Raw genomic sequence first — 57,671 nt, forward strand, 5'->3', positions numbered from 1 at the left:
TGAAGTTCTCGGCTTCTTCGAATTATCTGAAAAAGTGAACTTTTCTTCGAAACACCCCAGCAAGTACGCTTTACTACTACTTCATCGAAACACCTCAGCAAGTACGCCCTTTACTACTATTTCATCGAAAAACCTCAGCAAGTACGCCCTTTACTTCTACTTCATCGAAACACCCCAGCAAGTACGCCCTTTACTACTACTTCATCGAAACACCCCAGCAAGTACGCCCTTTAGTACTACATCATTGAAACGCCCCAGCAAATACGCTCTTTACTACTGCATCATCGAAACGCCCCAGCAAATACACACCTTACAGTGGTTTTTTCGAGAATTTCAGTTAACGTCTCTCGTATTCACGAACCCGAGAACCTTAAGCCCCAACGGGGCGGCCGCGACGCGGTTAGGTTCGCAGGGTTGTCCGCCTGAATCAGCTTCCTCGAAAACTCCTCGGGCGGACCGAGCAGCCGTAAGGCTGCGATGCGTGAAAACGATGTTAGATGAAGTCGATGACTTCACCGAGTTATCCTGCAGATTTATTCTGAGTTATTCTCTGTTTGTTTCTCCATTTCTTTAAATCGGTTTTCAAAAATCGTCCACCTTATTAACGAAGTTGTAATACCAATAAATGTTGCAACTGCGATAAAAGCAACTACATCAATAATATCAATTGACTTATTACTTGTTATCATGATCGTTCCCCGGATAATCAACATAAAAAACATCCAGTAAATTATCCAACGAATTATGTATACTGGTTTCCCCTTACTTCTTGTCTTGCTCCATCTTTCCCATTCTTGTTTATCAATTTGGTTCATTAATCGAACTCCTCGATTTGTTTTTCAATGTACTTTCTATAGTTTTTCATCGATTTCATCTAACGTTCCCGCATTCACGACGCCGAGAGGCTTAAGGATTCCTTGGATTGATCCAATTTGGGATCAATCCGGTCCGGGTGGCGCAGCCACTTAGCCTCGCAGGTGTGTCCGCCTGAATCAGCTCCCTTGTCGATCACTTCTGGCGGACCGAGGGGCGGCGAATGCCGACCCGATGCGTGAATGCAATGTTAACTGAAGTTCTCGGCTTCTTCGAAATACCCCAGCAAATTCGTCTTATCCTTCTGCATCATCGAAATGCCCCAGCAAATTCGTCCTTATCCTTCTGCATCATCGAAATGCCCCAGCAAATTTGTCCTTCCCTTCCTGCATCATCGAAATGCCCCAGCAAATTCGTCCTTACCCTTCTGCATTGAAATGCACCAGCAAATTCGTCCTTACCTTTATGTATCATCGAAATGCCCATAAACTAAGACCTCTTAATGATCTTCTCGAGAATTTCAGTTAACTCCTATTCTACGAACTTCGTGATAAATCTATTTACTGCTTATAAAACGAATTCGCGTTATACCCTATAATTTCCTCTAATGCGAAACTCTCAAATATCCTCGTTTCCGGTAGATTCCACCATACGATCAAAGGGGCTTTTGATTCGACGGACGTCTTTAATGCTTACGTGGGTGTAAATCTCTGTAGTTTTTGAGCTGGCGTGACCCAGGAGCTCTTGGATATAACGCAAATCGGTGCCTTCTTCCAACAGGTGGGTTGCGAAGGAATGGCGCAAAGTATGAACGGTCACAGGTTTCGAGATGCCGGCCTCGCGTTTGGCGCGGTCAAATACATACTGGATGGAACGGACTTGAATGGGCCGCGTCGTATCTTTTCCGCTTGGAAACAGAAACTGTTCCACATTCGTTCGATTTAGATACGACTCCAATAATTGATACGCTTTGCTGGATAAGACGGTGTACCGGTCTTTTTTCCCCTTGCCTTGCCGGATATGCAAAGTTTTGCGGACAGGGTCGATGTCTTGCCGTTTAAGCTTTACTGCTTCCCCTACCCGTAGTCCTGATGAGTAAATAAGGGTTAGAATGGTTCGATGTTTAATATTGCGAACGGAATCCAAGAGCCTTATGACCTCGGCCGTGGTAAGCACGGTCGGAAGTTTCTTCTCGCGCTTCGGATGAACCCACGCTCTTTGGAACCCTTTACGGGCTTCCGCTTCGCATAACCAAAACCGCAGCGCACTTATTGCTTGGCTGATATAAATATGAGATTTGTCTTCTTTCATCATAGCCAAGACATAAGCCTGGACATGGTTCGGAAAAACTTTTTGCAGCGGTACCTCTAGGAAATCCAGAAATCGATATGCATGACCGAGATAGGTTTTTTCCGTCGTGCCGCAGTATCCCTTTCGTTTGATATGCTCGCGCAAACGACGGATGGATTCCCAATCGCTTCGGCTTCGAAGTTTCTTGAATAATGGGAACGAATTGAATATTTCCGGTGTCAGGATCTCCACCGGAGCATTCCGAAAGACTTGACAGAAGGTTTCGACCGCTGCATCATTTGCTGGAAATCTCCATTTTTTCTCTATCGGATCGTATTGTCGACCAGGAATGCTCCGGATTTGTTTGACCCGCTCTTGACGAAATGGCGATAGAAACTGAACCCCGAACTTCCCGTCCGTTTCAAGCTCCACAAATAAGCACGACTCATTCGAATGATACTCCATTCTAAACACTCCCCTCAGTCCGATGAGAAAACAAAAAGAGACAGCCCGAGGGCTGCCTCCGATGCTATCGGTAGGACACGATACTTATAGGATATCAATAGTAAACAATTAACGGCTGAGTTTTTTTCCCGAACCGAGTAGCCAAACGATCGACGCGATCAAGTAAACGGGAGCGACCACGACGATCAACATCGCAAGGTCGGCCAGGTCATCCCAGCCGCCTTTGTTCTGCAGCACGGTGTAGAGGAAAAAGATCCAACCGGCCGAAAATAGGGCACACGCCCACCATCTTTTTTTCCACGCGGTGATCAACGGGAAGAAGGTCAATACGACCCATATGATCATGTATGTTAACCCATGCACCGCTGCTTCCTCCTGTAAAATCCCGGTTTTTTCCCGAAATTACCAAAAGTAGAACGCGCGACTTCGCCTGAGCTGCCTGCCTTACAACCGCTGCAGGGTCTCATCCAAAAACCGAAACTGAGCTGCAACATACGATTGAAAAAAATTAACTGATTATACCCACCGTATTCCCCCAGTCTGGCGGCAAGCAACAGCTACTTCCGCCTACTCTCTCGTCCGGAACGGCAATGCCGGCAACCCCGTGGATCCGACCAGATTCGCCTCGGAATAGTTCGCCCAGCCGTAGCGCACGGCAACGGGATCGGCGACCTGACTGCTCCGTACGACAACCGTATCACCGCTGCGAATCTCAGCCTCAGCAGGCCCATACAGATTGTCAGGACCGCACAATTCGAATCCTTTTAAAGCTCCGCCGCCGCGGATACCTAGCCCATCCGAACCCGCATGCCGAAAACGCAATACGGCTTCTCCCCGATCAAAACGGACGTCCTCCCACACCGGTCCCGAGCTTACCACGCCGCTGCGGCCATAAACATGCTCCAGCGCCAACAACGCCAAGCGTTCCCCCACAGGCTGCTTATGGCGCGGGTGGATGTCCGTTTTCTCCCCGAGTTCCCACGCCGCCGTCATCCAGGCGCCGCGAACCCGCCGGGCCGTCTTCCATTGCGCTTCCCGCAAGAGCGGCCAATGCTCTCCGTCCGGATCCCCGTTTTCGTAAACAGGCAGCTGCACGAACAGGAACGGCAGCTCCGGATCTTCCCAGTCCCTGCGCCAGTTTCCGATTAAGCCTTCCAGCAGCCGGTCGTACAAGGGAGCTTTGTGATCCGCGTCCGCCTCCCCTTGATAATAGAGGAAGCCGCGAAGCGCATAGGGAGCGGCTTTGCTTAGCATCGTATGGTACAACCCGCTCGGCCGCATGTAGCTGTGCGGACTGTACGGCGGCATCCAAGGGTAGTCGCCCAGCTCTTCCCCGGTCAATCCCCGCTCCGCCCGCTCGAAGAAGTCCTGAATAGCCTTTTCATGTGCACGTTCCTGCTCGTAAAATTTCTCCCACGAGAAATCCACTAACCGCTCCCTATGCTCTTCAAGATAGACGTGCAGCGCCGGATCGCGCTCCAGCACCTGCTCATCCATCCAGCACGCAGCCGACGTGCCGCCCCAATTGCAGCCGATGATCCCGATCGGGACCCCTTCTTCCTCCATCACCCGTTGGGCGAAGAAATAGGCGACAGCGGAGAAAGCGCGGGCGGTTTCCGGCGTGCAAACCACCCAGGAAGGTTCTCGCTCGATTCCGTCCTCGTAGGTGATTTTCGGAACTTGATAGTAGCGAAGCTGCTCGAAGTTTGCCTTCGGCAGTTCCGCAGGTCCTTCAGCCGAGTCGTTCAAGCTCCATTCCATGTTCGACTGCCCGCCGGCAAGCCACACGTCCCCAAACCAGACATCGCGTAACGCGATCTTCTGGGCCTCTCCCGACTTCACCGTAAGCTCAAATGGACCGCCTGCATCCATGGACGGCAACAGAACTTTCCAACGTCCTCCCTCGACGACGGCTTTAGCTTGCTTGTCCCGGCATTCGACGGTGACCGTTTCCCCGTCGTTTCCCGTTCCCCAAATAGGAATATTCTTACCCCGTTGCAGCACCATATGGTCCGAAAACATCGCATCTATGCGGATCATGGCTTCATCTCCTTGTATGTAATTTTTGCTCAACCGACTCCAGCTTTTGTTTCATCGAAGCGGCTTTGTCCCGGCGATCGTCGATCGTGATCGTGGTGGATACGCGCTGCGCACCTTGCAGGAACGGCGATTCGTGCATTTGCCGCACGACCCGCAGGATGTCCTCCCAATCTCCTTCGATGATCGTGCTCATGGGCGTCAGCTCGTAACGGACCGACGAACGCTCTTGCTCCAGAATGCGGTGCAGCTCGGCGACATAGCCGCTGAGGCTGGTGGATCCGGTGCCGATCGGAACGATCGTCACTTGGGCAATGGCCATACTCGTACACTTCCTCTTTTTGGTTTCATGGGCGAATTCGAGGTGTATGCTATATAGGTAAATAAACCATATCCGCGTGACGTTGCCAAGGAGGAATTGATGATGCACTACCGGATGGAAAAAGATACGCTCGGAGAAATCGCGGTGCCGGCGGACCGAATGTGGGGAGCGCAAACCCAGCGCAGCTTGCAGAACTTCCGCATCGGAACGGAGCGCATTCCGATCGAGCTGATCCGCGCCTTCGCGCTGCTCAAGAAAAGCGCCGCAGCCGTGAACCGGGATCTGGGGAAGCTATCAGCCGATAAAGCTGCCGCGATCATCCAAGCCGCCGATGAGATCGCCCAAGGCAAGTGGGACGATCATTTTCCGCTCGTCGTGTGGCAGACGGGCAGCGGCACGCAGACGAACATGAACGTGAACGAGGTGATCGCGCACCTCGCTTCCGCGAACGGCAACGTGAAAATTCATCCCAACGACGACGTCAATATGTCTCAAAGCTCGAACGATACGTTTCCGACCGCCATGCACATGGCCGCGCTGACGGTCATCGAGGGCGATGTCCTCCCTTCCGTCGCCCTGCTTAAGGATACGCTGGCGGCGAAGAGCAAGCAGAACGCCGACGTCATCAAAATCGGCCGCACGCATCTGCAGGACGCAACCCCGCTGACGCTCGGCCAGGAGATCAGCGGCTGGCACCGCATGCTCGAGAAGAGCGAGGCGATGATCCGTACCGCCTCCGAGTCGTTGCGCGAGCTCGCCATCGGCGGCACCGCCGTCGGTACGGGCATCAACGCGCATCCGGAGTTCGGCAGCCGCATGGCCGAGGAGCTCAGCCGGTTAATCGGCTGGCGGTTCGTCTCCGCTCCGAACAAGTTCCACGCGCTGACCAGCCATGATGAGCTGGTTTTCGTCCACGGCGCCTTGAAGGCCCTCGCCGCCGATCTGATGAAGATCGCCAACGACGTCCGCTGGCTGGCGAGCGGTCCCCGGAGCGGAATCGGCGAAATCACGATTCCGGCCAACGAGCCGGGCAGCTCGATCATGCCGGGCAAGGTGAATCCGACCCAGTCGGAAGCGATGACGATGGTCGTCTGCCAGGTCATGGGCAACGACGCGGCGATCGGCTTCGCGGCAAGCCAGGGGAACTTCGAGCTGAACGTTTTTAAACCGGTCATCGCTTATGCATTCCTGCAGTCGGCGCGCCTGCTGTCCGACGCGATCCGTTCCTTCAACGACAACTGCGCGGTCGGCATTGAGCCGAACCTGCCGGCGATCGCCGGACATTTGGAGCGCTCGCTAATGCTCGTGACCGCGCTGAATCCGCTGATCGGATACGAGAACGCCGCTTCCATCGCCAAAACCGCGCATAAGGAAGGCTTAACGCTTAAAGAAGCGGCACTGCGCAGCGGACTCCTGACGGAAGAGCAGTTCAACGAGATCGTTCGGCCGGAACGGATGGTTAGACAAGAAAGTTAACGAGATTAAGGATGAGGGGTGACCACGACTTGCGTAATGATCTGATCTCCCGGTTCCATCGCATATCCGGCGAACCAGACGCTCACGCGGTCACCCTCCTTCAAGTCCTCGAACCGAATCGCCGCATCCCCTTTCCGGAACATCGCGGAATGCAGCACGCGGTAAGCTTTCCCGTCGATTTGCAGCTCCCGCTCGGTCGTTTCCTCGAACCCGATTCCCATTTTCGTAACGGTCCCTTGAAGATCCCCGTTTCCGACATTCGAATCCTTCACTTCGAGCCGCAGCAGCCCGGATTGTTCCGGGTAACTCATCGCAACGAGAGGTTCGCTCCAAGCTCGCACGTTGAATCCGACCTTTAGACGATCGGCGGTTAATTCCTCGCCGGAGGAAGCGTTCAGCATCACCGTGTCCGAACCCCATCTCAGCCACATGGCCCGCGGCGAGCTTTCGGCATCGACGGGCGGGGCAACGACCAGGATTCCCTGCTCATCCATCGCCGTGATGGTCCCCTCCAGCGTCGGGGTCTGCGGCATCTGCCAAACATTGATACGGAGCGGGAACTTGCGGCCGTATTCCTCGTAAATCGCTTGCTTGATCCGTTCGATTTCTTTGTCCGGCGTTGGCTTCATGGGATCCCGGCGTTTTCGGACTTCCAGATGAACGCCGTCCTCGCCCACTCCTGAACCTATGTGCTCCAAATCGAATTTCTCGTACACGGCGTCCATCGCAGGCAGTCCTTTCGCGTACGCCTGCAGATCCGTACCCGCCGGCAAACGATTTCCGCACCCCGTCAGGAGAACCGCCAGAACGATAAGTCGGATCTTCGGAACAAAGCCCCTCATTTTCGTCAATCCGACCGCCCCTCTCGCTTTTCTTCTTAGACGGACGGCCGCCGGGATAGGTTGCGGCACTTGTCAGCGGAACGCGCGCCCGGTAAAGTAAGGAAGAGAACCGCCCGGGAGGCGACAAGCGTTGAATCTGCAGAAGAAAAAAGACCGAGAAGAGCTCGAGAAGCATCTGCCGCGAATGCCTTGGTACGTCGAGAAATTCATCAACTATAAATTGCCGGATCTGTCCCCTTCCTCTCTGCTCGAATACGTGAGGGACTACGAAACGTTCTTCTCCTGGCTGCAAGCGGAAGGCTTGACGGCCAGCGAGACGATGAGCGGGATTCCGATCGAAGATCTGGAGCGTCTGCATATGGATAGCGTGGACAGCTTCCGCATGTTCCTCGCCACCCGCAAAGAGAACGCCAACAGCAAAACGACCATTTCGCGCAAGCTTTCTTCTCTCCGGTCCCTCTTCCATTACTTGAGCCAGATCGCGGAAGACGAGAACTTCTACCCGCTGCTCAAGCGCAACGTGATGGCTAAAGTGTCCGTTAAACGCACGCACAAGCCGAAGGACACCGCAGCCAAACTAGAAGGCAAGCTGCTGCAGGAGCAGGAAATCATCGAATTCATTACCTATATCCGCCACGATTATGCACATGACGTGGCCACGAACAAACAGGCCACTTACTCGCACGAGCTCAACCGGATCCGCGACTGCTGCATCGTCAGCCTGATCTTGAACTCCGGCCTCCGCGTTTCCGAGCTGGTCCATCTCGATCTGGACGACCTCGATATGAAGCGCAAGCTCGTCTACGTATACCGCAAAGGAAAAAACGACGACACGTTCAAAACGCCGGTCTATTTCCGTCAGGACGCGGTCGAAGACCTGGAGATGTACCTCGCCCAGCGGGAGACCCGTTACAAAGCACCGAAGCGGGAGAAAGCGCTGTTCCTCGCCATTGCCAACGGACGCAAAGAAGGATCCCGCATGACGAAACGCGCGATCCAGGAGATGGTCGTGAAATATGCCAAACGGTTCGGCAAACCGTATCTCTCCGTCCATAAGCTTCGGCATTCTTTCGCGACCGACTATTACTTGCGCAACGACTTGTACAAAACCCAGGAGCAGCTAGGGCACGCCTCGCCGGAAACGACGCAAATTTACGCCCACTTGACCGACAAAACGATGGAGGAAGCGATCGACCGGAGATAGACGTGACAGACGAGACGGATTCACAACTCTCGATACCTGCCGATCCGAGCCCCGCCGTTACGGGAGTGCTGCTCGGCTGGCAACCGGTTCCAGCCGTTCCGGGAGTTGCAACTCGGCTCGCAGCCGGTCCCGGCCGATCCGGGAATTGCCGCTCGGCTCGCAGCCGGTCCCGGCCGATCCGGGAGTTGCCGCTCGGCTCGCAACCGGGTTATTTCTTGCTTTTCTTCGACGCTAACCAGAAAACGAGAATGACGATCGGGATAAAAATGAACCACGGAATATGAATGCTGCTGCCGGTCAGAATGACGAGCACGGTCAGCCCGATTATGCCCAAAATGAGGTATAAACATCCTCTGCCGAATGTTTCCAAACGCCTTATCTCCTCCCTCGTCACGGCCAGCTCGACTGATCATCCCATTGTATATCCGTTGCCTTCCGGCGTTGCTCGATTCTGAAGGAAAGGGGGATCAGTCTTGCCGGTACGCTTGGACCAGCCGTTTCGGAGCCGTCCGGAGGTATGCTTCAATGACCAATTCGCGGAACTCGTCCCAGTCGGCGATGTCCATATTCTCCACCAGGACCCATCCGTGTTGTCCAATATACGGCGCGCGAATGTAGGGTCCTTTCTGGATAAGGAACTGCTGCGTTTCTTTGTCGCTTTTGATGCAACAGTTGCCGCCCCAGCCCTTCTCCCCTTCGCTCATCATGACGAAGGACTTGTCCCTGACGCGAAACGTCGTGTGCCCGAAGCCGTCGATTTTCTCCACCGCTTCCGGCAGTCCTGCGCATATTTCTCGTATCCGGTCGCGAACCGCCAGAGCGGTTTCCGACACCAGGACGTGCTCGCTTTCATAGGCCATTGATTATCCCTTCCCCTCAGAATCGCTGCTCTTCTGCTATCCAGTATACAGGAATGGATTGACGCCCGCGAAATAAGTTCTTCACCGCCGAAACACTTCGTACTGGAAGGAGGGGTCTTCAGCCATTGCCGAGGATCTGCCTCATAGTCGTTTACGTTTCTTGGCTTCCAACAGCCGATTGATTGAGCCGGTACCCGCTCCCGAGGCCGGGTCCGCCTTTCCGCCGGACTGCGAATCGGCGGCGGTAAGTGGAGGAGCGGACGTCTTCGGCTTATGGGGTGACGAGGAACGTTCCGGCGAAGAGCCGAAAGGAGCACCGATGTCTTCTGTCTTTGCTTCACCTACTCGTCTTGCAGGCGGCGAGGCAGCTGCGGATTCCGAATCTGTTGACCCATAAGTCCCTGTATGCGCACCTGCGCTGTTTCGTGAAGAGGACGCCTGCGTCTCGGCTAAGCCGCCGGACGCCGATTTCCGCCCCGCCATATGTCCGGTTGACGCCATAGAGGCCGCTCTCGAACCCGCGTCCGCGTGCGCGTGCGCCTGCTCCCCAGTGCTTCCCCCGGCCGAGTAAAAGTCTCCGGCCGTCCTTTTCCGTTGCTGAAGTCGTGACAGCGCCGAGCTTCCAGCCGTTGACGCAGTCCCCGAGCCCGAAGCCGCCGGAACAAACCGCCTGGCATACGCCGCCAGCTTTCCCCAAGGCACCGACAACCGCCGGATCGCGATATCCAGCAGCCAAAGCAGAAGCGTTGCGATCAACAGGGGCCGTGTCCAATCCCCGTACCGTTTCGTGACCGACTCCGGTCCCTCGAACGCAGCCTCCGGCCGGGACGGATCGAGCACCCGCCCTCCGGTAGTCGCCGCAAGCTGCGCGAGCTTCTCCTTGCCTCCCGCGTCCGATAACCGGTATTCCGGCGAATAGGGAATGACGAATCCGGTCACCGAGTTGCCGATTTGCGTCAAATAGACGCCGGGTCCGTCGACGGGAACCCGTCCCGCATATTCCCCAGGCGCGATCGGCAGCGGCGACACTTCGGACTTCGCGCCATAGTCTCCTGACACGATAGCCTTTAACTCGCCTGCCGCCCCCCCTTCTCCGGACGATTCCCGGATGCGGAGCTCGGCTTCCCCGCCTTGCCATTCGGCGGAGATTTCATAAGGCTCACCGGCGAATTGCGGGAACGTCCACTTGACCCATTGCGCGAAAATGTCCGGAAACTGATCCCACCCGATCCAATCTTTCGCCCACTGCCCGGTGAGGTCGCTCGTCCAGGCGACCGTTCGGCCGGAGCCGAACTGCCAGCGTGCCAGGAGCGGATCTCCCATCGGCGAGACGAGCACGCTGTCGGCCGTCTCTTTCGGCGTCGTCGCTACGTAGGCATCCACGGCAGGGACGCCTTCCGAGAATAAAAGGAACCAATCGCCCGCACTCCCGACAGCCGGAACGAAGCGATTCTCCACGATATACGTCCGGGACATCATCGTCGTCTCCCGGCTGAAAATCGCCGGAATCGTGCTTTGGTCGTTCGTGAAATAATAGCGCCCCTTGGCTTCTTTCGCCAAGTTTTCGAGCAGTGACGCATCCGCGCCGTCCCCTACGGCGACCGTGGACATCGTGATGTCGTGTTGGACCATCATTGCCGTGAGGTTCGAATAACCGGGATTGCTTGCGGATTGGCCGTCCGTCATCAGGATGATGTGTTTGCGCTGGGCGTTTACCTTCAGCATGCTTTTCAACCCGGCGTCGACGGCGGAGTAAATTTCCGTCCCGCCGCCCGGATGAATGCCCTGGATGGCGCTCATCACTTTTTCCCGTTCCGTCAGACGAACCGGCTCCATCACCCACCAGGGGGAATCGTCGAACGCCACGACACCGACGGTATCCTCATCCCGCATCAATTCGACCGTGCGAAGCGCCGCCTCTTTGGCAAGCTCCAGCTTGCCTCCGTCCATGCTCCCGGATTTGTCGATCACGAGAACGAGACCGAGAGACGGGAGCTGCCGTTTGCCTTTCAAATCCATGTAGACGGGCAGCGCCTTCTCGACAGGCGTTTTGAAGTAGCCGCCGAGGCCATAGCTGTCTTTGCCTCCGATCATGACAAGACCGATTCCGTAATCGGAAACGGCCGCGGCCAAATTCCGCATAGGCGCTTCGGCGACTCGGGTGGCGGGGACGTTGTTCATAATGAGGCTGTCGTATCGCGCGTAATCGGCGAGCTCGGACGAAAGCTGCTCTGGCAAAATGACGTCGTACGGAATGAGCGAGGACGACAGTGCGGACGTGATGTTGCCCGAGCTGCCCGCCGCTCCTTCGATCACGAGCACGCGAGGCGGCCCTTCCACGCGGCTGAACGCGAAGGCCGCATTGTTCTGCGCCTGCCGGTCGCCTTCCGCATAAATTTCCGCGCGATAGCGGTGTAGCCCCGGATCTGCTGCCACGCTCCGCAAAGCGAACCGGTTCTCTCCGGCTTCGAGCTGAACGGCGACCCGCCCCTTCTCCGCCTCATCCTCATACAGCCGCAGCTCCGCCGTACCGGCGAATGTGCTCGTTACCGTAAGTTCGAACGAGAACTTCTCCCCGAGCTTCAAAGAAGACGGCACTCGGAGCGATTCCAGCGCCGCGTCTGCCTTCGCTTGTTTCGGAATGTCGACCACGTCGACGGCGATGCCCATCTCCCTCAGTCTTCGTCCTTGGCGCAGCAAGTCGCCCGCGTTCTCTTCCCCGTCCGAGAGCAGCACGATGCGCCCCCCGTCCGCGAGCAGCCCGGCGCCGAGCTGCAAGCCGGCGGCAACGTTGCTGAACGAACGGTTGACCTCAGTACGAAGCGCGAAAGAGGAAGGCTGCTCCACCGAAAGCGCCCGCTCCACTGCCGCATTCAGCCCGAACGAGACGACCGCGGCTTGGTCTTTCGCGGATTTGGCATCGATTGCGGAACGCACCCAATCGCTTACTTTGGCATCTTCGTTCAAGCTGGCCGAACGGTCGGCGACGAACACGACATTTCGCATTTCAGTCCGTTCGTAAGGCATCACCCCTGCAACCACGGCGATCAGGAACAATAGGATTGCCGCTCTCACGCTTACAGCCGCTGCTTTTCTGCCCCCCGTAAGACGGAGCGTTCCCCGGAACGTCCACCAGATGAACACCGCGCAAGGAATGAGCAGGAGCAGCGCCCAGGAATGTTCAACCCGCAGTCCCACGACGGTACACCTCCCATTCGGCCGCGATGAGCAGGAGCAGCAGCGCGCAAATCCATGGAATCGCGGAGGAACGGTCGACAAGCTCGGAAGCGGAAATTACGTCATCCGTTGATCCCCGGTCGGATGTCGTCGCACTTCCTGTGCTCGTCCCGGCGCCGGCGTTCCCTGCCGTTCCGTCCAGGCTGCCGGCTCCGGCGGGACCGTTCTGCGCGACCCCTCCCTCCTCCGGGGCGGATACGACGGCGAGCAGCCGGCCGGACAAAACATTGCCGTCTTCGCCGTATTCCACATAACGATACAGTCCCGGCAGACCCGGCGCGATTTGCTCGCCTGAAGGCATGCCTTGATCATCTGATTCCACAATCGCGTTCATAGCCTGCCGATCGCCATATAGCACTTCCACCGGCTCCCAGCGGGCAGAAACCGCTGCCGTCTGGCGCTGCACCTCGACCCGGCTGCCGGCCACCGCCTGCCCCAGATAAGCGGTGATTCCGCCACCCATCCAGTCCGCCGCTTGCGCGACGAGGATCGGAAATTCCGGTTTCAATGGCAGATCGGAGTCGTGGAGATCGAAAGCAAAGACGATGGCGGGTTTTCCGTCCGAACGTCCAGCGTAAATCGCCGGTTTCCCCCCATACGTCACGACGGGATCGCCCAGCTGTTCTCCGGCGCGGGTAACGACGAGTTTGGCGATGTGCACGCCTTGGAAAGTCACATAGTGAACGACCGGATGATCTTTCACGGCCGCCTCGCCCGAATCCGGCACAACGGCGCTTCCTCCCTCCGGCGGCGATTCGGCGGACCAAAGGCGCCATACCGGTTTCGACGCAAGCAGCTTGTTCCAGGACTCCGACCTGAGATCCGATTCCCGCACACCTCCGTCCACCAACACCCAGTCGACGGTCTTCATGGTCTGCTCGTCAGGCTCGTAAGTGCCCGGAACGGCTCTCACCGTCTGCACGCCCGCGAGCTGAAGCGCTTTGTCCAGGAACAGGTTGCCGCGGCTCACGAGCAGAGCCCTGCGGCTCGATTTCCCGGACGCCGGAAACGCATAGGCGACATCGTCGGAGGCGAAGCCGTCCGCCGAGCCGGAATCGATCGATGCCCGGTAGTACGGCGCTTCCGCATCCAACTCCCCGCGGAACGTCCGACGTTCTCCTGCGTTCAACTTGTAGTCGGCGGCAAACAGCTTTTCCTTGACTCCCGGCGCCTCAATGGTCAGCGTTCCCGAGAGAGGCACATGGCCCTGGTTCATCACCGTGACGACGGCCGACCGACCTTGATTGGAATCTCCATTTTCCCGAATGCCGAATGCGGCGATCGCAGCATTGCCTGCCGCCGGCTGCACCTGCAGCGTGCGCACGGGAGCTGCAAGCCGCAGGCGCTCCGGCCGAACGCTTCGTCCGTCCGATACGAACACGATTTCGCCGTCCGGCTCCCCGCGTATCGCAGCATCTGCAAGCGTGAGACCGGCTGCCGCGTCCGCCGAACCGTACTGCGGGCGGATGCGGTCCAGCGCTTCTTGAATCGTTTTCGGGCTGCCGGATGCTTCGACCTTCGGATCCTCGCCTGTCGTGATTAGCGTAATGCTTGCGGACGCGCTTTGTTCTTCCAGCCACGCACGCAGTTCCGAGACGGCCGATTCGAACGCGGTCACGTTCGATCCAACCGTTCGAGCGGTCATGCTGGCCGACGTATCCAGCACAACGGCGGCTTTACGGCCAGCGGCCGCGCGGCCTGTGAAGGCCGGCTCCATCAAAGCCAGCACGAGCATCACGGCCGCCGCCAATTGCAGCAGCAGGAGGAGACGGTTCCTCAGCTTCTGCCACGGCCGGTTCGCTTCCTGTTCGCGCAGCGCTTTGCGCCACAACAGACTGCTCGACACCTCCGTATCGAGATAAGTCCTTTTCAGCATATACATGAGCAAAATGACCGGAAGCGACAGCGCGAATCCCATTGATGACAGCGACTGAAACAGCATGCGATTCGCACCTCCTTTCTTCCGGCGATTAGTTGTTCCGCATTCCTTCCCCGAGCAGGCACCGCCCGGCGGTGTCCATGACCGGCACGGATGTGTCCGCTAACGCGTAATCGAATCCCCGTTCGGCGCACAGCTTGCGAATCATCCCGGTATGATCTCTCAGAGCAGACTGGTAAGCCCGCATGACGTCCCGTCCGAAAGCGACTTCTATCGCCGCCCCCGTTTCCGTATCGATCAGCTTTCTCTCACCGGATAGATCAGGCGCCAGTTCCTCCGGACCCAATATTTGAATCAAAACGACATGCTGGCCGGAGGCCGCGAATCCGTTCAACACACGTTCCAGCCCTTGGGCGTACAAGCCGTCCGTAAACAACCAGGTTTGGCCCGGCGTGCGGGGATAGGCGCCCGGTGCGGAGAACGGTAGTCCGATATCGTCCGTCCCCTGAAGAACGGTCGGTTCGATAAACTTCTCCATATAATTGAAAAGTCGTAAAACCGCTCCTTTGCCCCGTGCGGGCGGGAACTCGGAAACGATCCGATCGGCGAAAGCCAACACGGAAACCCGATCTTCGCCCGCCAAAGCCGCGTATGCGACGCAAGCGGCCAGCCGCAAGGCATACGCAAGCTTGTTGGTGGATGGAATAATCCCCTCCCCGCCGTCTGGCGGCGCGTATCCAAAACGCATGGACTGCGAGCAATCGATGCAGAGCCGTACATTCATCTCCTGTTCGTCCCAGAATTGTCGGATAAACGCTTTACCGGTCCGGCCGTAGACATTCCAGTCCAGCCGCCGGATATCGTCACCGGGCGCATAGGGGCGGTAGTCGGCAAATTCGAGCGAGCTCCCGAGCAGGCGGGACCGGCGTTTGCCCTGCATCGTCCCCCTTACCCGCCCTTTGGCCGCAATCGTCATCCGTTCCAGCAGGTGAAGCTGAGAAGGATCGGAAAACAGCCAACCGGTCGCGTTCATCGGGCCGCCTCCGCGGCTTCCAGAACAGCGGCGATCACATCGTCCGTGCGGATGCCGGAAGCTTGCCCTTCGTAGCCGAGTACAAGGCGGTGGCGCAATGCCGGAAGCGCGACCTCCCGAATGTCCCGGCGGGAAACATGGAGGTTGCCCGCGAGGAGCGCCTTCACCTTGGCGACGGCGATAATCGCCTGAATGCCGCGGGGACCGGCGCCGAAACGAATGTAGCGACGCACCGCTTCAGGCGCGTCCGGTTCGGAGGGGTGGGTCAGCATGAGCACGCGGATCGCCCAATCGAGCACTTCGTCAGACACAAGCACTTCTTTCGCATAGGCCTGCAATTTCATCAGCATGGCGGCGTCCGCGACTTGGCCGGCTTGATTCGGCGCGGAGGATGTCGTTCGCCTGACGATTTCCCTCAGCTCTTCATGGGTCGGATAGGTAACCTGGATTTTCAACAGAAAACGGTCCAGTTGCGCTTCCGGCAGCGGGTACGTGCCCTCCTGTTCCACCGGGTTCTGGGTGGCAAGCACGAAGAAAGGCGACGGAAGCTTGTGCGTCTCCCCGCCGGCGGTCACGGTTCTCTCCTGCATCGCCTCAAGCAGGGCGCTCTGCGTCTTGGGCGTCGCCCGGTTGATCTCGTCGGCCAGCACCAGGTTGCCGAAGATCGGTCCAGCCTGAAAACGGTAGGAGGTCTGCCCCTGAGAGCCGAATTCGACGAGCTGGGTGCCCGTAATGTCGGAAGGCATCAGGTCGGGCGTGAACTGAATACGCGAGAAACGCAGATCCAGCGCGTCGGCCACCGTGCGAACCAGCATCGTTTTGCCGAGACCCGGAATCCCTTCGAGCAGCGCGTGCCCGCCGGCAATGACGCACCACAACAGCTGCTCGACCACTTCCCGCTGACCGACGATGACGGTCTCGACCTCGCGCCGCAGCGTTTCGAATTGCGAAACGGCTTCCTCGATTTGCGCTTTCGTTTCGATCATGGCTTCCCTCCTCCGGCGAATGCCGGAACATCTAACTGAGTTTGCTTTGATATACATGAACTCGATTACCCTGGACTACCTGTTCGGCTGGATTTCGTCGAAATAATCGCGAACCATCTGCTGCATGGATGGCGGGAGCGGACTGCGGTTCAAGGATTGACGGGCTTCGGAAGCGTAGGATGCGTACACTTCCTCGTAGGACATAGCCCCGCCGTCCAGGACGGGGGAGCGGCCGCCTTCAGACGTCTTGCCGCCACTCGAAGGTCCGCCGTCATTCTCCACACTGCCGGATCCTTGAAGCGAGCGTGGCGTCGTGACCAGCGTGCGGCTGCCGGTGCCGAAGCCTCCGGCAAGTCCTCCTCTGCCGCCGCCGCTTCCGGAGCCGCTGCCCTGCCCGGACCCTGAGCCGGAACCTGAACCGGAGCCCGATCCAGAACCTGATCCAGAACCTGATCCAGATCCAGATCCAGATCCAGATCCAGATCCAGATCCCGCGCTGCTGCCGCTGCCTTGCCCGTCCCCCTGGCCACTACCCGAGCCTTGACCCGGCGATTGGCCCGAGCCTCCGCGCCCTTGCCCTGAACCCGACTCGCCTGAGGCCCCTTGGCCGTCCACTGGACCGACGCCTTCAGCCCCGGCATCGCTCCAGCCCTCCGTCCCGCTCTGCGATCCGGCCCAACCGGAGAGCGAGCCGCTGTCGCCGCTCTGCCCGGTCAGCCCAGCCAGGGCGGCTGCGCCTTGCCCGATCTGGGAGGCCATTTGGCGCGCTAACGCTTCAAGCTGCTCTGCGGACAGCCCGGCAGCAAGCGATTTCTCCAAGACGTCTAATGAATCGCCTCCGCTCCCCTTGCCGTCTCCCCCGTTTTCCAATTGCTCGGCCGCTTCTTCGAGCGCTTTCTTCCATTCTTCTGACTTCCCTCTGCCTTCCTTTTCGGCTTCCGGGAGCTTCCCTGCGAATTCTCGCAGCTTTTCGGCCAACGCTTTCTTCTCTTCCGGCGACATCTTCGCGACCTTGCTGCGCAGTAAGTCCATCGCCGTCTCCATGTCATTGCGGTCTTGGCGCTCTAAAGCCTGACCCACGGCCAGGAGATTCGGCGACGTCTGCATATTCCGGGCGAGCTCGCTCAGTTCCTCTTGCTGCTTGCGGAGATCGCCGGCGAAGCGCTCCAACTCTTGCTTGGCCGCTTCAAGCTCTTGGAGAGAATCCTGCGAAAGCTCCGAATTGTCCCATTGCTTTCGAAGCGCATCCAACGTCTCGCTCAGCTTTTTACGGTCCGCCGGGTCCAATCCGTTCTGCTGAGCGATTTTCTCCATTTCGTCAACCGCTTCAGCCAGTTTATCCAGTTCCCGGACAGCGGCTGCCTTCGCTGCGATCCGTTCCTCCGTCGGATTCGGCACGAGCAAGAGCACGATCATGCCGATCCATAGTACGGTCAGCGCCACTCCGAAGCGAACGACCGTCCGTCTTCCGGGTCCCGGCATAAACTCCTTCAACCGCTCGACATAACGATCGGCCGCTTCTTCGGCCGCTTCCCGTTGCATCCGCGCAATTGGAAGCTCGCTGCCGAGCTGGCCAAGCGCCGTCGTCAACGCGTCCGCGGTCGCCGCGCGGTCCATGGCTTGCGCAGCATCACGAAGGGTAAACCGCCTGCGCCAACCGAGCAGCATCCCCGTAGCAGTGCCGAGAATGACGAGTCCCGGCGCGATCCATTGCGTCTGCGGGATGGGAATGAAGCGGCAAGCCGCCAGAAGAAGCAGAGCCATACCGCTGCCCGCAAGTGCGCCCATCGCCGACATACGCAATGAACGCAATGACTGCATTCTCGCCCGCACCGGACGAAGCATCGCCTCCAGCCGGCTCTTCCCGCTCATTTCTCCATCCCCTTTCGCTCACGAATTTCGACCCGAGCCGGAAACTGCGTCCACGGCAGTCACCGTGTCGGTGAACTTGGCCGCAGTCCGTTAATTAATGATATTAAACGAATCAATTTTTATACGAAATGACCGTCGACAGCTGCGACGACTACGTTCATTCCACGCACGACTCAGCCGCTTTTCTTCCGCTTCAACCTCGGTCGAATGCTCCGGACGCTGACAACGACGGCGACGACGGTGAGCACGCTATATACGATGAGGAACTCCTGCCACAGCTGAATCGGCGGATTCAAAGAGCCTTGACTGCCGGCCACCGCATACGTACGGAACGCAAAACGCGAAATACTCGGATCGAAAATGCTGTAAAGAGCGGCCGCGGGATTCAGCCCGAGCAGATGTCCGATCCAGCCGTAATCCGCATTCATTCCCCGATATGCGTTCTGCATCACGGATTGCAAGATGAAATACAAGAATGCCGTGCCCCCGAACGCGAACAAAGTGACGCCATACGATACGATGACGGAAATCATCGTCCGCTTGAACAGCGTGGAGAACAGAATGCCGAACGCTCCGAGCGCCAGCATGACGAACAGGTAAAACAAGAATACCATCGCGAGCTGCGAGGGCGAGATGCCGCCGTACAGGAATACGATGCTGTACACCGGCATCGTGGCCACAACGATCAGCACCATGAAGGCGAGCGAGGCTAGCAGCTTGCTCAGGATGATGCTCGACGAGGATTGCTGCGTCGTGAGCAGCAAATTGAGCGTCTGCCGCTCCCGCTCTCCGCTCACGATACCGGCTGTTAGCCCGGGAGCCATGAATGCGATAAGGCCGAGCTGCGCCAGACTGATGAAAATGAACATCGTGCGGCTCGAGTCCGGGTTGAATACGTTCGGGTTGTTGTTCATGTGCGTGACGTACAGGAATCCGAGCGCGCCGATCCCGATGGCCAGTAAATAGAAGAACAGCGCCCACATGGAGCGGACCGTCCGCATTCGGAGCGTAATTTCTTTGCCCAGCACCGGGTTGATGAGCACCTTGCGCCAATCGATACCCGCCTCGCGGCCTACCGACGTCTTTCCGCTCATGCTTCCGCCTCGCTTCCCTTCGTAATCTCGAGAAACACGTCTTCCAGGTTCGTCTGCGCCTCGCTGAACGAGATCAAACGGATGCCGTGCGCGATCATGCCGTGCAGCAGCTCCGATTGTTCCACGTCCTGGCCGCCGAAATGGATGTGTAGGCCCTTGTCGTCGCGCATAATCCGGTTCACGAAAGGCTGGTCCCGCAAATAGTCTTCCGCTTCCGCGTCTTGCCCGGCCGTGCGTATGAGCAAAATCCGCTTGACCCGCAGCCGGCTCTGAATTTCCGCCACGTTGCCGTGCGCCACCAGCCGCCCGTGTTCGATGACGCCGATTTCGTCCACCATTTCCGCCAGCTCCGGCAGAATGTGCGAGGAGATAATGATCGTTTTGCCCATCTCCTTCAGCTCTTTCAGAATCTCCCTCATTTCGATGCGGGCGCGCGGATCAAGTCCCGACGCGGGTTCGTCGAGAATGAGCAGCTGCGGATCGTGCACGAGGCAGCGGGCGAGACATAGCCGCTGCTTCATCCCCCGGGAGAGCGTATCCACGTAGGCGTCTTTCTTGTCGCTTAAGTTCACGAGCTCAAGCAACTGCGGAATAAGCTTGTTTCGCTCCGCTTTCGGGATCCCGTAGCTGGCGCCGTAGAAATGCAAATATTCCGTTGCCTTGAACCGGTCGTATACGCCGAAGAAATCGGGCATGTAGCCGATGCGTTTTCGCACTTCTTTCGGGTTCTCGGTCACGTCGATCCCGTCCACTCTGGCGATGCCGGAAGTCGGGGCCAGCAGCGTGGCGAGAATCGACATCGTCGTCGACTTGCCTGCGCCGTTCGGTCCGACGAAGCCGAACACAGTACCGCGTCGGATGGTCATGTCGATCGATTTCAAGGCGTGAAAGCTGCCGAATTGCTTGGATAAGCCCTGGATTTCGATCATCGGCGTCTCTGCATTCGCGGATGATCCTTGTCCCGTCAGCTCCTCGCTGGATCCTTCGATAACCGGCGTTGTCATGAGCCGCCCCCCTTCCTTTCCAATCCGATCGCGGGCAGCGCGTACCCGACCTCGCTTTTCGCTTCCAGCTTCATGCGCACCGCATGCTCTTCCGTCACATAGGACGCCGCTCCCTCGGCAGGACTTACCTCCAAGGTCGAACCATTCAGCACTTCCCACTTGCCTGTCTTCGCGTTCCAGATGGACAGTTCCAGTAACGAGCCCGATACGATTTCTGAGGGATAGATCGTCAGCTTATCGTAAGCCGCATCCGATTCATGGGCCGCCATTACCGGCAATTGATACTCGAATTCCATGCTTCCTCGGGACAGGTTCATCCGGTTCGAAGGATACTCGTAAGCGACGGAAGGCATATCCTGCTTCGTAATGAAAGGCTGGATTGTGCCGGGCAGAATATCGCCGTCGCCGCTCAGCTCGCCTAAATCGAACGGCTGCACCCACAGCGTCAAGTTGTCGGATTTCGCATGCTTACCGTCGACGGTGAACCAGCTTTCCTCGTCTTTGCTGAAGCCGACGATGACGGGCTTCGTCACGAATTTGTTCGAGTTGTTTCCGTTCATATAGCTGTTCAGCAGCCCGCGCTCGCGTGCATAAGGATCGTTCGGGCCAGAAGCATGCGAGAACACAAGCCCGCCGTAATCATACCAGCCCGCGTTCTGGTTGTTCATCAGCGTGAGCGGCACGGTGACGCGCGCTGCCTCTCCTTTTTTCAGGTTCCCGACCGTGTAGGCCTTTCCGCCTCCCAGTACCCTGACGCTCTCCAAATCGGCTTCCGTGTCGTTGCGGATCTCCAGTTCGGCAGAACCTTGCGCGATGGATTGAACGGCAACCGTATACTTGCCGAAACCGGCTGCCGACTCATATTGCGTCCAAGCTTTGCGGACGGACCAATAGGGAACTTCATACCATTCCGCTTCCGCCCCTTCCGCGGACCATTTGGCAGCCTGGAACGTCTCGTTCATTTTCACGTTGCCGGTGCCCCCATGGTTGTCGGGAAAGGGCATGACGGTGACTCCGGGTTCGAACGTCGCTTTGACGCTCCCCCCTTTCGGCACGAAAACGCCGCTCATCGCGGAGCGGACCGCGTCCCCTCCGCCGGACAGCTCGACCATGCGCAGGCTGTGCGCCAGCGTCTGATTTTTGCCCGACGCTCCGACGTTGAAAATCACGACGCTGCTCACAATGGAGACAATGGGAATGATCCACCACGCCCATTCCCTGCGATCGAAAGCCCGCAACACGAGGAACAGCACAGGCGCCACGACGAAAATGTAGACGACGAAAAACGTAAACAGCGTCCCGAAAGACGGCTGTTTAATCGAAGGAAACTGATTGATCGCGTTGTCCAGCTCCCAGAAGTTGCTGTTGCCGAACGGCGCGCCGCCTCGCACGCCTAATTGCTGTTTGAGCAGCGAGGAGGACAAGATCCGCGACCACAGCGCGGGGCTTCCCGGCCAATCGGCGAACGGCTGCAGCGACGGATCGAAGGCCGCATAGACGACCCGTCCGCCGCCATAATTGCGCTCGGCGGCAAGGATTTGGCCGCCATCCGCAAGAAGGACGGTGCCCGCTTGCAGCTTTCCGGTTGAGACTGTAACAGGGGCCTTCTCCGCGAACGGCTTCTTGTCTCCCCACTGGACGAGCTTGTCCGTCGATTTCAGTTCGGCCGTTCCGCCCGCAACGACGGGCACAAGATCGGCGAACGCTTCCGCAGTCTTGCCGTAACCGGCTCCGCCGGCGACGACGAGCGTGCCGCCTTGCTGCACCCAGCCGCGGACGGCCGCGATCCGCTCCTTGCTCCAATTACCGGTCGCCGTATCGTTAAGCACAAGGAAATCGAGCCCTTCGAGCTGGAGGGCTTTGTCCGGCATCTGGTCATCCGCTATCGGGACGACATTCAGCCGGTATCCTTGCCCGTTCAACAGCGGCATGAAATTCATCGTATCCGGATCGCGCGCGACGACGCCGATCAACGTATCGCTTCGCAGGGATATCATCTCGAGGTACGGCTTTCCATCCGTAATCGGAACAGCTTTACCCGATCCTTGCGTATCCACGAATTCGACCCGGTTGTTGTCCTTGGTAAACGGAATACCCGGAACCGACATCTCGATCACGACCGGCGTTCCGGGCGGAAGCTCCGCTTCCGAGGTGTACTGCTGATTATAGCCGCCGTTCGGCTGAACCATAGTGAATCGCAGCTCGCCCTTCAAGCTTGCGTCCGTTCCGTTCGTCACGGTAAAGCGCAACCGCGTCCACGCGTTATCTTTCGCCACGCCTCCAAAGCCGATCTCCGCCCGGAAACCGATCCCCTTCTCCGGTGCGGCGAACGCTTGAGCAGGAAATCCCGCCGCCGCCCAGCCGGCGATCAGCGAGAAAGCCATCCATAAAGCGAAAAACGGGTTCATTGCCCCTATCGACTTCCGACAAAACACGACTGCAGCTCCTCTCTCACTCCATCATTCTCATTTCAGTCTACAAGAAGGAACGTGGGAATTGTTTAAAAGTTTCTTAAGTTTGTCTTGAAAGGGGCTGTCATTGCTGAATGACGCTTCGAGGCGCCGCTGACGGAAGACATATTGCCGAAGTCCCCCGTTTATCCTATTGACGGTTTTCCGTTTGTTAAGGTTACAAGACCGCACATGCCATGGTACGTCGAGAGATTCATCAACGATAAGCTGCCGTACGTATCGCCCTCCTCCCTGCTCGAATCGGTGCGGGGATACGATATTTTCTTGTCCTCTTATCTATCCGTTCATAAGCATCAGCCACTAGAATCGCTGCTCTTCTGCCATCCTGTATATGAGAATGTATTGACGCCCGCGAAGCAAAATGGTTAGCTAAAACAGGCGGACTTGATCCCGATCCCTTATGGACGTTAGGAGAATCCACATGGAAATGATCGAACTTCCCCTGGACTTGATCGACGAAGATACCGATCAGCCCCGTTATCAGTTCGACGACGAAGCGATCCTAGAACTGATGAACAGCATCGCCGAGCTCGGCTTGTTGTCCCCCATCAAGGTACGGACCTTGGAGAACGGCCGCTACAAAATCATTTACGGCAACCGCCGCTACAAAGCCTCGAAAAACCTTGGCCGCGCCACCATTCCTTGCATCGTCTCCAACGTGACGGACGAGCTGGAAATTTATTTGGAGCAGATCGCGGAAAATTTGACCCGGGAAGGCTTCTCGCCGATCGAAGAGGCGGAGGCGTTCCACAAGCTGATGAACGATCCGCGTTTCACCAGCTCCGTCAAATATCTCTCCAGCAAACTCGGCAAGCCGGAAGCCTACATCAAGAACAAGCTGGAGCTTCTCAAATTTGACAATAAAGTCAAGAAGCTGATCGTAAGCGGCACCGATATCCGCAAAGACAAGCTGACCGAAGACCAGCTGCTCCCCTTGAAAGACCTTCCGATCGAACACCGCGATTCTCTGGCACTAATCGTGGCCCGGGACGAGATGCCCGTCAGCGACGTCAAGAAGATCGCCAAGCTGTTCAAGGACAAGGATATATCGGCCTCCACGAAGGACAAGCTTCTCTACAAGAGCGGACACGAGCTTCTCGCCACTTGGTCGACGTACGAAATGAACCGCGCCGAACGGGCCAAACGCGCGGAGCCGAAGGAGGCGCCCGAGGAGAAGCCGAAGGCGGCGAAACCGGTTGGCGAGCCGGCCGCACCCAAGGCGCCAATGCTCGAAACCAAGCTGAAGAAGCTGCTTGACTCCCTTCCCAACGATGATTTCTTTCCTCCCGAAGCTCTGGAGGAAATCCTTCAGAAGCTGGACGTCGACAGCCGCGAACACTTCCTTAATGACATTAATAATGGTGTCGAACGTTTAGAGAAGCAACTGTCTGTTTGGCGAAAAGTTAAGGACATGGTGTCGAATCATTAACGGGATGAATTATTGTTGTCGTTATATGAAAATCTATGCCATTATCCCCTTCGCTCAGAATTGTCGATGTCCGTCGTATTCAGCAGGTGCCATTATCCCCTTGCCTCAGATCGTGAAAGGTGCCTAAACGAAAAACAACGTACCATTATCCCCTCGCTTCAGAAACCGGAACGTTCTGAGCGAATGGGATAATGGTACGTTTTGCGAGAAAGACAAAGGTGCTTTAAAAACCGGAGCCGCCGCAAATCTTACCGATACTCCCGCGGAATCCGCCTGGCAACACCAGTGCGGATCGCCGCCTCCACCACGCGGGCGCGCATCTCCTTGACGACTTCCTGATTGAATGCGCTCGGGATGATATAGAGCTTGTTGCGCTCGTCGTCCCGGATCACGGAAGCGATCGCCTCGGCGGCGGCCAGCTTCATCTCTTCGTTGATTTCGCTCGCCCTGCAATCCAAGGCGCCGCGGAAAATGCCCGGGAAGCACAGCACGTTGTTGATCTGGTTCGGATAGTCGGAGCGGCCGGTGGCGATGACGCCGACGATGTCCTCCACCTCTTCCGGCGTAATCTCCGGCGTCGGGTTCGCCATCGCGAAGACGATCGGATCTCGGGACATGGACAGCACATGCTCCCGTTTCAGGATGCCCCCGGCGGACAAGCCGATGAACACGTCCGCCCCTTCGACCGCTTCGCTCAACCCGCCGCTGAGCCGCCGCGGATTCGAATTTTCCGCGTACCACTGCCACATCGGATTGCCGTACGTTCGATCCGCCGTCAGGATCCCTTCCCGGTCGACTCCGATGATCTCCCCGACTCCCGCGGCCATGAGAATTTTGCTGCAAGCGACGCCCGCCGCGCCGATGCCGCACACGACCGCCCTCACGTTGCCGATCTCTTTGCCGACGACCTTAAGCGCGCTGATCAGACCGGCGTAGAGCACGACAGCCGTCCCGTGTTGGTCGTCATGGAAGACGGGGATGTCGAGCTCCTCCCGCAGCCGCCTTTCGATTTCGAAGCAGCGCGGCGAGGAGATGTCCTCCAGGTTGATCCCGCCGAATGCAGGCGCGATTGCTTTGACGTGGGCGATGATTTCCTCCGTGTCCTGAGTTTCGAGACAGATCGGGAACGCATCCACCCCCGCGAATTGCTTGAACAGCATCGCTTTGCCTTCCATGACCGGCATGGCCGCATACGGACCGATGTTGCCCAATCCCAGCACCGCGCTGCCATCTGAGACGACGGCGACGGTATTCCGCTTGATCGTCAAGGTGAATGCTTTTTTCGGATCATCATGGATCGCCATGCAGACGCGCGCGACGTCCGGTGTGTACACCCTCGACAGGTCGTCGCGGTTATGGATCGGCGTTTTGGGCGAGATTTCGATTTTACCGCCGAGATGAAGCAAGAAGGTTCGGTCCGATACGTTGACGACCCGGATTCCCTCAAGCTGCTTCAAATCCTCGATGATTCGGTTCATTTGCTCGTTGTCGGCGACCATGACGGTCAAGTCTCGGATCGTCATGTCGCGGCTCGTCTGGATCACGTCGATGGCGACGATGTCTCCGCCGCTCACGGCGACCGCACTGGCCACTTGGCCGAAATGAATCTGATCCGTTTTGATCTCCAGACGGATGATGATGCTTTTGCCTCCGGACATTCCGCTTCCGCTTCTTATAGGACTCATAGGTTCGGCAACCTCCCGCAGCTTCTTTTATGGATTGATGCGATAAGCCCTCTCCGGACGGCCCACCGTCCCATAGGACAGATCGGCCTTCAGGCGGCCTTCCGAGACTAAGTACTCCAGATAACGGCGGGCGGTCGACCGGCTGGCGCCGATTTCCTTGGCCACGTTCTCCGCGGTCAGCCCGTCTTGCTCCTTCATGATGACCGAGACGATTTTCTCCAGCGTCAGCTTGTCGATTCCGGTCGGCATGTAAGATGTTTCCTTGCGGTCTTCTCCCCTCAGCAGCCGGTCGATTTGCTCTTGGTTGATCTGCTTGCCTTCGGCTCGAAGCTGTGCGAGCCGGATACGATACGACCGGTATTTCAGCAGCGTTTCCTGCAAACGCTGGTACACCAGCGGCTTGACCAGGTAGTCGAAAGCACCGCCTTTAACGGCCTCTCTCACCGCCTCGATTTCTTTGGCCGCGGTGATCATGATCACGTCTGTCTCGCCATGATGCCGATGAATGTATGTTAACAGCTCCAGGCCGTTGATGTCGGGGATATAGAGATCGAGCAGAACGAGATCGACGGTGAGGATTTCCAACAATTCCTTGGCCTGCGCGCCGTCCGTCGCGATGCCGACGATATCGAAGCCGCCGGCTTTCTCGACGAACCGCCGGTTGATCTCCGCGATTTTGACATCGTCCTCGATGATCAGCACCTTGTATACTTCGGCATCCGGTTTCCGGTTCATGTCTGATCGCTCCTTGGTTCCCGGTTTTGGCACTTCGGCAGGGCGACCGTGAAGACGGTTCCTCCCTCCTCGTTCCGAGTAAAGATGATGCTGCCCCCCAGTATAGACACCGCTCTCCGAACGAGGAACAAACCGAATCCGCGCTGCTCCTCCCCTTTGGTCGAAAACCCTTGCTCGAAGATTCGATCCCGGTATTCGTCGGGAATGCCGGGCCCATTGTCTTCGCATTCGATAATCAAATCATTGCCCAAATCCATGAAAAACACTTTCACCTGCTTGACCGCTTGAGTCTGAACCGCCTCTATGGCGTTATCGACCAAGTTGCCGATGATCGTCATGAGGAGGTCGCGGTCCACATCCGCGGGCACGTCCCGGAAGCTGCTTTCCCGGTCGATTTCGAAGTCCACTTTGAGCTCTTGGGCCAAATTGTACTTGCCGATCAGCAAACCGCCGATCATCGGGTCGGGAATTTCCTTCATGATGAATTGGATCAGGTTCTGATGAATATCGGACTGCCGCGTGATCATGTCGATCGCTTCCTGGTAAGATTCCAGCTGGATCAGCCCGGAAATCGCGTACAGCTTGTTCGAAAACTCGTGCGTTTGCGCGCGCAGCGCTTCCGCGTATTCCTTGACGCGGGACAACTCTTTGCCGAGCCTGTAGATTTCGGACTTGCTTCGGAAGCTCGCGACCGCGCCGATCGCTTGCCGCTGCGGGTTATAGACGGGGATCCGGTTTGCGATAATTTCCTGGTCCCCGATCCACATCTGCCGGTCGAATTCCGACTGGCCGCTTCGCATGACCTCGAGCAGCCGCGATTCCGGCAGCACGTCCAGAATATGCCGGCCTATCACCTCGATGCCGCCGGGAAGTTGAAGGATTTTGCCTGCTGCCTGGTTGATCATGGTGATGGCGCCTTGACGGTTGATCGCGATAATCCCTTCCCGGATCGATTCGAGAATGGCCTGCTTCTCGACGTACAAGGCGGCGATCTCGTCAGGCTCCAGACCGAGAATCGCCCGTTTCACCATGCGCGCGATGAGGATGGCCCCGCCCGTCCCGAGCAGCAGCGAGCAGGCGGTAATGAGAATAATCCGTTCGTTGTATTCGTCCTTAACGTCATCGATCTTTTCCATCAGGAAACCGACTGATACGACTCCGATCACCTGACCGTTCTTACCGAAAATCGGGGCTTTGCCCCGCAACGCCGGGCCAAGCGAACCGACCGCCTTGGAGATAATCGCTTTGCCATCCAGCACGGGACCGTTATCTCCGCCCACCATTTCCTTGCCGATCCGGTCGGGAATCGGATGCGAATAGCGGATGCCCTCCCGGTTGCCGACCACGACATACTCGGCTCCCGTTTTGGCGCGGATTTCCTCCGCGATCGGTTGGATCACGCGCGACGGCTCCTTGTCGTCAAACGCGTCGCGCACGGCCGGAATCGAAGCCACGGTCTGCGCCACCCGCAGCGCGCGCTCCCCGATCTGCTCCTCTATGGATGAAGTGAGCATGTGCGTGAACAACTGCCCCATCAGCAGGATCGTCACGAAAAGCAGCGTGCAGATGAATAAAATCATTTTATAAGGCAGACGCAAACGCGGTATTTTCATGGACGACTCTCCAAGGCGGATTTTACACCTGTTGCCTTCCCATCGCTATAAGGTTGTTCGATATGGCCTCGGCATTATCCTTCTTCGTTGACCAGCACCTTTTTGCCTCTTCTTTTCATCAGGATCGGAACGACGAGCCAGAGAACGGCGGCAACCAGGAATACGGCGGAGATCGGTTTCTGCAGGAAAATGGCGTAATCACCGTTCGAAATCGTAAGCGCCCGGCGCATGTTGTTCTCGATCATCGGTCCGAGCACAAGCCCGAGCACGAGCGGGGCCAGCGGGAAATCGTTTCTCGCGAGAAAATAGCCGGCCACGCCGCATGCCATAAGGAGCATCAAATCGAACGTCGTGTATTGCACCGCGTAAACGCCGAATACGGAAATCGCGACAATTAACGGAATTAAATACTTCGGCGGCGTTTCAATGATTTTCGCGAAAATTTTGACGAGCGGCATGTTGAGGATGAGCAGCATCAGGTTGCCGAGGAACATGCTAGCGATCAAGCCCCAGGCGACTTGCGGATGTTCTTCGAACAACAGCGGACCCGGCTGCACGTTGTACATGATGAGCGCGCCCATCAGAATCGCCGTCGTTCCCGAACCGGGAATGCCGAGCGTCAGCATCGGGATCATCGCGCCGCCGGCCGCCGCGTTGTTCGCGGATTCGGGCGCCGCAACGCCTTCGATTGTGCCTTGGCCGAACTTCTCCGGATGTTTGCTGAACTTCTTCTCCATGATATAGGAGAAGAATGAGGCCATCGTCGCACCAGCCCCCGGCAGGATTCCGATGAAGAATCCGAGCAGCGAACCGCGGGTGATCGGGCCGGCACTGTCCTTCAAGTCCTGCTTCGTGGGCATGATTCGCGTGATTTTGGCCAGTTGGCCGTCATTCGACTCCCTCTCCAAGATCGTCTTGATGACTTCGCCCAGCGCGAAGAGACCGACGGCGATCGTCAGAAACTCAAGGCCGGAATAAAGCACCGGGATATCGTACGTAAACCTGGCCACGCCGGAAACGCTATCGATCCCGATCGTCGCCAGCAGAAGGCCGAACACCGTCATGATGAGCGCCTTGGTTATCGATTTGCCGGCCAACCCGCTGACGGCTGCGAGCCCAAGAATCATCAGCGAGAAATACTCCGCGGGACCGAACTTGATGGCGATCTCCGACAGCGGTCCGGCCAGGAAAATCAAGCCGACGAGCGCGACCACGCCGGCTGCGAACGAACCGATGGCGGAAATCGCCAGCGCCGTACCGGCGCGCCCTTTGCGGGCCATTTGATAGCCGTCCAGCGTCGTGACCACGGAGGAGGATTCGCCCGGCGTGTTGAGCAGGATGGACGTCGTGGAGCCGCCGTACATCGCACCGTAGTACACACCTGCAAGAAGAATGATCGAGCTGATCGCCGCTTGCTCGGGCGATAACCCGCCCGTCATCGAGGCGGTGACTGGAATGAGAAGAGCGACGCCGCTCATGGGGCCGATGCCCGGAAGCACTCCGACGGCCGTTCCGATCAGAACCCCGATGAACGCAAACAAGAGATTATGCCATTGGAGGGCGACGGCGAAGCCGTGGCCTAAATAGTCGAGTGTGCTCATGGGGACCTCCTCAGGATAGACCCAGCCAGGATGGGAAACCCGGCAGGGTTCCCTTTAGAATCTCGACAAACAGATAGTACAACCCGTAGGAGAAAATGGCGGCGATCAACGCAGACACCCATATTTTCCCCCGATTCATGGTCTGGAACCCGATCAGAAGGAAAACGAATGTCGAGATCACGTAACCGATGTCCTCCATGAAATAGGCGTACAGCACAGCGGAGCCGAAGATGATGAAGAACCTTTTGTAGTCGAGTTTTTCTTTTTCTTTGCCGGGTTTGCTTTTGGCATACCGGAATGTTTCGTAAAACAGCCGAATGCTCAGAAGGACGAGAATGATGCCGAGATAAAACGGGAAAATGTCGGAGCCTACATTGCTTCCATAGGCGCTGGTCGTGATCTTCCGGCTCTCGATGACAAAAAGCGTGCCGATCGCAAGGAAAGCGACGGCCCCGTAACGGTCAAACGTTCTGTTCAAACCAAGCCACTCCCTTTTTCGGAAGCACGGGAGAAGAGCGGACTCTTCTCCCGTGCACCCTTTATTTATTTCGCCATGCCGAGGGCTGTCAGCGTATCCTTGACCAACTTCTCTTGGTCGCCGAGGTATGCCGTGAAATCGGCCGCGTTCTTATAGCTGCCGGCCCAAGCGTTCGCAGCCAGCTCTTGCTTCCAAACGTCGTTCTCGGAGAGCGCTTTGAGCTTCTCTTCCCAGTACGCCTTCGCTTCCGCGCTCATGTCCTTCGGACCGAAGATGCCGCGCCAGATCAGGAATTCGGCGTCGACTCCCTGCTCTTTCATCGTCGGAACATCCTTGAAGTCGCCGCCCAAACGCTCCGGAGCGGAAACGGCCAGCACGCGGATTTTGCCTGCTTTGAGATACTCGCCCAGCGAGGAGATGTCCGTGCCGATCGCTTGGGCGTTCCCGCCGAGCAGCGCGGTGAGCGCTTCTCCACCGCCGTCATAGGACAAGTATTTCACTTTCTTCGGATCGATGCCGTACTTGTAAGCCGGAAGAATGGCGATGATGTGGTCCATGGATCCCGGCGCGGAACCGCCCGCGATCGTAATCTTCGACGGATCGGCTTTCAGATCGTCAAGCAACGATTTCAGGTCCTTGTACTTGGAATCGGCCGCAACGGCGATGGCGCCGAAGTCTTCCGTGAGTCCCGCCAGCGGAGTCACGTCTTTATAGCCGAACGGGCTGTTGCCTTCCTTCTTCAGGTTGTTGACGAGGATCGGAGGAGAGCTGACGAACAGCTTGTAGTCGTTGCCCGCGTCTTCATTGACGTATGAAGCGAGGAATACGACGCCGCCTCCGCCCGGTTTGTTCTCCACGGTGATCGGCTGGTCGACCAGCTTGGTCTCTCCCAGCACCTTGGCAATGGAACGTGCCGTCTTATCCCAGCCGCCGCCGGCACCGGACGGCGCGACGATCGTGAAAGGCTTCTCCGGCTTGTAGGCGGCCGCGTCAGCCGCGGACGCCGATGGGCTGGATGCGGAACCGGATGCCGCCGGACTGCTCTCTTCGCTTTTCTTCCCGCCGCTGCCGCACGCCGAAAGTGCCAACGCAAGTGCTCCCACAAGTGCAAATTTACCGCTTTTCACAATGAATCCGTTCATCGATCGAAACACTCCTTGGATGAGTATTGTCCCACATGTTCGCCATTTGAAAGCGCTGTATTTGTAGCGCTTTCAGAATATCAGGTATGGTCCGGATCGATAAAGCTTAGCGCCATTACTCCCATTTTCGTTATTTTCGTTATTTTGATCATTCTGTTCACGGTGTTTGCGCTTCCGTTCGTTCCACCACTTGAGCATCGGCCGCTTGCCGGCCTTTCCGGACGTTCTTGAACCAGCCGAATCCGATCACCAGCAGCGTTCCGCAGACCGGGACGGCCCAATGCAACCCATGAGCGGCAGGGTCGGCGTATCGCATGATCCTTTCTTCCTTGACGAGCATTTCGCCGGCCGTGTAACCGAGGACCCCTGCCCCGGCATAAATCAGCAGCGGGAACCGGGTCAGCAGTTTCATGACGAGGGAACTCCCCCAAACGATAAGCGGAATGCTGAGCGCGATGCCGATCGCGATCATCCAGTAATTGCCCGCCGCGACCGCGGCGATCGCCAGGACGTTATCCAAACTCATGACGAAATCGGCGAGCAGGATAACGCTGACCGCTCCGGCCAGGGACGTCGCTTCTTTCACGTTGCCGTGTCCCCCGTCGTCCGTCACCAGTTTGATCGCAATATAGAGCAGCAATACCGATCCGACAGCCTGGATATAAGGAATGTGAAGCAAATAAACGGCCGCGAACGTGAGCAGAATCCTGAGAACGACGGCGGCGCAGCTCCCCCACCACACCGCTTGCTTGCGCTGGCGTTCCGGCAGGCTCTTGCTCGCCATGGCGATCACGACCGCGTTGTCGCCGCTTAAGATGATGTTGATCAACAAGATTTCCAGTAGAATAAACAGTTGTTCCGTCAAAGTGTGCAGCTCCCTTGCGCAGAGGTATGAAACCGTTCTCATCCTATCACAAGTTCCGCGATCCGGCTGAATAACGAAATATACGATAATTAAAGCATTATGCGCATTTTGTTCATTTTTTCAGGTTCGCGGGTAAAAGAATAAACAGACCGGATTTCCGGTCTGTCGATGCAACGGATGGCTCCGCCCGCTTCGCGGTTTTATTTCGGAAGCTTGACGGCGGCCCGATGGATGGCATCCGTCATTTCCTTCCCATAGTACGAATAAAGTCCGATCCTCCAGAAAGCCGTTCCCTTGAGCGCGTACCGCTTGGCGAGTCCGAGCTTGCCGTCGATGGATTGCGGAGTTTCGCTCCACAGGTCGATGCCGAGCAGCAGCTTCTCCTTCGGGACGCCGGCTTTGAGAAGCGTGACGATCGCGGCGTTGACCCACGCATTCGGCTGCGGGACATGGTCCGGCGTTCCGGCGGGATGATACTCGTACGCCATCACGACAAGATCGTCCGCGATGCCGGCCAGCGTAGCGTAATCGTACGCTTTGTATGCCGAGTTCGGAGGAGGTACCGCCAAGGAAAGTTTGATTCCGCCCGAGTTTAAACGATCGGCAAGCAAGCGCACGTATTCGTTAAGCAGCTTCTTCTGCCGGTCGCGTGTCTCCGCCTTGAGTCCAAGCCCTTCGTAATCCAGCATCACCCCGGAGAACCCTTTCTCTTGAACCAACGCCACGATTTTATCGATCGACCTGTCGCGAAGCGAGGGATCGCTCAGCATTTTGGTGAGTTCGTCCTTCCCGTCCACGGCAAAAACCATCAGGTACGGTTCGATTCCCTGCGCGGAAGCGCCGCTCACGATCGATTCCGGCGTGGTCTCGCCGGCGGCCGGAGGCCAGTAGAAATCTTTGCCGCTCGTCGTCAGCTCTCCGTTCCCGTCCAACCGTGCCCAACCGAATGCAACCGAATTCATGTCCGCAATCCGATCGCGCTCCGGGAAAGAGCTAATCGCATAGAAGCCGCGTACATGCATCGCGCGGGCCGGAGAAACGATCGACACGGTACGCGACGCGGGTTCCCACCCTACCTTCGCGCCGAACTGCGTGCTAAAAAAGTTCAATGGAATGAGCGTAAATCCATTGATTGTATAGGGAGCGGCGGCCAGCTGGACGGATTGACCGTTCACGGTCGCTCGCGTCTTGCCGACGTTCAGAATGACGGTCTTCGATTGTCCGCCGACTTGAGCTTGCGCGGTGATTCTCTTGTCCGCGGCGTTCCACTTGATTGCGATCCCGAGCGCCTCGGCGATCGGACGGAACGGTACGAAGGTCAGATTGCTTCGGATTTGCGCTTGCGTGCCGTCGAACGTCATGGCTACGTCGTCCAGCAGCACGGTCACCGGTTTATCCGCCGCGACAGCGTCACCCTTGTTTACGGCCGTGAACGCCCCGCAAGCGATCAACGCGGCGGCGAACGTTTTTCCCCATTTGTTCATTCTCGGATTCTCCCATAAACATGTTCCTTATTTTAGTAGGAATTTAGTATATTAACCTTTGCTAGGGAAATCAAGCCGCTTCGAACGCTGAAAAACCGAGCTGCAAGACTCGGCCTTCATCCATGTTTACATAATTATCTTTATGTTGATTTAATCTTATTTTTCATCATGAAGTCACAAATCGGCTGCCGCAACTGTCTTATCCATGAAACCCATAACGAACATGGACAGGAGCGATTGGAATGGAACTCAGAATGAATTACCATCAAGCCAATTACGATGCTCTCAAAACGATGCTGGGACTCGAGCAGTTCATCAAGAATACGGGACTTGACCCCGTCTTGTACCATCTCATCAAACTCCGCGCTTCGCAAATCAACAGCTGTTCATATTGCATCGACATGCATGCTAAAGAATTGCTGAAAATGGGCGAAAGCTTGGAACGGCTGATGATGATTCCCGTATGGCGGGAAGTGCCGGTATTCTCGGCGAAGGAACGGGCCGTTCTCGAGCTGACCGAATACGCCACCAAACTGTCGGAAGCGGGTATCCCGTCCGACGTTTACGATCGCGTCAGGGAGCATTTCGACGATAAAGGCTACGTCGACCTGCTCATGGCAATCAATATCATTAACGCATGGAACCGGATCGGAGTCGGAACGGGGATGTATCCGGGCTGTTTCGAATAAACCGAATCAGCTTGTCCGGATTCAGGATCAGATACAAGCTGCGGATGCGGGAGCCGTCCGGCTCCCACTCCGGGCAGAGCACCATCGTGACACGACCGTCAACCATCTTCACCAAGCCCGGCTCCCCGTGAATGCGGACTGGCTTGAACCCTGAGCGGAACGCGCCTTTGGCGGCCAAACCTTCGAAGAACGCGCCGACCCGCCTGATCCCGACAATCGGACGATGTGCGGCCCTGACCTTGCCTCCACCATCCGATACCAGCGTCACCTCGTCAAGCAGCAAGGCAATCAGCGGCTTGAAATCGCCGGTATCGGAAGCCCTTAAGAACGCATCCACGAACTGCTCCTTCGCGGCTCTCCGGACGTCTTCCTGTTGGGGAACGCTTGCGGCAAGCCCCATTTTGCCTTTCGCCCGGCTGAACGTTTTCCGGCAGCTCAGCTCCGTCCGATCCAACATCCCCGCGATGTCCCGATATTCGAATCCCAGCGTTTCCTTGAGCAGGTACACCGCTCTTTCGAGCGGGGAAAGCTGCTGAAGCAGCACAAGATACGCGTACCCGATGTCCTCGCGGCGTTCCGCGGGATCGGCAAGCGCGAATGGTCCGTTGTCCGCAAGCGGCTCCGGCAGCCAAGGTCCCGCATACTGCTCGCGTTTGCGCCTGGACGAATTGAGCACGTTGATGCATCGGTTGGCCGTCATTTTCGCCAGATACGCTCTCGCATTTTCGATCCGGCCGGGATCCAGCGCCATGTATTGGGCGAAGACGTCATGCACGATGTCTTCGGCATCGGCCGCGCCGCCCAGCATCCGGTAGGCAAGACCGAACAGCATCGGTTTCTGTTGCGTATAAAGTTCATCCAACACGGATGGAGTCCCCCTTTCGCTCCGTCGGTAAGTTGACAATCGGACGCCCCGAATTGTGACCTCCCGCTTCTTCCCCCTACCCGATACGGTCGACCGTCCCCAACCACTCCGAACGCAGAAGCCCCATCACGATCACATCGACGTAGCGGCCGTTTTTGTACTGCTTCTCCCGAAGCCTGCCTTCCTCCCGGAAACCGCAAGCGAGGTAACACCTGCGCGCCCGTTCGTTATAATCGTACACCTCGAGCTCCAGGCGGTTCAGATTCAGCTCCAGGAACGCGAAGCGGATGAGCAGCCCCAGTGCCTCCTTCCCGTAGCCCTTCCCCAGATTGTCCGACGAAGCGATGACGATTCCGATCGAGCCGACGCGGTTCTTCCAGTCGATCCGGTCGAGGTTCGCTTGGCCGAGATAAGCTTCCGTAACCGGGTCCGCGATCACGAACCCCCTGCTTTCCGATTGGCCCCCGAGCATATCTTCCAGAAACTGTTCCGACGCCTGCAGCGGATGCGGATACAGGAAAATGTCGGACAAGTGGCATGCGATATCCGGATCGTTCACCCACCTCCTCATCGGCTCGAGATCGTCCGCTCGGTATTCCCGCAGCATGATTCGGTATCCGTATAACCTCGGCATCTCAAACCCTCTTTCCTGCGCCGTCCTCCAGCAATATCCCCTTGTCGACCGCCTTGTCCAGCAACTCCATCGCGAAACGCCACAAGGGCGGACAGATCGTTTCGACCGGAGCAATCCGGCGGATCACTTGCGAACGGACGATGCCGTTGCGTACCCAGCTGGCCCCGCCAGTATAATAGTTGTGCACGAGCGGCAGCAGCCGGTCGACCGCGTTCGCGAACCGCGCCTCCGCCGTCTCGCCGGCTTCGAATTCCCGCCACGCGCCGATCCATTCCTGGCGCTGATCCTCCGGCAGCAGCCCGAAAATCCGGCGTGCGGCCGCGTGCTCGCGTTCTTCCTTGTCTTCGTAGCCGACCGCATCGTACGCGAACGTATCGCCGGCATCGACCTCCACGATGTCATGCAGCAGCAGCATACGGATCACGCGGTTTAGATCCGGGCGCGGCTCCGTCGTATATTCGTGCATCAGCATGGCGAACACCGCAATGTGCCAGCTGTGCTCGGCGGTATTCTCCCGACGGCTCCCGTCCATGATCAGCGATTGGCGCAGCACGCCCTTCAGCTTGTCGATCTCGGCGATAAATGCGATTTGTCCCGACAATCGGCTGTTGATCCAGTTTTCCATCCCAGCAGGCTCCTTCTCTTTATCCTTCTCCAAATTTCGCTTGTTTCCGTACGCGGCGGAGACGTGCTTCTTACCCCATTGTCCGAACTTGCTTCAACCAGTCTCCCGGCAATTGCACAGAACCTCTCGGAATCCGGGCCGTATGGAACGAAGAGATCAGCGCCGACGCGGGCACCGGCTCGGATTTGCCGAGCAGCCCGTACAACCAGCCGAGCAGGCCGACGATCGCTTCCGGCTTCACGCCCGATTCCCGCAGCGCCGATACCGCAATGTCGCCATGCCGCTTGGCGAGGCGTTTGCCGTCCGGTCCGAGCACGAGCGGGGCGTGAGCGTACCGCGGCGCCGGTTCGCCCAGCGCTTCCGCCAGCAGCAGCTGCCGCGGCGTCGAATCGAGCAAGTCCCATCCTCTCAGCACGTCCGTAATGCCCATTGCGGCGTCGTCGACGACCACCGCCAATTGGTACCCGACGATGCCGTCTGCCCGTTTGACGACGAAATCCCCGCCAGCCCCCGCGGGATATGCCATCGGTCCGGCCATTCCGTCCAAGAAGGCGACGGGCCTGTCCGGCATCGCGAACCGGAGCGACGGCGTCTTCTCCGCTTCCCGCGCCATCCTCTCCCCTTCGCTCAGCTTGCGGCAAGTTCCCGGGTAGGCCGGACCTTCCGATTGCAGTCCGTGCGGCGCGTTTCCGACGGACAGCAGATCCGCCCGGCTGCAATAACATCGATACAGCAGTCCTGCCCGCTCCAGCTTGTCCAGCGCCTCCGCATAACGGTCCCCGCGTTTACTCTGCTCATACGGGCCGCAAGGACCTCCGGCGTCCGGTCCTTCATCCCAGTCGAGGCCGAGCCAGCGCATGTCGTCCAGCGTCCGGGCCGCCCATTCCGGCTTGCAGCGCGGCTGATCCAAGTCCTCCATGCGGAGCACGATCTCTCCGCCCCTCGATCGGACTTGCAGCCAGGCGAGCAGCGCGGTTCCCGCGTTGCCCAGATGGAGCAGCCCGGACGGCGTAGGCGCGAATCGCCCCCGCACATTACCGCCCCTTCCCTCCAACTCCCGCAGCTCCCTTCCTTTTCGTTCCTCTTATAGGGTGTTTGACGGAGACAAACTCTCACTGCTATTGTAGCACGCGATTCATATTCCGTTCATAATCCTCCGGCATTCTGGATGAAAGATGTTGCCGAAGTAGATTCGCAGGCCGAATTTCCGCATAATGGAAGGTATGGCGATACGTTTCGGAAATATCGGAAATGGACGCCTAGCAGCAGCTTCGGTACGCGGAACAACCCGTCCTTATCGAACAGTAGGAGGCGAAGGCAACATGACGAAAATACTGGTGGTCGACGACGATTCGCATATCCGCGAGCTCGTGTCCGTCTTCCTGTCCCGGGAAGGCTTCGAAGTGGAGCAGGCCGAAGACGGACTGCAGGCGCTGAAATCGATGGAGCGCAGTCCCGCCGAGTTGGTCGTCATGGATATCATGATGCCGAAAATGGACGGCTGGGAGCTGTGCGCGGAGCTGCGCGACCGGTACGACATTCCCCTGCTCATGCTGACGGCCAAGGGCGAAACCTCGCAGAAGGTCAAAGGCTTCCGGCTCGGTACGGACGACTACCTCGTGAAACCCTTCGAGCCCGACGAATTGATCGCCCGCGTGAAGGCGCTGATGAAACGGTACAAAATCTCGATCTCCCAGAAGGTAACGATCGGCGGAATCCAACTGGACCGGCAGGCGTACGCGGTTGCGGCCGGCGACGAGCGCCTGACGCTCCCCCTGAAGGAATTCGAGCTGCTGTTCAAGCTGGCGAGCTACCCCGGCATCACGTTCGCGCGCGAGCAGCTGATCGAGCAGATCTGGGGCTACGATTACGAAGGGGACGAACGCACCGTGGACGTACACATTAAACGGCTGAGAGAGCGGTTTCCCGACGAACGGTACGGGTTCCGGATCACGACGATCCGGGGGCTGGGCTATCGTTTGGAGATCACGGAATGAGCGGGCCGCTTGGATTCCTTCGCCGCTGGAGGCGGGAACGATGGGAACGGTTCGAGAACATTCTCACGTTCCAGGAGGAGTATTATCGGAACCGGCTGCAGAATGAACGGGACGGTAAACCGACCAGGATGACCCGCCCGTATCTGCGTTGGATCCTGTTCGGCATTGGCATGATTCACGTCTCCATGCTCATCAATTATTTATTGGCGAACTGGATTATGTCGCTCATTTACGATACCTGGTTTCCCGATATGGGTTATCCGCTCGGCCGGCAGCTCCTGACCGCCTTCCTCATGACGAACCTGTTCGGAATCGGCATGATGCTCATCCGCCTTCGGTTCGATCCGGGCCGGCACCAGCTCAATCTTTTCATGAACTGGATAGATGCGATGAGACGGATGGCCAAAGGGGATTTCAACGTCACGCTGGATTCCGATCCCCGCCGGATCGGGCAGATGGGCGTGCTCGTCCGAAGCTTTAACGAAATGGCCAACAAGCTAAGCGAAGTGGAGAAAATGCGCCAGGAGTTCATATCAAACGTCTCGCACGAATTCCAGTCTCCGCTCACCTCGATCGGTGGATTCGCCAGGGCGCTGCGCAGCGATGACCTATCTCCGGAAACGCGCCAGCACTATCTGAGGATCATCGAACTCGAGTGCGCGCGTCTGTCCAAGCTGAGCGACAACCTGCTGAAGCTCACTTCGCTCGAATCGAAACAGCATCCGTTCGAGCCGAAGCCGTACCGCCTCGACCGGCAGCTGCGCCGAGCGATCCTCTCCTGCGAACCGCAATGGCAGTCGAAGAAACAAGAAATCGACGTGGAATTGCCGGATACGACGATCGTCGCGGACGAAGATCTGCTGAACCAAGTCTGGTTCAACCTGCTGCACAACGCCATTAAGTTCACGCCGGAGGGCGGAGCCGTCCGCATTGCGCTCGAAGAACGGGACGGCTGCATCCGCGTCGAGGTCGCCGACACCGGAATCGGCGTTTCGGAGGAGGATCTCCCCCATCTGTTCGAGCGGTTTTTCAAAGCGGACAAAGCCCGCAGCAGCGCGGCCGGGGGCAGCGGGCTAGGGCTGTCGATCGTCAAGAAAATCGTGGAGATGCACGGAGGCGAAGTAACGGCTCGAAGCCGTCCCGGCGAAGGAACGAATTTCCTCGTCACGCTGCCGCGAGAAACGCCCGGAGGCGATTCTTCGCAGCCTGCTAACCGATAAAGATAGAGACGAAACCGGAAGAAAATCTTAGCAGGAGGATTCCCATGATCCGATCGTTGCTTACAAAGCTCCTGCGCAGGGGGCACGCGAAGCCGCCGGAAGAAGAGACTTCCGGAGAAGTGTTCCGGCCGGAGGAAATGAACGCCCGCCTCCTTGCCATCACGGAATCCGCCCACGACATGATCGCCACATTCGACCTCCGGGGCAAAATCATGTATTTAAACCGTGCCGGGTATGAGCTGTTAGGCATCCGCGAGCTCACCGAGAAGAACGGTTACTTGGAACGATATATGTCCGTCCCGACGACGCTGCGGTTGGTCAAGGGGCTTCGCATTGCGCTTGAACAAGGCTATTGGCAGGATGAATCGGAATGGATCGTGGAGGGGGGGAACATCCTCGCGACCTCCCAAACCGTCGTCGCCCATAAGCCGGAAGGCGCCGACGAGCCTTATTTCTCCACGATCGTGCGGGATATCACGGACCGCAAGGAAATTGAACGGCAGCTGCTGCTGGCGAAGCAAGCCGCCGATGAGGCCAATGAAGCGAAAAGCGCTTTTCTCGCCCGGATGAGCCACGAAATCCGCAACCCGCTGAACGGAATCGTCGGCTTGACCCACCTGCTGAAGCGATCCCCCTTGAACGACGTACAGAGGGACTATGTGCGGCAAATCGCCGTTTCGTCCAATAGTCTCCTTCATTTATTGAATGATCTGCTCGATTATTCCAAGCTCGAGGCGGACAAGCTGACGCTTCACGCCGTCCCTTTCCGTCTGGACGATTGCCTGGAACGGTTAAGCGGCATGTTCGCGGTACTGCTCGGACCGAAACCGGTGGAGCTGGTCATCGCCGTCGAACCCGGCGTCCCGGACATCTTGGTGGGAGATCACGCGCGGCTGGAACAGGTGCTGCTCAACCTGGCGGGTAACGCGATCAAATTCACGGAGACGGGCTGCATCTCGCTCGAAATCGGCGTCGTGGAATGCGACCCGACAACGGTCAAGCTTCGGTTCGCGATCGCCGATACCGGGATCGGCATGAAGCCTGAGCAGTTGGAACACCTGTTCCAACCGTTCGTTCAGGCGGGCGAAGGAACGAGCCGATCCTGTGGAGGAACGGGGCTTGGACTCGTGATATGCCGAAGCTTGATCGAACGGATGGGCGGCCAAGGAATTGAAGTGGTCAGCCGATACGGCGCAGGAAGCACTTTCGCATTCGAGCTCCCCTTCCGTATCGAGGTTGCCGACTGGCTGTCCGAATCGCTGTCTGCCGGCTTGAAAGTACTCGTGCTGGAGGACAGCCCTGTCATGAGGGATCATTGGTTGTCGACGCTCATGCGAATGGGTTGCCAGGCGGAAGCGGTTGCGGATTGGGACTCTGCCGAAAGGCTTCTATCCGAGCAGAATTGGGATGTCTGGATCGCGGATATGGAGTGCGGAGACATGCACGGCGAAGAAACATGGGACAAATGGAAGAAGACAGCCGACAGGCGCGGAACCGCTATTCTTTGCAGCACCACATTGCCCGGTCGGGACGCTTTGCTATCGTTATCCGAGGCGAGCAGACCGGACGGTTTCCTGATCAAACCCGCCGTTCGCCAGCAGATCGTTCATGCGCTGCAAGGGCTGCTGGACCGCCGTTCAGCCTCCGTCCCTCCCGCTATCCCCCAAGAGAGCGCCGCTCTTCCCCGATTAAGCGGCCGGGTGCTGTTGGTGGAGGATAACGAGATCAACCGGGTCGTACTGACGAAAATGCTGGAAGACGCCGGCCTGACGGTGCATGCGGAATCGGATGGTCAGCAAGCGCTGCGGAAGTTGACGGAGCTTCCGTTCCGACTGGTTTTGCTCGATTTGCACCTGCCCGGCATGGACGGCTTCGAGATCGCTTCGCGCATCCGCGCCGACGGCAGGTGGCATGCCCTTCCCGTCATCGCCGTGACCGGACAAGACGTCGAAGGCTGGCGCAACGTATGCCGGATCGCCGGGATGAACGACTTGCTTCGGAAGCCGGTGCATCCGGAAGAATTGTTCCGTACCTTATCCCATTGGCTCTCTTCGGGGTTGCAAACGGCGGCGTCTTCCGTGAACGGACCCGAGGCCGCTTGGCCCGATACGGAAGAACTCGACATTCCCCTTGCCTTGCACCGGCTTGACGGGAAGACAAGCCTCTACTTGCAGCTGCTCGAACGGTTTCGACAGGAATACGCCGACTTGGCAACCCAGTTGGACGCGTGGTCGGATGAGGACGCCAAAGGTCCGCAGCGTCTGCTCCACTCGTTCCGCGGCGCGGCAACGCACCTGGGGGCGATGCCCGTCGCCCGGGTAGCGTTGGCGTTAGAAGAAGCTTACCGGCTAGGCCGGCCTTCGACGGAGCTGATTCGTGCGTTGGAAGCCCGCTTACGCTGCCTCATGGATATCATCGAAGGAATAATCAACCAAAAAAGACGTTAGACGAACGATTATCAAAAAGATATAATAGTTTTGTAGGCAAAATGTTAGCAAAGTGTGAGATTCTTAAACACCTAAGGGAAATGGTGATCGTTTTGGCGAGGATACTCGTAATTGAAGATGACCAAATCATCGGCGAGATGCTCACCCTGTACTTGACGGAAGAACAGTTTACGGTTCAGCGCGTGGAGACCGCCCGGGACGGATTTCAAGCGCTTTTTTCTTTTCGGCCCGACGTCATCCTGCTCGATCTCGTGCTTCCGGATTCCCAGGGTACCGAAATGTGCGCGGAATTCCGCCGCCATACGGACATTCCTCTGATCGTGATTTCGATGAAGACCGGCGTTACCGACCGGATTCAGGCGATCAGTGCGGGTGCCGACGACTACCTGGTCAAACCGTTCAGCATGCAAGAGCTCAAAGCAAGAATCGGCGCGGTCCTGCGGCGCGCTCAGATTTCGTCTACCCTTGCCGCGTGGCGGGACGAAGCCGCCGCAACCGCCGAGTCGGTCGTCAGGACAGGCATCACCCTCGATCTCGAACGGCGCGCGCTGCTCAAGGACGGCCGCGCGATCGAAACGACGTTTTCCGAGTTCGAAATCATGAAGCACTTCGTCGAGCGTCCCGGCAAGGTATACACCCGGGAAGAGCTCATCAATGCGGTGCGAGGGATCGATTCGTTCGTGAACGACCGGGCGATCGACGTCCACGTGACGAATTTGCGCCGCAAGCTGGAAGATAACCCGAAACAGCCGCAGCACATCAAAACCGTTTGGGGTGTCGGGTACAAGTTTATCCGCTGAACGGTCCCTGTCAAAAAGGACTTTTCCATTTCCATCCCCTTCGTCCGATTCGGCCATTAACAACTCTCCTCTAACTTTCTAAATCTTTGCGATGTACAATCACGGTGGACCCAGAGATGGAGGGATTGCCGCTCAACATGATCCACATGCCGAATCTGCTTCAGAACATCGCCAATACGATCGTATTTATTATGCTGGTCAACCGAATCTATATCTCCATTATTCGTTGGAGCGCCGTGCGCCAATATTTTGTGATCGGGATTCTGTTCGGCGCCGCCGGGCTTATTTCCATGAATATGCCGATCCACGTCGGAGACGGCATAATCGTGGACCTGAAGGCCGTCTTGGCCGGGATGTCCGGGCTTCTCGGCGGACCGGTTTCCGCCGCGCTCACCTTCCTTCTGGTCGGGTCTTACCGGGTTTATCTGGGCGGGATCGGCATGGTACCCGGTCTGGTATGTATAGCGGCAGCCGCTCTAGCCGGCTCGTTCCTGCATGTGTTTATCAATAAGAAACCCGTGAACTTGCGTCGGATGTGGTGGGTACCCATACTGCTCGGGCTGTTTATCGTGCTGGTCCAAATGTCCACGACCCTTATGTTTCCTTCGCATATCCGCAACGATTTGATACGGGAATTCACGGTTCCGCTCTTGATCGTCTATCCGTTGTCGGCCGTCGTTTTCCATTATTTCATAACCGTCGAATGGGTCCGATACCGCGATACCTTGATCGACCGGATCACCCAGCTTCCGCGGTATGAACGCATGCAAGGCAAATGGGAGCGGATGATCAAGCAACGGCAGCCTTTCGCCTTGGTGATCCTGAACGTGGAGCGGCTGCGGACGGTGAACGATATGTACGGTATTCAGGCCGGCAATGATCTGCTGCGGGAATGCGGAGGGCGGTTAACCGACCATCTGCCGACCGGCGGACTCGTCTGCCGGCTAGACGGTCACGATTTCGCCGTATCGCTTCCTTTTTTCGACACGGTGCAAGCGTCGATCTGGATCACGGAAACGAAAGAGAAACTATCCGCGCCCTATTGGCTGGAAGGAAGTCCTTGCTCGGTCACCTTCGGTACGGGACTCGCCCTCTATGAAGGCGGCGACGCGTCGCTGGAGGATTTGTTTCTGCAGGCCGAAACGGCACTCCGCCATGCCATGGACAGCGGAATGAACCAGACCGTTTCTTACGAGTCCCGGTTAACCGAACAGATCCGTTACCGTACCCGTCTGGAGAAAGATTTGGGATTCGCGCTGGAACGTGGGCAGTTCCATCTCAGCTACCAGCCCCAGTTCGAACTGGAAACCGGGAAGCTGAGAGGATTCGAAGCGTTGCTCCGGTGGAGCCACCCGGATTGGGGTCCGATCTCCCCCGCCGAGTTCATTCCCTTGGCTGAACAAACCCGTTTGATCATTCCGATCGGCGATTGGGTGCTGAAGACCGCCTGCGACATGGCCATGAAGCTGAATCTGAACGGTACCGGCGTCACGATGGCGGTTAACGTCTCCGCAGTGCAGTTGCTGGAACCGGATTTTCCCAATCAAGTCTCCGTTACCCTGCTGAACAGCGGGCTAAATGGCGACCTGCTGGAGCTGGAACTGACTGAAAGCACAATGGTTCAGTCCTTCGAGAAAGCGGCCGATCAGCTTCAAAGGCTGAAGGAATGCGGCGTTCGCCTGGCGCTCGACGATTTCGGCGTCGGTTACTCATCGCTCAGCTACTTGCGCCGTCTGCCGTTCGACCTGATCAAAATCGATCGAAGCTTCATCGAAGATATCGGCCGAAGCCACGACGACCGGATGACCAAGTCGATTATCGATTGGGTAAGAGAGTTGCGCTACGGAATCGTGGCGGAAGGTCTGGAATCGTACGATCAGCTGTATTGGTTGAAACAGTGGAAATGCGACATCGCGCAAGGCTTCCTGTTCAGCAAACCCATGCCGGAGGACGACCTGCTCCAATATTTGCGCCAATTGATGCCGTTCCCCCTCCCCGGCCACGGTTCCGACACGGGCGGGATGCCGTCAACACTATGAAATCGAGGTCCTCGGATGTCGCGGCTCCAAGGACCTCATTGATTCTCTTGCCATCCCACGCTCTCAAACCACATTTGATTATGATTTTTCTCCACTGCTTTCCTTACGTAGGAGATCACGTTGTCGGGCAATTCGTGCATGGGAAACCACTTCAACTCCTCGCATTTGTAGGGCTCGGCGTTGATGATCGTGCCTGTCCACCGATGGACCCGAAGATAGAAGTCGATCCACTCCGAATCCTTGTTTTTGCGGTGAAAAACGCCAACGAGTTCGATGTCGTCAGGAGCGATGTCGATTCCGGCTTCTTCCTTGGCTTCCCGTATCGCCGCGGTTTTTACTTCTTCCCCTCCATCGATTCTTCCTGCGACCACGCTCCATTTTCCGTCCTCGAATCCCGTGTTTTGTCTTTTCAATAGCAGTACTTGATCATTCCGATAAAACAGCAGATGAACGGCTCCGTAAAAGATAGGTTTTTTCAATGTTGTCCTCCCGATGCGATCATTCGTTCTAATGTTTTCGCTACCCCATCCCGATCATTCGTATCCTTGATTTCTTTCGAAATCGCTTTGAGTTCCTCCACCGCATTTCCCATCGCAACCGGCATCCCGCACATTTCGAATAGCCCGATATCATTGAAATCATCGCCGAATACCATCACATGATCAAGCGGTATCCCCATGCTTTCGCAAATACGCGCGACGGCTTTCTCCTTGGAAGCTTCTATGGAATGAATTTGGATCAGACTTCCTTGATCGGTGACGACAATGTTTAACCTGGATGCAAAACGGTCTATGAGTACGTTCACGTCAGTCGGACCGGATATAAGAATTTTGGTGGCGGTTTGCGTTAGGAGCTCCGCCAGTGTCTTGACGACGGGTTTTCCTTTGACTCTAGCAACCGTGTCTTCGTCGTATTCTTTCAAGCTCATCCATTCATCCAAAACTTCCAAGCTCAAGTCGATGTCAGGATCAAGTCGTAAACAATAATCCAGAACCTCTGCTGTCAGTTCGGAATCGATCGGCTCGTGATGGTGTGTCCCCGTATGGTCGCATTTCAGATAAGCTCCGTTATAGTAGACGAAGGATCCGATTTTCATGAATGATTCGGGCAAGAATGCCTTTACGGCTCTCGGAGGCCGCGCGGAAGCGAAGATGATTTTCATGCCGCGTTCATGCGAACTCATAACCGCATTGTAATTTCGTCCGGAAACTTGCTTGTTGGAGTCAAGAAGCGTGCCATCCAGATCCAGAACGATCGCGGAATATTTCATGGGATACTCCCTTCCGGTGCTCTCACGCTCGTTTGTCGATGATATGTTTGTTATCCTTAATCTCTTTCCGAAGCATTCGGATTTCGTCGATCAACAAGTCCATTTTTCTCGATGTCTTCGATCGATCAATGGCACCTTGAATCACGAGTCCCAAGACGAGCAGGCTGATCGCCCAAATGATAATCGTCACGACTATTAAATCTCCATTCACAGCAGCCACTCCTAATATGCAAGGTTTTAACGCATCGATTACTCAACGTGTCGCCAATCGCATCACCGATTTGTGCCATTCGCCATTTCTTTTCTGATGACTTCAACCAGCTTCTGCTTTTCCTTGTCGGGTATCCACTCATTTAACCGAGCAGCTGCTACGGGGATCATCCATTGATCGATCTCTTCCGGATCCATTTCGGAGATCATGATATATTCCTGCAAGTAGGTTGACAGAAGATCTCGCCGTATTTGTGATATTAGAGATACGATGGCTTTCGGCGTTTCATCCGGCATTGTACCATACTTGATCAGCACAATCGTTCGGGCCACATCTCCGGTCGGGTTGCCGATCATGCCCGTCATCCAATCAATGATCCACTCTCTCTCGCCCAGAAGGATATTATCGGGATGGAAATCTCCATGGCAGAGTCTCGTGTCCTCCTTGAGCGTCTCCAGGCGGTTGAGGATCCATTCTTTTTCTGGAATGGTCAGAATAGGAGCTTGCTTAATGCTGCCCGATAATATCTCTCTCTGATTTGGCAAATCCGACACAGCGTGTTGATGCATATTCGCATGTAACCTCGCCATTCTCGCTGCCTCTTGGTTTAATAACCGGGGGTCCTTGGATATAGCTTTCAGCATGGTGACTCCCGATAGCTTCCGATATACGATGCCATGGCGGCCATCCATTTCGATCATTCTGATCGATTCCGGACTCGGTACCCCCGCTTGGTAAACCCGCTTACTGATGTGGAACTCGTTTTCGATGGGTTGCAAGGGCATGTCCGATTTGAACAGCTTCAAAACAAGATCCGGAGCAAAATCCAACAACTCGGCGGTTCTTCCATACGCGATTAATTCATAGGCATTCTGCATATCGGATCTCCCAATCAAACAGTTTAAAGCTTACAACACTTTTATCCAATACCGCTGTATCGCTGTACCGTTTACAACAGCCTCTGAACCAAGCAATCCGCCATTCTTGATGATGGTTTTCGCCGAACCGATGTTTTCTTTGTCACAAGTTACGAGTGCTTCCGATATGCCGAGGTCTTTGGCTTTTGATAAAGCTTGTTTCAAGATCTCCGTAGCATATCCTTTCCTCCGTTCACTTGGGCGAATGCCATAACCGATATGACCGCCGATCTCGAGTAATTTTTCGTTCAACCGATGACGAATATTTACCGCTCCCCTCCGGCGGTATGCTTATTGGTCAGACTTCCCAGGTTTCCATCCGATTTCTTGGCTCCATTTATGCCCCTTCATCATGCTTGTCGCAATTGCTTGCCAAGCTGATCATACATCGCAGGCCATTCTTCTCTGTAGGGTTCGATAACGACCGGATCTTTCATTCGCGATCACCTTGATTCCTCTAGGGTTGAACCGACAAGATCATTGATCCTACAAATTGCTCGTATAAACGAGATTCAACGCAATTAATGCTGCAAATCCAACAAACGAAATTACCAGATTGGCTGCTCTTCTATCTCTTAAAATCCTTAGCAAGAAGAAAAAAGATACCGATGCGCATAACGTTAACACGATGATTAATTCGGATAGCCCTGCCAGAAAAAGCGCTAACAATAGCCCCGCCGCTATATAAGCAGATAGACCAAGCAAGTAACTCAAGATCGGACTTATTTTTTCTTTCTTCACTTCGAGCAACCATTCAATCAGCGCGGATACCGGGATACCCAAGAAGAGGATGAATGGAGCTTCGATAATGAAAACAAACGGCGTTGACTCTAACGTCGTCGATAACATCATGGATATGAGAATGTTGCTTAAGAGGTAAATCAAGAAACAAATCAAGTATTCATATATTTTTTTGACTGCATTCCGATGATTTGTTTTCGAATTGTAGATTCCCACACCTACATCGTGGGAACATGACCAACAATATCCGTCTTCCGGATTCATGCATAGCTCGCATAACGTTTTCTTGCATATCGCGCAATGAGTTATACCCTCATGTTGATCATGAAAATAACAATTCATCTCGCATCTCCTTGGATCAACGGGACCGTCCCGTTCTACTGCTTCTTAGCATTTTCGAATCGGTGGATACCAAAATCTTTTATCGTTGATTTCAAAATCGCTTCGCGGAGTGGATTCAAGTTCGTCATCCACCTGATCTCGATATTGTGCTCCATAAGTCTTTCCGTCAGTTTACTGATGGGTTCCATCGCCATTGGCTCTATCGTCTGTTCCGAAATATAGTATCCGGCAATCTCGTCGAACAACTTGAAACTTTGACCCGGTAAGGTGTATTTGAATATCGTTGCCGTGTTTATAGCATGAAACCAATGGGTCTCTACCGAGATGACGATGTTCGAATTCGTAGTCCCGAAAAAGCGTATCTCGTCTTCTTCGGAAATATCCGGAGTTCTCGTATAGACAATTCTTGGGCAATCGCGAGGAAAGAAAAAAGTGAACTCGTGTTCTTTGTCGATCGCCCATACAATTGGAGGCATGTCTTGCCGGTTATGTTTTACTCTGGGCTTGAAGACCTCAATGTTCGGATCGCTGCTAAAATGGTACAGCTCCATTCATTTCCTCCCTTCTTATTGACGAACTACCCATTTGCAATTCCCCTTAGGTCATTAAATAACTTTCATCTCGGAGAAAGCCTTCAAGTCTGCTCCTCACTACAGGCCATTCATGATCAATAATGCTATATATCACATAATCTAAGTTGTGATATTTCTTCCTCAATATCCCTTCTCTCATCGCTCCTAACCGTTCAATCGCTTTTTGCGATCTAACATTATCCGTGCTTGTCACGATTTCCACTCGAACGGTCTTTAGGCGAAAGCGTACTTTAACATCAAATATTTACATTCCGTGTTCACTCTCGTTCTCCAAACCTTGGAAGAATACCAAGTAGATCCGATGTTTAAATTATGATTTTCTTCAGAAATACGTAGAAATCGAGTTGAACCCACATACTCATCCCGTTCTGTATCGAATACGGCAAACGGGTATTGTTCTTTGCGTTCACGACCTTCAAGCGCTTTAAGCACAAAGTTTTTCATGTCATCTATCGTGTTAATCTTTGTTGGATAGTTAGCCCAAATCGCCGGATCTCTTGAACTATCAAATAGAGGCAAAATGTGCTCCATTGTTAATGGGACAAGTTTTACCCTATTGCCTTCTAACTTGGAAAATGAATACAAATGGAACCCTTCCTTCACACTTCGAAAATGTTAACGACCCTCGTATTCACGAACCTATGGCCTTTCCCGATAAACTAAAGATAATTCTTGATTTCCCTGATATCCGCAATTTCTGCGCTAGGGTAAACGCTCATGTTTTCCATCTTGAGTTTATCCCCACGATAGGAGATGAACTTGATTCCTGCGCTTGCCGATGCCTTTCCGTCTATCCAGGCATCTCCAACCGAGATCCACTCTTCAGCGGAAATATTCCTAAATCGGTCTAATATATAGAGAAATCCGTCCGGGGACGGCTTCAGTGATCTCATTAACTCTCTACCGACAACAGTGTCGAAAAAGTGCAAGATTTCGTGTTCTCGAAGCGCTGTTTCTGCAGCGGCTATGGAGTTATTTGTTACAATCACCATGCGATACTTGCCTTTCAAATCATGAAGAAGCTCTACTACTCCGGATTCAAGGACAACATTCTGCATCCCGAGCATCTCGAATTTCTTCGGAATCTCCCACATTTCCCGAAGCAACTCATCTGTCATCATTCCGTTTTTTGATGCAATGTCAATGATGGTTGAAGAGGTATGATCCTGCAAAGAAAAATCCTTAGGAAGTATCCCTCTGCTTGCGAGGAATTGATAGGTTTCAATCTTCATCGATTCAAAGTCGATTCTCGATCGCAGCAAGGTATTGTCCATGTCGAAGATGATCCCTTTTATTGCAAGCTTCATATCAATCCTCATTTCGAACATAAGTTGTATGACGGATCTAATGTTTGATCGCATCCCTTTGGGAAGCAGGGAGTCAATCTCATAAACACCCGGAACGATATTCGTTTGATTCATTAATTGCTGTTCTTCATCCGTTTCGCCTTCGCTAATTTGATGATTTTACAGCTGTAATCCCACTCGAAAACTTCAGAGCAACCGCCTTCACCAATCTTGTCCCCGAGTTTAATGCACATGCTTGAGTTATCCTTCAACATGTTATGAAATTTAATGATATTGGGAATCATGATCGTTAGCAGCGCTAATAAGAATCGGGTGAATATATGTTTTCATTCTTGAAACCGCTAAGAAAATATGAAGATTTCGTTCAACGTGCCGTTTTTTATGATTTATTATTTCTAAGAAAAAAAGCCATCAATATCATGAAAAAAGCGATAAGTTTGCCTTTTACCCATAAAGAAATCGCAAGCGGACACGTCTATCTTGGTTTACTATCATTAAAAACGAAAGATCATCTTCAGGCTTTAGAATCCTTTGATACGGCTTTAGAGATGGTTTCTGAAGAAAAAATATACTATAACAACAATATGAAAACGATAATTGAAACTTACATGAAATATGGCGATCGTAAAAGAGGGTTATATTGGCTAAATCATTTGTTAGAGAGGCAGGAATACGACAAGAGGTTTAGAAAATTAGAGATTTACAAAGATCAATTTTGATTATTACTTGGATCTACTGTCGAAACACTTTATGCTCTTGGATTAATGCCTTCTTGAAATATACGGCTGACTCCTCATAGCCAATGGCCCTGTAAAATGCGCCCGCTCTTCTTGTGGCAAGTGCAACAAGTTTTGAACCGCGCTTTAGGGCACTTTCTTCAATGATTTCCATCAGTTTCTGTCCAACGTTCCTTCCTCTGAACTCATCCGTAACAAATAATTCTTCCACCCAACTGACTACGCCGTTCGCGTAAAAAGTCGAGTGATGAAAGGCTAATACATAGCCGATTACTTTTGATTCTGTTTCCGCAATGACTAAGTCAACATTTGCATCACTTATATGTTCTGCAAGTATTCTTGAAAAATCCGCCTTATTTAATTCGAAGCTTGTGGCAAGACTTGCTGCTAAAGGGAATAATTCCTCTTCATCTTGAAGGACAGCTTGCCTAAAGTGTATGTTCAACTTCAATATCTTTCCTTTCCAGAAAACGATTTTTAAGGACCCGAAAGGGTCCGCACGCGGTGCGTTTAGGTTCGCGGGGTTTTCTGACTGGTTCCGCTTCCTTAGAAATCCTTCGGGCGGACCTAGGGGCGGCGAATGCCGGCCAAATACTTTCAAAATATGTTTTAACTATAATCTTCGATCATGATTAGCTTTTCATTTTTGATACGGAAAACCGACTTCCCTTTCAGTTGTATTACATCACCGGCTTTCAATCCGTTAGGTAGGTCTGTTGCCAATGTTCCTACATAATCGACCTCAATCTCTGCCGTATCGTTATGAATCGTAATTTCCGTTATCGTTTGACGCCTTTGCGAAAAGATCTTCACCGATTGTTCAGCTAATGTACGAAATTGATCAATTCCCTTTGTTTCCGTATCAACTACACCACCGGAAATGTTTCGAAATTCAATATTTTCATGCAACAGTCTGATCATCCCGTCAATATCAAAAGAGTTGTATGCATTTAAGTAGTTTCTAATCAGGGTAGTAATTTCAATGTCTTTCATATTGTTTCCGACTCCTTTGTTTGGTCTGAATACTCGTGCTCTAATTCATAAAATAACAATGCTAAACAGTCATGGAATCCCCAACCAATTCCATCCGTATCCTGATTAAGTCTTTGATATGTGACATGGATCCTTTCTCTTGATTTCTGCTTACTACGTCTTGTCGTGCAACGTCTCTCGTATTCACGACGCAAGCCGGCCTTAGATAGCTCTTAATCTTAGGCCGGCTCGTGTCGACTGAACCATCTTCCATGATTATACATCGGACGACCAAGGGGCGTAAGCCCAGCAATGTGAATGTAGTGTTGCGGCGGAACTCCGAGCTATAATTACTTTATTTCACGTCTATGAACAACTCCAAACATACCTGTCATTCCATCATGTTTATTAAAACCATATTTCTTGTAAAATGACTCTTTTCCTTTGGAAGCAAATAAACCAACAAATGATTTTTCAGGTGCATTCCCAATTAAATATTCCAATATCGCTTCCATAATGGTCTTTCCGATCCCTTTGTTCTGATATTCTGGCATGACCGCAATGTCTTGTATATAAAAATAGATCTTTCCATCTCCGACCACTCTACCCATTCCAATTACTTCATCTTCATGTTGAATCACAACACCAAATAATGATTGATCCAGAGATTCCTCTGCAACGTCAAAGTTAATAAACTCCGTCCAACCAACAGCATTACATAGGTTTTTGTATTCCGCAATTGTAGGTTTTCTTTTTATTGTTTTATATTCTTTACTCATTTATATCCCCTACTCCTATATACTTCGTTCGTCGTATAACGTTCCCGTATTCACGAACCCGAGAACCTTAAGCCCCAACGTGACAGCCGCGACGCGGTTAGGTTCGCAGAGCTGTCCGCCTGGATCCGTTTCCCCAAAAATACCGCAGTCGGACCGAGAGACGGCGAAAGCCGGCTTGATGCGTGAATGTGTTGTTATCTGCTGTTGCCCTCTTCTTTGAGATTGTTCGACAATTTACCCGTTCTTCTCGCACTTCATCATTAATCCAAAAACCTACTTCTTATTTCTACTGTCGGGATCATACAACGATCTCTTTTCCCAAACCATTTATACCGGTTCTTGGCAATAAAGTTATATACCATATCTCTCATCGGGCTTGGAATAATTAATAATAGATAACCTATTTTCCAAAGACCGCTCAAGTGTCTAAAGATTCTTAATGCGGCGCTTGATTTCAAATAAGGTCTACCTTGATCGATAAGTACAAAACTACCAAAGTACCCATCCAATTTGTAATCATGTAAGATCTCTTGACCTTTTTTTCCCTGCATTGAAGCAAAATAAAAATACCCTTGTGGGTCTCTATTAATAATAAACTGAACACTGCTATTGCAAAAATTGCATACTCCATCAAAAAGGATGATTGCTTTTTTGTCATGGCTCATGTTGTTCATTCCTCACAATTAGGATATCGTCGGGAACATCACTGATAAATTACACGAAATTGAAATCCTCCTGAACAAAGGTTTAAAAATGATTTTAGGGCAATTACAGATAACGTCTCTCGTATTAACGACGCGACCCGGCCTAAGATAGCTCCTATCTTAAGCCAGGTCGTATGTTGTCTGAGTTATCTTCCATGATTATACATCTGACAATCAAGGCGCGAAAGCCCCGAAGCGTGAATACGGTGTTTAGGCTGTTATTGCCATTTTCGAGTTACAAGCAGGATTGCAATTGTTGCTTATAATAGTTTTCTTTGTATTCGATCAACAATTTTTTGATGCTAGTGATTTCCATATCCTATGTATACGTCCTTTAAGTTCTTCCAAATCTACTTCACTCATTGTTACTAAAACATATGGGTAGTTTTGATCGTTACCAATCAGTTCAAAACATAAGGTTTTTCCCTTTTCTTTCGGATGCCATTCCATGGTTAATGCCTGCAAAATTATTGATTCGACATCACTCGGTTTAATAACTCTCCGATTAAGATTTTCAACTTGGGGAATGTTAACCCAGTAATCATCAATATCGTTTTTAATACTTACGTCTCTCTTCTTCCCTTAGTGTCTTTATCTTCTATCACGAGAATTACTTTCTGTATAATTTTGAATTTTCTTGTCAAGCTAGCGTTATGCACATAAATACAAGAACTACTTCAAACACTCCATTATCCGCATTCATATTTAAATGTATACTGACTTAAATAATGAAGATTGTATCCAATGACAAATTCCGATGAAGGCTGGTATTGAGATGAGCATTCGATACGATTCGAATATAGATGTTATCACTAAGGAGGCACTTCAAGAGTTATTTCTTTCGGTAGAGTGGGAATCAGGAAAGTATCCAAACGAGCTCTTACAAGCGATAAAAGGATCTCATTCGATTGTTGCGGCTTGGGATAGAGATAAGCTCGTCGGTATCCTAAATGCTCTATCCGATGGAGTGTTAACAGTCTATTTTCATTATATGCTTATCAATCCGAGTTATCAGGGTGAAGGAATAGGTAAGAAAATGATGGGCATTATGCTTGATAGATATAAAGGATGTAAAACAAAAGTGCTAATTTCTTATCAGAGCGCAGTGGGTTTTTATCATAAATGTGGCTTTTCTAAAGAGGATGGAGCCATGCCTATGTTTATTTCAGAGTTGGTTTGATTCAAGGGGTATGTTCGTTCAATCACCGCCTATATAAAAATGCGGTTTTCTTTTGCTGGATAATCATCAATAACATAGCCATATAAAAAAAAGAGTCGCGTCGAAGGGAGCGGCCGCGACGCGGATAGGTTCGCAGGGTTGTCCGCCTGAATCCGCTTCCTCGAAATACCTCGGGCGGACCGAGCAGCCACCAGGCTGCGATGCGTGAATACGATGTTGGTGATATTCCTGGGGGCTAGGATACTCCTCACAAATCCATTCTTAACCTTATCATGTCCCTGCATTGAATACCGTCTTCATATATCTCTTCTTCGTAATTTCTAACAAAAAAATCAATGTCGATTCCTGAGACTCTAAATCCACATTTCTGATAAAGTGCGAGTTGTTTAAAACTTGAGTTCCCTGTACCAATCTCAATCGACTTTGCTTTTAATTTCCTTGCTTCTTCTACAGCTCTTTCTACAAGTTTTCTTCCTAGGCCTTTTCCATGATATTCTTCTTTCACTGCTATATTTACAAGTTCAATGGTGCGTGGATGCGTATGCAAAAGTACAAACTCTCCAACCGTTCTTTCATCATGAATTGCTATAAAGCAATGTCCCCTACTAATGTATTCATCTATTAGCTGTCTTGATGGGTCAGCGAGTAATAATAGATCAAAAGGTATTTCATCCGTTTTTTGTAAGGGTCTGATTTTTATTTCCACATGTCTTCTCCCATCTTATCTTGCAGGAATGTCACTTAACGTCTCTGGTATTCGCGAACCCGAGAACCTTAAGCCCCAACGGGGCGACCGCGACGCGGTTAGGTTCGCAGGGTTGTCCGCTGAATCCACATCCTCAATATCCCTCGGGCGACCAAGGGAGGCAAAGGCCGGCCCGACGCGTGAATACGAAGTTATATGAAGTTGATGTCTTCTTCGAGTAATCTTCGGGTCTTAATCCTTACTTTAGATTTACAATTTCTCCGTCTGGTTCAAACCAATTGAGTTCTTCATTTAATGTTTTTTTCATTTTCACTCCGCACTTATCACCACAGAGAACAAATATTCCATCTTGGCCTTGTTTCTTTGCTTCAGAATCTTCTGCTACAACAATCATTGGAACACTTGTATTCCTGCTAGCGAGAAATATGGACTTAATTGTCCCCTCATCTTTTTTTAGGTCTATGCCTTTGACGAATTTGACACTCAATCCAAAGCATTGTTCATCTTCTTTTATTTTTTTCATACACCATGAGCATCGAAGCATTTAGTTTGTTCCCTCTCTCTAAAATTGTCCTTATTATTTTATTATATCCTTTACATCAATTTCACATAAAGTCTTACGTATTCACGAACCCGAGAACCATAAGTTCCTGCGTGAATACGATGTTAGCCGAAGTCTCTGACTTCATGACCAACCTTCACATTCCTTATTTTTATTAATATGTCACGGTCCTGACCCAGTTGAAACTATACGCCACCCTAAAAAGTTTTTCTTAGCATAAAGAAAAGGTGTGTCTAAGCTTTCAACAATATATAAGTCTCCATACCTTGGATCATTTTTTATTCCACCTTCATGAACTTTTTCTACAAACGCCTTAATTGGGTGAAATGATAAAAACAAATGCTTACGCACAGCGATTTCGGGAGTTGGGGAAGGAAATAAAACAATATAAAAAATAATCATTAAAGTTGTAATAATCAGAATCAATTTTTTCTTTTCTTGCATTTAATCATCCTTTTTCAAAGATTTTCGATCTTATATTGCCATTTCAGAGATTTCGCCTAACGTCTCTCGACCCGGCGACGTTCATCCTGACTCTACACCGACGTTCAGCTCCACTTTCAAGCCGTGTTAGACCTGGTCTTTCCCGGCTTTGATCAGCTATTTCGTCATACGTGCTGCAGTACAGTCTTTACGTATCCTGGCCTCTTATCCTGCACCTGATGCTGTTCTGGCCGCCGATCCCGAGCGGTTGCTCATGCTAATGTTGCCCAATAGACGCGGAAGAGCGTGGAACGAACAAAAGAGAGACGCTCTGCTCGAGCTCGCCCGCAAAAGCCTGCCTGACCCGGCGGGTCGTTGCTCCAATGAGGTCATGCTTCACTGCTACATCAACCTGCTGACTACGTACCAGAAAGCAATCGACGAAGTCGAAGACCGTATGAACCTGCTGGCTCACTCGTTTCCCGCGTAAGCTCTTCTACGGTCCATTCCGGGTGTTGGGGACATTACGGGATCCGTTATTCTTGCGGAGATTGGCGATATAAAAAGGTTCCCGGGTTCGAAACAGCTGTCCGCTTTTGCCGGGCTGGACGCGTCTGTTTTCGAATCGGGAACCTTTACTGCAAGTCGGAATCGCATCTCCAAACGAGGCTCATCCTATCTGAGAACTGCCCTCTATCAGGCAACGGTTGCCGCCGTTTCTCAGCAGCGCAATGGGCCTCGTAACCCGACTTTGTCCCGATATTACCAACAAAAGCTTGCGGAAGGCAAGCCTCAAAAAGTCGCTTTAATCGCAACCTGCCACAAGCTTCTGCGGATGATCTTCGGTGTCTGGTCAAACAACCGGCCGTTTGCAGCACTCTAACACAGCAATCATAGGATGATTTTACCAAAATGCTATTCAAGAGGTAGGTTTATTTGAGTCTGCATTCTTACGTATTGGGGTACATACTTAGAATCTACAAGACCTTTAAAC

Annotated in this window: 57 protein-coding genes and 1 pseudogene; 13 read left to right on the forward strand and 45 right to left on the reverse strand. The window is 54.3% G+C overall.

The genetic code is table 11. From position 1 onward, the window contains the following. Positions 1-533 precede the first annotated feature (533 nt). The 6 genes from GE107_RS18605 to GE107_RS18630 form a co-directional block, all read right to left on the reverse strand. The gene (locus tag GE107_RS18605) at positions 534-815 is read right to left on the reverse strand and encodes a hypothetical protein (protein ID WP_219641510.1); all 282 of its coding nucleotides are present in this window, start codon (positions 813-815) and stop codon (positions 534-536) included. 307 nt (positions 816-1,122) lie between these two features. After that, positions 1,123-1,299, reverse strand: a complete 177-nt coding sequence (locus GE107_RS18610) for a hypothetical protein (protein WP_219641511.1) — start codon at positions 1,297-1,299, stop codon at positions 1,123-1,125. A gap of 132 nt (positions 1,300-1,431) precedes the next feature. Further along, positions 1,432-2,568: a tyrosine-type recombinase/integrase gene (locus tag GE107_RS26700; RefSeq protein WP_255570626.1), complete on the reverse strand. Its 1,137-nt coding sequence runs from the start codon at positions 2,566-2,568 to the stop codon at positions 1,432-1,434. A 108-nt stretch (positions 2,569-2,676) separates the two neighbouring features. Then, positions 2,677-2,931, reverse strand: coding sequence for a hypothetical protein (locus GE107_RS18620; protein ID WP_219641512.1), 255 nt, complete (start codon positions 2,929-2,931; stop codon positions 2,677-2,679). Between the two features lie 204 nt (positions 2,932-3,135). Then, positions 3,136-4,608, reverse strand: coding sequence for a sialate O-acetylesterase (locus tag GE107_RS18625; RefSeq protein WP_219641513.1), 1,473 nt, complete (start codon positions 4,606-4,608; stop codon positions 3,136-3,138). Positions 4,609-4,612: 4 nt separating this feature from the next. Continuing rightward, a complete protein-coding gene (locus tag GE107_RS18630; protein WP_219641514.1) occupies positions 4,613-4,927 on the reverse strand; it encodes an MTH1187 family thiamine-binding protein in 315 nt (104 codons plus the stop codon). A 102-nt stretch (positions 4,928-5,029) separates the two neighbouring features. Here GE107_RS18630 and fumC point away from each other — a divergent pair, with 102 nt between their 5' ends. Beyond that, a complete protein-coding gene (fumC, locus tag GE107_RS18635) occupies positions 5,030-6,403 on the forward strand; it encodes a class II fumarate hydratase (protein WP_219641648.1) in 1,374 nt (457 codons plus the stop codon). Positions 6,404-6,408: 5 nt separating this feature from the next. Here the strand turns inward: fumC and GE107_RS18640 are convergent, their stop codons facing one another. Then, the gene (locus GE107_RS18640) at positions 6,409-7,254 is read right to left on the reverse strand and encodes a hypothetical protein (RefSeq protein ID WP_219641515.1); all 846 of its coding nucleotides are present in this window, start codon (positions 7,252-7,254) and stop codon (positions 6,409-6,411) included. A gap of 121 nt (positions 7,255-7,375) precedes the next feature. On the opposite strand from GE107_RS18640, the gene xerS reads away from it, so the two are divergent. Next, positions 7,376-8,449 carry a tyrosine recombinase XerS gene (gene xerS / locus GE107_RS18645; protein WP_219641516.1) on the forward strand — a complete coding sequence of 358 codons (1,074 nt, stop codon included), beginning with the start codon at positions 7,376-7,378 and terminating at the stop codon, positions 8,447-8,449. 208 nt (positions 8,450-8,657) lie between these two features. Here the strand turns inward: xerS and GE107_RS18650 are convergent, their stop codons facing one another. The 10 genes from GE107_RS18650 to GE107_RS18695 form a co-directional block, all read right to left on the reverse strand. Further along, positions 8,658-8,819, reverse strand: coding sequence for a hypothetical protein (locus tag GE107_RS18650; RefSeq protein ID WP_219641517.1), 162 nt, complete (start codon positions 8,817-8,819; stop codon positions 8,658-8,660). Positions 8,820-8,916: 97 nt separating this feature from the next. Further along, positions 8,917-9,309 (reverse strand): MmcQ/YjbR family DNA-binding protein, encoded by a 393-nt coding sequence (locus GE107_RS18655; RefSeq protein ID WP_219641518.1) that lies wholly within the window; start codon positions 9,307-9,309, stop codon positions 8,917-8,919. A gap of 141 nt (positions 9,310-9,450) precedes the next feature. Beyond that, complete coding sequence (locus tag GE107_RS18660; protein WP_219641519.1) at positions 9,451-12,507, reverse strand: VWA domain-containing protein; 3,057 nt, start codon at positions 12,505-12,507, stop codon at positions 9,451-9,453. Continuing rightward, the gene (locus GE107_RS18665) at positions 12,491-14,488 is read right to left on the reverse strand and encodes a vWA domain-containing protein (RefSeq protein WP_219641520.1); all 1,998 of its coding nucleotides are present in this window, start codon (positions 14,486-14,488) and stop codon (positions 12,491-12,493) included. Before GE107_RS18665 ends, GE107_RS18660 begins: the two co-directional genes overlap by 17 nt. Positions 14,489-14,516: 28 nt before the next feature. Next, on the reverse strand, positions 14,517-15,458 hold the full coding sequence (locus tag GE107_RS18670) for a DUF58 domain-containing protein (RefSeq protein ID WP_219641521.1): 942 nt from the start codon (positions 15,456-15,458) through the stop codon (positions 14,517-14,519). Further along, positions 15,455-16,444: an AAA family ATPase gene (locus GE107_RS18675; RefSeq protein WP_219641522.1), complete on the reverse strand. Its 990-nt coding sequence runs from the start codon at positions 16,442-16,444 to the stop codon at positions 15,455-15,457. The genes GE107_RS18670 and GE107_RS18675 overlap by 4 nt, the downstream gene beginning before the upstream one ends. A gap of 75 nt (positions 16,445-16,519) precedes the next feature. Further along, entirely contained in the window at positions 16,520-18,316 is a 1,797-nt protein-coding gene (locus GE107_RS18680) for a hypothetical protein (protein WP_219641523.1), read from the reverse strand. Positions 18,317-18,489: 173 nt separating this feature from the next. Then, positions 18,490-19,410, reverse strand: coding sequence for an ABC transporter permease (locus tag GE107_RS18685; protein ID WP_255570628.1), 921 nt, complete (start codon positions 19,408-19,410; stop codon positions 18,490-18,492). Further along, positions 19,407-20,339: an ABC transporter ATP-binding protein gene (locus GE107_RS18690; protein ID WP_219641650.1), complete on the reverse strand. Its 933-nt coding sequence runs from the start codon at positions 20,337-20,339 to the stop codon at positions 19,407-19,409. Before GE107_RS18690 ends, GE107_RS18685 begins: the two co-directional genes overlap by 4 nt. Before the next feature lie 71 nt (positions 20,340-20,410). Beyond that, positions 20,411-22,822 carry a DUF7408 domain-containing protein gene (locus tag GE107_RS18695; protein ID WP_219641524.1) on the reverse strand — a complete coding sequence of 804 codons (2,412 nt, stop codon included), beginning with the start codon at positions 22,820-22,822 and terminating at the stop codon, positions 20,411-20,413. Positions 22,823-23,306: 484 nt separating this feature from the next. On the opposite strand from GE107_RS18695, the gene GE107_RS18700 reads away from it, so the two are divergent. Then, complete coding sequence (locus tag GE107_RS18700) at positions 23,307-24,314, forward strand: ParB/RepB/Spo0J family partition protein (protein WP_219641525.1); 1,008 nt, start codon at positions 23,307-23,309, stop codon at positions 24,312-24,314. A gap of 248 nt (positions 24,315-24,562) precedes the next feature. Here GE107_RS18700 and GE107_RS18705 read toward each other — a convergent pair whose 3' ends face one another. The 8 genes from GE107_RS18705 to GE107_RS18740 all read right to left on the reverse strand — a co-directional run bounded on the left by GE107_RS18705 (position 24,563) and on the right by GE107_RS18740 (position 33,917). Next, entirely contained in the window at positions 24,563-25,999 is a 1,437-nt protein-coding gene (locus tag GE107_RS18705) for an NAD-dependent malic enzyme (RefSeq protein WP_255570629.1), read from the reverse strand. Positions 26,000-26,026: 27 nt separating this feature from the next. Then, on the reverse strand, positions 26,027-26,734 hold the full coding sequence (locus GE107_RS18710) for a response regulator (protein WP_219641526.1): 708 nt from the start codon (positions 26,732-26,734) through the stop codon (positions 26,027-26,029). Next, complete coding sequence (locus tag GE107_RS18715) at positions 26,731-28,332, reverse strand: sensor histidine kinase (RefSeq protein WP_219641652.1); 1,602 nt, start codon at positions 28,330-28,332, stop codon at positions 26,731-26,733. Before GE107_RS18715 ends, GE107_RS18710 begins: the two co-directional genes overlap by 4 nt. A gap of 89 nt (positions 28,333-28,421) precedes the next feature. Continuing rightward, positions 28,422-29,948: a tripartite tricarboxylate transporter permease gene (locus GE107_RS18720; protein WP_219641527.1), complete on the reverse strand. Its 1,527-nt coding sequence runs from the start codon at positions 29,946-29,948 to the stop codon at positions 28,422-28,424. Positions 29,949-29,958: 10 nt separating this feature from the next. After that, positions 29,959-30,426 carry a tripartite tricarboxylate transporter TctB family protein gene (locus tag GE107_RS18725; protein ID WP_219641528.1) on the reverse strand — a complete coding sequence of 156 codons (468 nt, stop codon included), beginning with the start codon at positions 30,424-30,426 and terminating at the stop codon, positions 29,959-29,961. A gap of 65 nt (positions 30,427-30,491) precedes the next feature. Continuing rightward, positions 30,492-31,568, reverse strand: coding sequence for a Bug family tripartite tricarboxylate transporter substrate binding protein (locus GE107_RS18730; RefSeq protein WP_219641529.1), 1,077 nt, complete (start codon positions 31,566-31,568; stop codon positions 30,492-30,494). Positions 31,569-31,725: 157 nt separating this feature from the next. Beyond that, a complete protein-coding gene (locus GE107_RS18735) occupies positions 31,726-32,433 on the reverse strand; it encodes a TerC family protein (RefSeq protein WP_219641530.1) in 708 nt (235 codons plus the stop codon). Between the two features lie 200 nt (positions 32,434-32,633). Further along, the gene (locus GE107_RS18740; RefSeq protein ID WP_219641531.1) at positions 32,634-33,917 is read right to left on the reverse strand and encodes a stalk domain-containing protein; all 1,284 of its coding nucleotides are present in this window, start codon (positions 33,915-33,917) and stop codon (positions 32,634-32,636) included. Between the two features lie 242 nt (positions 33,918-34,159). On the opposite strand from GE107_RS18740, the gene GE107_RS18745 reads away from it, so the two are divergent. Continuing rightward, on the forward strand, positions 34,160-34,606 hold the full coding sequence (locus GE107_RS18745; protein WP_219641532.1) for a carboxymuconolactone decarboxylase family protein: 447 nt from the start codon (positions 34,160-34,162) through the stop codon (positions 34,604-34,606). On the opposite strand, the gene GE107_RS18750 is transcribed toward GE107_RS18745, so the two are convergent. From GE107_RS18750 to gluQRS, 4 genes are all read right to left on the reverse strand, one after another. Further along, positions 34,548-35,471, reverse strand: coding sequence for a sigma factor (locus GE107_RS18750; protein WP_370636455.1), 924 nt, complete (start codon positions 35,469-35,471; stop codon positions 34,548-34,550). The genes GE107_RS18745 and GE107_RS18750 overlap by 59 nt on opposite strands. A 76-nt stretch (positions 35,472-35,547) precedes the next feature. Next, positions 35,548-36,105, reverse strand: coding sequence for a GNAT family N-acetyltransferase (locus GE107_RS18755; protein ID WP_219641533.1), 558 nt, complete (start codon positions 36,103-36,105; stop codon positions 35,548-35,550). A 1-nt stretch (position 36,106) separates the two neighbouring features. Next, a complete protein-coding gene (locus GE107_RS18760; RefSeq protein ID WP_219641534.1) occupies positions 36,107-36,730 on the reverse strand; it encodes an HD domain-containing protein in 624 nt (207 codons plus the stop codon). A 70-nt stretch (positions 36,731-36,800) separates the two neighbouring features. Next, positions 36,801-37,784 (reverse strand): tRNA glutamyl-Q(34) synthetase GluQRS, encoded by a 984-nt coding sequence (gene gluQRS, locus GE107_RS18765; protein WP_219641535.1) that lies wholly within the window; start codon positions 37,782-37,784, stop codon positions 36,801-36,803. Between the two features lie 268 nt (positions 37,785-38,052). On the opposite strand from gluQRS, the gene GE107_RS18770 reads away from it, so the two are divergent. From GE107_RS18770 to GE107_RS18790, 5 genes are all read left to right on the forward strand, one after another. Further along, the gene (locus tag GE107_RS18770; RefSeq protein WP_219641536.1) at positions 38,053-38,727 is read left to right on the forward strand and encodes a response regulator transcription factor; all 675 of its coding nucleotides are present in this window, start codon (positions 38,053-38,055) and stop codon (positions 38,725-38,727) included. Then, on the forward strand, positions 38,724-39,947 hold the full coding sequence (locus GE107_RS18775) for a sensor histidine kinase (protein ID WP_255570633.1): 1,224 nt from the start codon (positions 38,724-38,726) through the stop codon (positions 39,945-39,947). Before GE107_RS18770 ends, GE107_RS18775 begins: the two co-directional genes overlap by 4 nt. Positions 39,948-39,991: 44 nt before the next feature. Next, on the forward strand, positions 39,992-42,394 hold the full coding sequence (locus GE107_RS18780) for a response regulator (RefSeq protein ID WP_219641537.1): 2,403 nt from the start codon (positions 39,992-39,994) through the stop codon (positions 42,392-42,394). Between the two features lie 83 nt (positions 42,395-42,477). Next, complete coding sequence (locus tag GE107_RS18785; protein ID WP_370636461.1) at positions 42,478-43,194, forward strand: response regulator transcription factor; 717 nt, start codon at positions 42,478-42,480, stop codon at positions 43,192-43,194. A 116-nt stretch (positions 43,195-43,310) separates the two neighbouring features. Continuing rightward, on the forward strand, positions 43,311-45,233 hold the full coding sequence (locus GE107_RS18790; RefSeq protein ID WP_219641539.1) for an EAL domain-containing protein: 1,923 nt from the start codon (positions 43,311-43,313) through the stop codon (positions 45,231-45,233). 35 nt (positions 45,234-45,268) lie between these two features. Here GE107_RS18790 and GE107_RS18795 read toward each other — a convergent pair whose 3' ends face one another. The 9 genes and pseudogenes from GE107_RS18795 to GE107_RS18835 all read right to left on the reverse strand — a co-directional run bounded on the left by GE107_RS18795 (position 45,269) and on the right by GE107_RS18835 (position 50,614). After that, positions 45,269-45,712: an NUDIX hydrolase gene (locus GE107_RS18795; RefSeq protein ID WP_219641540.1), complete on the reverse strand. Its 444-nt coding sequence runs from the start codon at positions 45,710-45,712 to the stop codon at positions 45,269-45,271. Then, on the reverse strand, positions 45,709-46,503 hold the full coding sequence (locus GE107_RS18800; protein WP_219641541.1) for an HAD family hydrolase: 795 nt from the start codon (positions 46,501-46,503) through the stop codon (positions 45,709-45,711). The genes GE107_RS18795 and GE107_RS18800 overlap by 4 nt, the downstream gene beginning before the upstream one ends. A 22-nt stretch (positions 46,504-46,525) precedes the next feature. Next, positions 46,526-46,693 carry a hypothetical protein gene (locus tag GE107_RS18805; protein ID WP_219641542.1) on the reverse strand — a complete coding sequence of 56 codons (168 nt, stop codon included), beginning with the start codon at positions 46,691-46,693 and terminating at the stop codon, positions 46,526-46,528. A gap of 83 nt (positions 46,694-46,776) precedes the next feature. Then, on the reverse strand, positions 46,777-47,592 hold the full coding sequence (locus GE107_RS18810) for an aminoglycoside phosphotransferase family protein (protein WP_219641543.1): 816 nt from the start codon (positions 47,590-47,592) through the stop codon (positions 46,777-46,779). Positions 47,593-47,622: 30 nt separating this feature from the next. After that, positions 47,623-47,907: pseudogene (locus tag GE107_RS18815) on the reverse strand (GNAT family N-acetyltransferase); the annotation flags it as partial. 210 nt (positions 47,908-48,117) lie between these two features. Further along, positions 48,118-48,636 (reverse strand): hypothetical protein, encoded by a 519-nt coding sequence (locus tag GE107_RS18820; RefSeq protein WP_219641544.1) that lies wholly within the window; start codon positions 48,634-48,636, stop codon positions 48,118-48,120. 113 nt (positions 48,637-48,749) lie between these two features. Then, entirely contained in the window at positions 48,750-49,265 is a 516-nt protein-coding gene (locus tag GE107_RS18825; RefSeq protein ID WP_219641545.1) for a DUF6886 family protein, read from the reverse strand. A 255-nt stretch (positions 49,266-49,520) separates the two neighbouring features. Further along, positions 49,521-49,892: a GNAT family N-acetyltransferase gene (locus tag GE107_RS26705; RefSeq protein ID WP_255570634.1), complete on the reverse strand. Its 372-nt coding sequence runs from the start codon at positions 49,890-49,892 to the stop codon at positions 49,521-49,523. Positions 49,893-49,966: 74 nt separating this feature from the next. Continuing rightward, on the reverse strand, positions 49,967-50,614 hold the full coding sequence (locus tag GE107_RS18835) for an HAD family hydrolase (RefSeq protein ID WP_255570635.1): 648 nt from the start codon (positions 50,612-50,614) through the stop codon (positions 49,967-49,969). A gap of 320 nt (positions 50,615-50,934) precedes the next feature. On the opposite strand from GE107_RS18835, the gene GE107_RS18840 reads away from it, so the two are divergent. Then, a complete protein-coding gene (locus GE107_RS18840; RefSeq protein WP_219641546.1) occupies positions 50,935-51,333 on the forward strand; it encodes a tetratricopeptide repeat protein in 399 nt (132 codons plus the stop codon). A 13-nt stretch (positions 51,334-51,346) separates the two neighbouring features. Here GE107_RS18840 and GE107_RS18845 read toward each other — a convergent pair whose 3' ends face one another. The 4 genes from GE107_RS18845 to GE107_RS18860 form a co-directional block, all read right to left on the reverse strand. Then, positions 51,347-51,796, reverse strand: coding sequence for a GNAT family N-acetyltransferase (locus GE107_RS18845; protein ID WP_219641547.1), 450 nt, complete (start codon positions 51,794-51,796; stop codon positions 51,347-51,349). Positions 51,797-51,960: 164 nt separating this feature from the next. After that, positions 51,961-52,344, reverse strand: a complete 384-nt coding sequence (locus GE107_RS18850) for a nuclear transport factor 2 family protein (RefSeq protein WP_219641548.1) — start codon at positions 52,342-52,344, stop codon at positions 51,961-51,963. A gap of 329 nt (positions 52,345-52,673) precedes the next feature. Then, positions 52,674-53,102, reverse strand: coding sequence for a GNAT family N-acetyltransferase (locus GE107_RS18855; protein ID WP_219641549.1), 429 nt, complete (start codon positions 53,100-53,102; stop codon positions 52,674-52,676). A 260-nt stretch (positions 53,103-53,362) separates the two neighbouring features. After that, positions 53,363-53,767 carry a thiol-disulfide oxidoreductase DCC family protein gene (locus GE107_RS18860; protein ID WP_219641550.1) on the reverse strand — a complete coding sequence of 135 codons (405 nt, stop codon included), beginning with the start codon at positions 53,765-53,767 and terminating at the stop codon, positions 53,363-53,365. A gap of 814 nt (positions 53,768-54,581) precedes the next feature. On the opposite strand from GE107_RS18860, the gene GE107_RS18865 reads away from it, so the two are divergent. Further along, on the forward strand, positions 54,582-54,986 hold the full coding sequence (locus GE107_RS18865) for a GNAT family N-acetyltransferase (protein ID WP_219641551.1): 405 nt from the start codon (positions 54,582-54,584) through the stop codon (positions 54,984-54,986). Between the two features lie 247 nt (positions 54,987-55,233). Here GE107_RS18865 and GE107_RS18870 read toward each other — a convergent pair whose 3' ends face one another. The 3 genes from GE107_RS18870 to GE107_RS18880 all read right to left on the reverse strand — a co-directional run bounded on the left by GE107_RS18870 (position 55,234) and on the right by GE107_RS18880 (position 56,698). Further along, positions 55,234-55,686 carry a GNAT family N-acetyltransferase gene (locus GE107_RS18870; protein WP_219641657.1) on the reverse strand — a complete coding sequence of 151 codons (453 nt, stop codon included), beginning with the start codon at positions 55,684-55,686 and terminating at the stop codon, positions 55,234-55,236. A 244-nt stretch (positions 55,687-55,930) separates the two neighbouring features. Continuing rightward, positions 55,931-56,215 (reverse strand): hypothetical protein, encoded by a 285-nt coding sequence (locus tag GE107_RS18875; protein WP_255570636.1) that lies wholly within the window; start codon positions 56,213-56,215, stop codon positions 55,931-55,933. Between the two features lie 201 nt (positions 56,216-56,416). Beyond that, positions 56,417-56,698, reverse strand: a complete 282-nt coding sequence (locus GE107_RS18880; RefSeq protein WP_219641553.1) for a hypothetical protein — start codon at positions 56,696-56,698, stop codon at positions 56,417-56,419. Positions 56,699-56,957: 259 nt separating this feature from the next. On the opposite strand from GE107_RS18880, the gene GE107_RS18885 reads away from it, so the two are divergent. Beyond that, on the forward strand, positions 56,958-57,167 hold the full coding sequence (locus GE107_RS18885; protein WP_219641554.1) for a hypothetical protein: 210 nt from the start codon (positions 56,958-56,960) through the stop codon (positions 57,165-57,167). A gap of 15 nt (positions 57,168-57,182) precedes the next feature. Continuing rightward, positions 57,183-57,560, forward strand: a complete 378-nt coding sequence (locus GE107_RS27255; RefSeq protein WP_219641658.1) for a transposase — start codon at positions 57,183-57,185, stop codon at positions 57,558-57,560. Positions 57,561-57,671 lie beyond the last annotated feature (111 nt).

The organism is Cohnella sp. CFH 77786, from assembly GCF_019400745.1.
GTDB lineage: Bacteria > Bacillota > Bacilli > Paenibacillales > Paenibacillaceae > Cohnella.

Bases quoted from the DNA above. Each gene is read 5' to 3' on its own strand.
- GE107_RS18655 (WP_219641518.1), bottom strand. From the start codon at position 9,309: ATGGCCTATGAAAGCGAGCACGTCCTGGTGTCGGAAACCGCTCTGGCG.
- GE107_RS18665 (WP_219641520.1), bottom strand. From the start codon at position 14,488: ATGCTGTTTCAGTCGCTGTCATCAATGGGATTCGCGCTGTCGCTTCCG.
- GE107_RS18700 (WP_219641525.1), top strand. From the start codon at position 23,307: ATGGAAATGATCGAACTTCCCCTGGACTTGATCGACGAAGATACCGAT.
- GE107_RS18670 (WP_219641521.1), bottom strand. From the start codon at position 15,458: ATGAACGCGACCGGTTGGCTGTTTTCCGATCCTTCTCAGCTTCACCTG.
- GE107_RS18850 (WP_219641548.1), bottom strand. From the start codon at position 52,344: ATGAAAGACATTGAAATTACTACCCTGATTAGAAACTACTTAAATGCA.
- GE107_RS18740 (WP_219641531.1), bottom strand. From the start codon at position 33,917: ATGAACAAATGGGGAAAAACGTTCGCCGCCGCGTTGATCGCTTGCGGG.
- GE107_RS18610 (WP_219641511.1), bottom strand. From the start codon at position 1,299: ATGGGCATTTCGATGATACATAAAGGTAAGGACGAATTTGCTGGTGCA.
- GE107_RS18875 (WP_255570636.1), bottom strand. From the start codon at position 56,215: ATGAAAAAAATAAAAGAAGATGAACAATGCTTTGGATTGAGTGTCAAA.
- GE107_RS18710 (WP_219641526.1), bottom strand. From the start codon at position 26,734: ATGAACCGGAAACCGGATGCCGAAGTATACAAGGTGCTGATCATCGAG.
- GE107_RS18855 (WP_219641549.1), bottom strand. From the start codon at position 53,102: ATGAGTAAAGAATATAAAACAATAAAAAGAAAACCTACAATTGCGGAA.
- GE107_RS18690 (WP_219641650.1), bottom strand. From the start codon at position 20,339: ATGATCGAAATCCAGGGCTTATCCAAGCAATTCGGCAGCTTTCACGCC.
- GE107_RS18675 (WP_219641522.1), bottom strand. From the start codon at position 16,444: ATGATCGAAACGAAAGCGCAAATCGAGGAAGCCGTTTCGCAATTCGAA.
- GE107_RS18885 (WP_219641554.1), top strand. From the start codon at position 56,958: ATGTTGCCCAATAGACGCGGAAGAGCGTGGAACGAACAAAAGAGAGAC.
- GE107_RS18880 (WP_219641553.1), bottom strand. From the start codon at position 56,698: ATGCAAGAAAAGAAAAAATTGATTCTGATTATTACAACTTTAATGATT.
- GE107_RS18820 (WP_219641544.1), bottom strand. From the start codon at position 48,636: ATGAATCCGGAAGACGGATATTGTTGGTCATGTTCCCACGATGTAGGT.
- GE107_RS26700 (WP_255570626.1), bottom strand. From the start codon at position 2,568: ATGGAGTATCATTCGAATGAGTCGTGCTTATTTGTGGAGCTTGAAACG.
- GE107_RS18730 (WP_219641529.1), bottom strand. From the start codon at position 31,568: ATGAACGGATTCATTGTGAAAAGCGGTAAATTTGCACTTGTGGGAGCA.
- GE107_RS18630 (WP_219641514.1), bottom strand. From the start codon at position 4,927: ATGGCCATTGCCCAAGTGACGATCGTTCCGATCGGCACCGGATCCACC.
- GE107_RS18745 (WP_219641532.1), top strand. From the start codon at position 34,160: ATGGAACTCAGAATGAATTACCATCAAGCCAATTACGATGCTCTCAAA.
- GE107_RS18680 (WP_219641523.1), bottom strand. From the start codon at position 18,316: ATGAGCGGGAAGAGCCGGCTGGAGGCGATGCTTCGTCCGGTGCGGGCG.
- GE107_RS18775 (WP_255570633.1), top strand. From the start codon at position 38,724: ATGAGCGGGCCGCTTGGATTCCTTCGCCGCTGGAGGCGGGAACGATGG.
- GE107_RS18625 (WP_219641513.1), bottom strand. From the start codon at position 4,608: ATGATCCGCATAGATGCGATGTTTTCGGACCATATGGTGCTGCAACGG.
- GE107_RS18800 (WP_219641541.1), bottom strand. From the start codon at position 46,503: ATGAAATATTCCGCGATCGTTCTGGATCTGGATGGCACGCTTCTTGAC.
- GE107_RS18840 (WP_219641546.1), top strand. From the start codon at position 50,935: ATGTTTTCATTCTTGAAACCGCTAAGAAAATATGAAGATTTCGTTCAA.
- GE107_RS18790 (WP_219641539.1), top strand. From the start codon at position 43,311: ATGGAGGGATTGCCGCTCAACATGATCCACATGCCGAATCTGCTTCAG.
- GE107_RS18685 (WP_255570628.1), bottom strand. From the start codon at position 19,410: ATGAGCGGAAAGACGTCGGTAGGCCGCGAGGCGGGTATCGATTGGCGC.
- GE107_RS18835 (WP_255570635.1), bottom strand. From the start codon at position 50,614: ATGAAGCTTGCAATAAAAGGGATCATCTTCGACATGGACAATACCTTG.
- GE107_RS18760 (WP_219641534.1), bottom strand. From the start codon at position 36,730: ATGGAAAACTGGATCAACAGCCGATTGTCGGGACAAATCGCATTTATC.
- GE107_RS18605 (WP_219641510.1), bottom strand. From the start codon at position 815: ATGAACCAAATTGATAAACAAGAATGGGAAAGATGGAGCAAGACAAGA.
- GE107_RS18865 (WP_219641551.1), top strand. From the start codon at position 54,582: ATGAGCATTCGATACGATTCGAATATAGATGTTATCACTAAGGAGGCA.
- GE107_RS18825 (WP_219641545.1), bottom strand. From the start codon at position 49,265: ATGGAGCTGTACCATTTTAGCAGCGATCCGAACATTGAGGTCTTCAAG.
- GE107_RS18860 (WP_219641550.1), bottom strand. From the start codon at position 53,767: ATGAGCCATGACAAAAAAGCAATCATCCTTTTTGATGGAGTATGCAAT.
- GE107_RS18770 (WP_219641536.1), top strand. From the start codon at position 38,053: ATGACGAAAATACTGGTGGTCGACGACGATTCGCATATCCGCGAGCTC.
- GE107_RS18780 (WP_219641537.1), top strand. From the start codon at position 39,992: ATGATCCGATCGTTGCTTACAAAGCTCCTGCGCAGGGGGCACGCGAAG.
- GE107_RS18810 (WP_219641543.1), bottom strand. From the start codon at position 47,592: ATGCAGAATGCCTATGAATTAATCGCGTATGGAAGAACCGCCGAGTTG.
- GE107_RS18755 (WP_219641533.1), bottom strand. From the start codon at position 36,105: ATGCCGAGGTTATACGGATACCGAATCATGCTGCGGGAATACCGAGCG.
- GE107_RS18695 (WP_219641524.1), bottom strand. From the start codon at position 22,822: ATGAACCCGTTTTTCGCTTTATGGATGGCTTTCTCGCTGATCGCCGGC.
- GE107_RS18705 (WP_255570629.1), bottom strand. From the start codon at position 25,999: ATGAGTCCTATAAGAAGCGGAAGCGGAATGTCCGGAGGCAAAAGCATC.
- fumC (WP_219641648.1), top strand. From the start codon at position 5,030: ATGCACTACCGGATGGAAAAAGATACGCTCGGAGAAATCGCGGTGCCG.
- GE107_RS18720 (WP_219641527.1), bottom strand. From the start codon at position 29,948: ATGAGCACACTCGACTATTTAGGCCACGGCTTCGCCGTCGCCCTCCAA.